Below are 53761 nucleotides of genomic sequence, written 5' to 3'. Positions count from 1 at the left end.
CGAGATCGCCGAGAAGTTCGAGCTGATCGCCTCGCTGGACACCGGCGAGCAGTACGGCATCGGCCTGAAGAAGGGCGCCGACCCGGTGCTCCTCAAGACCATCAACGAGAGCATCGAGGCCGCCAAGAAGGACGGCACCTACGAGCAGATCTTCGTGAAGTGGTTCGGCAAGAAGCCCGGTGAGCTGGGCTGATGACCAGCCCCACGACGACGGCCGAGCCGGGTCCCGCCCGGCTCAGCCCTCGTAAGAAGCGGCAGCTCGTCAGGGGTGTCCAGTACGTCGTGCTGGGCGCCGCGGCGCTCTTCATCGCGTTCTACACCGACTGGAAGAGCCTCGCCCTCTTCGTGCGGCCGGACGTGGCCGAGAAGACCCTGCCCGACCTGTTCACGATCGCGTTGAAGAACACGATCATCTACTCGGTGGGCGGGTTCATCCTGTCCTTCGTCTTCGGCCTCCTGCTGGCCCTGATGAAGCTGTCGGAGGTCCGGCCGTACCGCTGGATCGCCAACATCTACATCGAGATCTTCAGGGGCCTGCCCGCCCTGCTGGTCTTCGTGCTGCTCAACTTCCTGCCTCTGGCGCTGCCCGGGTTCGAGGTTCCCGGCGGCACCTACGGCCTGGCCATCCTGGGCCTCGGCCTGATCGGCACCGCCTACCAGGCGGAGATCTTCCGCGCGGGCCTGCAGGCCGTGCCCAAGGGGCAGACCGAAGCCGCACGGTCGCTGGGCATGTCACCCATGCGCGCCCAGTTCACCGTGGTGATCCCCCAGGCCATCAGGATCGTCATCCCGCCGACGACCAACCAGTTCGTGGCCCTGCTGAAGGACTCGTCCCTCGTGCTGTTCCTGGGCGTGTCGAGCGGTTTCGTGGAGCTGGCCAAGTTCGGCAACGACGTGGCCTCGGAGAACGCCAACCCGACTCCGATCATGGTCGCCGGCCTGACCTACCTCCTGGTCACCATCCCGCTTGGCTACCTCGCACGCAGGCTGGAGAAGCGTTGATGAACCACGCCATCGAAGTCAGGAACCTGCACAAGTACTTCGGTTCCAACAAGGTGCTCCAGGGCATCGACTTCACCGTCGAGCCCGGCCAGGTCGTCTGCGTGATCGGCCCGTCGGGCTCGGGCAAGTCGACGCTGCTGCGCTGCGTGAACCTGCTCGAGATGCCCACCAAGGGCCAGGTCTTCGTCAACGGCCGCGAGCTGACCCACCTCGACGCCGACATCGACGCCGCCCGCCGCCACATCGGCATGGTCTTCCAGCAGTTCAACCTCTTCCCTCACATGACCGCGCTGAAGAACGTCATGATCGCCCAGCAGCGGGTGCTCAAGCGCGGCGCGAAGGAGGCGGAGATCGTCGCCAGGGAGAACCTCAACAAGGTCGGCATCGGCGACAAGTGCGACTCCTTCCCGGCGCAGCTGTCCGGAGGGCAGCAGCAGCGGGTGGCGATCGCCCGTGCCCTGGCGATGAACCCCACCCTGATGCTCTTCGACGAGCCGACCAGCGCGCTCGACCCCGAGCTCGTCGGCGACGTGCTCACGGTCATGCGCAAGCTGGCGGAGGAGGGCATGACCATGCTGGTCGTCACCCACGAGATGGGCTTCGCCCGCGAGGTGGCCGACCGGGTGGTCTTCATGGACGGCGGCGTGATCGTCGAGGACGGCCCTCCCGCGCAAGTGATCGGCGACCCGCAACACGAACGCACGCGGACGTTCCTGCACCGTGTGCTCCACCCGGAAGAACGATGAGATTTCCTCGCAAGACCGGTGTCCTGCTGCTCTCCCTGTCCCTGGCGACCGCCTGCGGTACGGCCGGGCAGCAGGACACCACCACCAGCAACGCTCTGAAACTGTGCACCAACGCCCCGTTCGACCCCTTCGAGTTCGAGCAGGACGGCACGATCGTCGGCTTCGACATCGACCTGGCGGGGCTCGTCGCGAAGGCGGCGGGCAGGCCCCTGGAGGTCGTCAACGTCGACTTCGACGCGATCTCCGACGGCAGCGCGCTGCGTGAGGGCCGCTGCGACCTGGCCGCGGCGGGCATCACGATCACCGAGGAGCGGCAGCGGCAGGTCGACTTCAGCAAGCCGTACTTCGAAGCTTCGCAGGCCCTGCTCACCCGCAAGAAGAGCAAGGTCAAGTCGCTGAAGGACGCCGACCAGGTCGGCGTGCAGGCGGGCACGACCGGCCTCGACTACGTCAGGCAGGAGGGGCTGGAGCCCGTCGAGTACGACGACTCGATGGAGCAGCTGCTGGCCCTGCAGACCGACGAGGTCGACGCCCTGGTGCAGGACCGGCCGGTGGTGGCGGTGTGGCTGACCAAGTTCAAGCTCTCCGGCGAGCTCAAGCTCATCGGCAGCCTCGACACCGGCGAGGAGTACGGCATGGCGGTGCGCAAGGGCGACGCCCTCCTCGGCACCGTCGACCAGGCCCTGGACGCCGCCAAGCACGACGGCACCTACGAGCGGCTGTACAAGCAGTGGTTCGGCGGGGAGCCACCTGAGGTGTAATAGTCGGTATGGACCTCACCTCTTACGCCGAGCTGGCGGTCCGGCTGGTCAACGAAGGCGGCCATCCCGAGCTGGCGGCGGTCTTCGACGCGGCCGAGCGCGGATCCGAGCAGGAGGTCGTCGAGCTGCTCAACGCCCTGCTGCGCATCAGGCCGATCTTCCCCGAGATCTCGGGGCACGACGGGCTGGGCTGGCACCTGCACCTCAGCGACGACGGGGGCAGCGACGGCGCCGCCGAGGCCCACGTGAAGGCCGTGATGGGCCTGGCCGTGATGGTCACCGAGTTCGGCATCGGGCGGCTCGGACGGTGCCAGGACCGCGGCTGCCGCAAGGCCTTCCTCGACACCTCGTCTAACCGTTCGCGCCGCTACTGCTCCGAGCGCTGCTCCAGCCGGGCCAACGTGGCCGCCTACCGCGCCCGCCGCCGCCAGGGCGCCTGAGGAGCCTGCCCGGCTCACCGGCCGCGGATGCGCGGGGGCCAGTACCGCAGCACGACACGCCCGACGATGTCACTGACCGGACCGAAATCCCAGCTGTCGCGCCTGCCCGATGCGCGCTGGTTGTCGCTCTCCAGCCACCAGCCCTCGTCGCCGTGCCACTGGGCCCTCTTGACGATCAGTCGTTCCGGCTCTCCCGGCAGCCTGGCCACGACGAGATCGCCGGGCCTGATCGCCACGCCGCGCCGTACGAGAAGCCAGTCGCCCGGCACCAGGGCGGGCAGCATGGAGTCCCCTTCGACACGCACCCTCATGGGATTAGCCTCCGCCACACGAGTAAGGTCGGTACTGGACCAAGAGGAAAGGACCTTTCTGATGCTCGCACGACTGCTGCGACCCAAGCACGTGGCTTCAGCTCACTGCGACCTGCCCTGCGGCGTCTACGACCCCGCTCAGGCTCGCATCGAGGCTGAATCGGTCAAGGCGATCATGGAGAAGTACAACGCGAACGAGGACGCGGTCTTCCGCACTCGTGCGCTGATCATCAAGGAGCAGCGCGCCGAGCTGGTCAAGCACCACCTGTGGGTGCTGTGGACCGACTACTTCAAGCCTAACCACTTGGAGCAGTACCCCCAGCTGCACCAGCTGTTCTGGGAGGCCACCAAGCTCGCGGGCGCCGCCGGCGCCAAGGGCAAGGTCGACGTGGCCGACGCCGACCAGCTGCTCTCCAAGATCGAGGAGATCTCCAAGATCTTCTGGGAGACCAAGGCCGCGTAAAGGCACAAATGGGCCCCGGTTGGTGTTTATCAACCGGGGCCTTTTTGGCTCTTGGCGAGTCTCGCTCCGCCAACGTACCCCGCATAGCGGTAAGTTGCAGACAGCGTCACTGGACGGCTAGGAGGAACGTGACTGAGGACACCGAGACCCGCGTGGGTGCGATCCGCGATGTGGTCAGCGCGCGGCTGCCGGCGGACAGCGCCTACTTGTCCGTGCTGCGCATGATCACCGCAGGACTCGCGGCCAGGATCGACTTCACCCTGGACGAGATCGAAGACCTGCGGATCGCCGTAGACGAGGCCTGCGCCATGCTGCTGAGCGAGGCGGTGCCCGGCACGGATCTGACCGCCGAGTTCGAACTCGCCGGCCAGGAGATGCAGGTGCGAGTCGAGGTCGCCACCGTGGGCAGCAGCGCCCCCAAGCGCGATGATTTCGCCTGGATGGTGCTCACCGCGCTCGCCGACGAGGTCGAAGCCGTGACCGACTCCCCCGACCGCATGGCGATCGTCCTGCGCAAGCGCCGCGGCGCGACGCGTGATGGGGCAGGGCCGGCGTGACGGAAAGGACTGGAGCCATGGCCACCACCAGCGAGCCCGCCGTCCCCGACCGGGTGCGAGCCCGCATGCTCTTCGCCGAGCTCTCCGAGCTCGGACCCGACGAGCCCCGCCGGCAGCGGATCCGCGACGAACTGGTCGAGCTGCACCTTCCCCTGGTGGAGTACCTTGCCCGCCGCTTCCGCAACCGAGGCGAATGGCTCGACGACCTCACCCAGGTCGCCACCATCGGTCTCATCAAATCGATCGACCGCTTCGACCTGGCGCGCGGCGTGGAGTTCTCCACCTACGCCACGCCCACGATCGTCGGCGAGATCAAGCGCCACTTCCGTGACAAGGGCTGGGCCGTCCGCGTCCCCCGCCGCCTGCAGGAGCTCAAGCTCAGCCTCACCAAGGCGATCAGCGAGCTCTCGCAGCGCGAGGGCCGCGCGCCCACCGTCGCCGAGCTGGCCACCTATCTCAAGATGACCGAGGAAGAGGTCCTGGAAGGCCTGGAGTCGGCCAACGCCTACTCCACCGTCTCCCTCGACGCTCCCGACTCGGGTGACGACGACGCGCCCGCCGTCTCCGACTCGCTCGGCATCGTCGACGAGTCGCTCGAGGGGGTCGAGTATCGCGAGTCGCTCAAGCCGCTGCTGGAGCGCCTCCCGCCGCGGGAGAAGCGCATCCTGCTGCTGCGGTTCTTCGGCAACATGACCCAGTCGCAGATCGCCAACGAGCTCGGCATCTCCCAGATGCACGTCTCACGGCTGCTGGCGCGCACCCTCGCCCAGCTGCGCGAGGGGCTCACCGCCGAAGACTAGTCGCCGTAGAGGGCCTGCGTCGTCGACGGCGCCAACAGGGCGACCAGGCCTGCCAGAGCGATGACGATGAGCGGCACGCCGATCGCCGGGCGCTCCATCAGCACCGTTCCCCCGACGGGGATGAGGAAGATCTGCGCCAGCACGCCCGGCGCTCTCCCCCACCGCTCCGCCTTCAGCAGGCCGCCGTAGGCGACCCACAGCAGTCCGGCGCCGAGGCCGAGGCCGAAGACCGCCTCCGCCAGCGCCGTCGTCACCTCGGTCGCCTCGCCGAGCAGGGTGTTCACGGCGACGAAGCCGCCCAGGGCCAGGGCGATCACGCCCTCCAGCGCGACCACTGCGGCCGCGACCAACAGGCTCACCGGTCGTCTCACGCCCGCCACCATACCGCCGCCACCGATCGGGTGCGTTTTCGGGCGGCTCCGGGTCCTGGCGGGCCGCCCGCCGCACGTCGCCGTCCCTTTCACGGGCCCGTACGGCACGCATGGGTCACCCCCACCCGCCGCGCGGGGCCGGGCTCCGTCCAGGGAGACGCCACGCCGGCGTGCGGGGCGGGCTACCGTGACGCGACGGGAGCCGTCGCCGCGTCTCCCGACGGGCCGCCGTGACGCGACGGGAGCGGCCGCCGCGCCTCTTGACGGGCCGCCGTGACGCGGCGCATGAAAGAGCCGGCCGGGTGCGTGACCCGGCCGGCTCGTCAGGTCAGCCGGCCCCGGTCACCGCCGGAACCGCCGCCGCGGTGCGAGAGGTGAGTGCCCCCGCCTGGTCAGGGATGCCGCCCAGGTTGAAGGCGTATCGCGCCACCGAGTCCGCGATGGCGTCGGAGTCGACGTCGAGCGCCGTCAGGTTGACGTTGGCGAGGGTGTCGCACGCCTGGTGGTAGCAGCTGTCGTAGGCGACGCCCGCCGTACCGCCGAAGAGCGCGGCCTCCGCGGGTGTCTTGATGCCCTCGGCGCCGGTGAAGATGCCGCCGGCCGGGATGCCGACCGCGATGAACGGCCCGTAGTCGGAGCGCCCGTCGAAGTCGGTGCCCACGGTGGCCAGCCCGCGACTGGTGAAGAAGCTGGCGAGCCGCTGCTCGATCTGCGCCGATCCGGGCGGTCCCGCCGGGGAGCCGACGGCGTCGGAGTCGTCGCCGTCGTAGAGCTTGTAGGCGAAGTTGGGCGAGGCCACCATGTCGAAGTTCAGGTAGAGCCTGATGCGCTCGCGCTGCGCCTCGGTCAGGCCTGCCACGTACTGGTCGGAGCCGAGCAGGCCGATCTCCTCCGCGGCCCAGAAGGCGTAGCGGACCTTGTGGCGGACCGGGAAGAGCTTCATCTGGAGCGCGGTCTCCAGGATGGCGGCGCTGCCGGAGCCGTTGTCGTTGATGCCGGGCCCCTCGGTGACGCTGTCGAGGTGGGCGCCGACCATGACGACGTTGTTCGGGTCGCCGAAGCGGGTCTCGGCGATCACGTTGTGGTCGGTGCCGAGCTGGAGGGTGGCGTCGACCTTGAGGCGCACGCTGGTGCCGGGCTGGGCCAGCTCGTTGCCGACGGCGAAGCCGGCGAAGACCATGGGCACGCCGCCGCGCCATTCGCCGATGTTGAGCGGGAAGGCGTCGGTGCGTCCCGGCTGGCCTTCGTTGAAGACGATGATGCCCGAGGCGCCCGCGGCGCTGGCGTTGAGGATCTTCTGAACGAAGGAGCAGGTGCCGCGCTGGATGAGCGCGATGCGGCCGGCGACGAATCCCGCGAAGTCGGATGTCTCGCAGCCGCTGGTGGAGGTGGGTGTCGGGGTGGGCGGCAGGGTGAGGTCGACTCCCTGGACCTCCGCTGTCACGTCACCGGCGGGTGAGGGCTCGAAGGTGAAGAACTCGGAGTTGGGCACGTAGGACTTGGGAGCCGGGGCGGTCCTGTCCAAAAGGGGCGGGCTGTTCTCGGTCCAGCTCTCCACGAAGTTGATGGGGTTGAGCGTGACCTTGTAGCCCGCCCTGCGTAACTTGTCGGCGACGTAGTCTCGTGAGGCGTCGTAACCGGGTGAACCGGCGGCGCGGTTGCCGCCGTTGGCGTTCGCGATGGCCTGGAAGGCGTCCAGGTGTTTCTTGACGTTCGAGCCCTTGACCTGCTTCACCAGCAGCTTGGCGAAGACGTCGTCGAGGGGTCCGGCGTGGGCCGGGGTGACCATGGTGAGGGGTAGGACGAGGGCCGCGATCAGGGTTGCCGCGCGGCGGAGGTGAGTGCGCATTCGACTCTCCGGAGGATGGATGGCAGGTGTTTCCCGCGGGTGGCGCACCTCGGAACGTAACCTGACGGCGCCCGCCCGCCTATGGCATGGTCTGCCACCGTTGAACGGAGCGTGGCGGGGTAGTGAGCACTCATGTCCCGGCTGACCCTGACCGGTGTCAACATCGGCGCACCGGATCCGCACGCGCTGGCCGCCTTCTACGCAGCCCTGCTCGGCTGGGAGATCTCGCGCGAGGAGGAGCACGACGTCTATCTCAGGCCGCCCGACGGCGGGCCGCGCAGCCTGTCGTTCCAGCGCGAGGAGGGTTTCCGCCCGCCGGTCTGGCCCGCAGAACCGGGAGGGCAGCAGATGATGATGCACCTGGAGGTCATGGTCGACGACCTGGAGGCCGCCGTGGCCCGTGCGGTGTCGCTGGGTGCGACGCTGGCGCGCTTCCAGCCGCAGGGCGACGTCAGGGTGTGCCTGGATCCGGCCGGACACCCCTTCTGCCTCTGGCTCGGCGAGTTCAGCGCTTGAAGGCGGCCGCGTAGAGGTCCTCGAAGGTGCCCACGAAGTCGTTCCAGTCGCCGTTGAGGTTGCTCACCAGCACGTGGGTGGCGCGCCTGTCGCCCATGGCATAGGTCGTGGAGCCCTGGATGTAGCCGCCGCCTCCCCAGAGCGTCAGACCCGAGGGGAGGGTCTGGGAGTAGACGCCCAGACCGTAGCGGGTGCCGGGGACCCAGTCGGCGGTCTCGACGGTGGTGAACATCTCCTTCTGGCCCGCCGGGGAGAGCAGGTCGCCGCGGAGCAGGGCGGCGAGGAAGCGGTGCAGGTCGGAGGTGGTCGAGATCATGCCGCCGGCGGCTCCGGCCCAGCCCTGGTCGACCTCGGTCACGTCGTGGACCTCGGCCGGTTCGCCGTGCTCGGTGAACTTCGAGTAGTGGCGGGCGTGCGGGGCGCGGACGCCGTGGTCGCCGGCCTCGGGGAGGTAGGTGCCGGTCAGGCCCAGGGGGTGGGCGAGGTGGCGGTCGATCTCGGCGGCGAGGGTGCTACCCGTCGCCTTCTCCACGATCATTCCGGCGAGGGTGTAGTTGACCTTGGAGTAGATGAAGCGGGTGCCGGGCTCCAGGGGGGCGGGCGGCTCCTGGCCGGGCAGGGCGTCGGGCAGGCCGCTGGTGTGGTTGAGCAGCTGCCTGACGTCGATCTTCGCGCTGTCGGCGCCGAAGTACTCCTCGACGACTCCGGGCAGCCATTTCGCGAGGGTGTCGTCGAGGGAGAGCGTGCCCTCGTCCGCCAGCCGCACGACCACCACGCCGACGAAGGCCTTGGTGAAGCTGCCGATGCGGAAGTGCTCGTCCTGGCGGCGGGCCGCTCCGGAGGCCAGGTCGGCGACGCCTGCCGTACCGAACCACGGTCGTGCGTGGCCGTGCCTGAGCTCGGCGACGATGCCGGGGCCCCGGCCGTCGGTGACGGCGCGCTCGAGGGCGCGCTGGACGGGGCTGGGGCCGAGGCTGGGCGGGCCGGTCATGGTGACGGCGGTCAGGGCGAGGGTGAGCAGGCTGGCGTGAACGCGGAAGGGAGACATGAAGCAACCGTAGTTGACTAATTCTGAAATAGTCAACCGGAGTTGCTAACGCGGGGAGGTGTCCCACCTTTGTCCCCCATCAGCGGATACCCTGGCCATATGCGGGCAATGCTCCTGGTCAACCCCAAGGCGACCACGACGAACCGCCGCACGCGCGATGTGCTCATCAGGGCGCTCGGCGCGGCGGTGGAACTGTCGGTCGAGGAGACCGCCTATCGCGGTCATGCGGCGGCTCTGGCGAGCACGGCCTACGCCAAGGGCTTCGACCTGGTGGCGGTCCTGGGCGGCGACGGCACGATCAACGAGACGATCAACGGGTTGCTGAACCCGGCGAACGGTGACGCCGCGCGACCGTCACTGGCCGTGATCCCCGGCGGCAGCGCGAACGTGTTCGCCAGGGCGCTCGGTCTGCCGAACGATCCGACGGAGGCCACCGGCGCGGTCCTGGAGGCGCTGCAGGCCGGGCGCAGCCGTACGGTCGGGCTGGGCGAGGCGGTGTGGGAGGGCGGCAGCCGCTACTTCACGTTCTGTGCCGGCATGGGCTACGACGCGGAGGTCATCAGGGCCGTGGAGGGCCTGCGCGGCGCCGGCCGGAAGGCCACCCCTGCCCGATATGTGAACACGGCGTTGCGCCACTATCTCCAGACCGACAAGCGGCACGCGGCGCTCACGATCACCGGTCCCGGCATCCCGGCCGCCACCCACGTCTTCATGGCGATCATCACCAACACCTCTCCGTGGACCTACCTCGGGGGACGGCCGGTCAAGCCGACCCCTTGGTCGAGCTTCGAAACCGGGCTCGACCTGCTGGGGATGCAGCGTATGGGCATGTTCACCATGGCCGGGCTCATCCGCCAGCTGCTCGACCAGGGCCGCGAGAACTGGCCCAAGGGCCGGCACCTCGTGCAGCTCCACGACGAGGCCGAGTTCACACTGAGGGCCGAGCGTCCGGTGGCCTTCCAGCTCGACGGCGACTATCTCGGCGAGCGCGAATGGGTGACTTTCCGGTCTATCCCGAACGCGTTACAAGTTCTGGTCTAGCTGGTTACATTCGGTCATTGTGTGACGCATCCGACATCCATATCCACCAAAACTTCCCTTCAACCCCCTTGCGTGCACTCAGCGTGGCTGAAAGGCTCAACCTGACATCGGAACGTAGGACCTTTAACTGAACCCCTCGAGGACCTGCACGATCGTCAGCGGACAACCCCGGATCAACCTGATTCGGGTCACTGTTCGGGCTCGTTAGTGAAAGTCTTCACAAAGTAGTAAGCCGCACGGAGTCAACCAAGACTCCTCTACTAAGGAGTGGACGCATGGACTGGCGCCACCGAGCTGCCTGCCGTGACGTGGACCCCGAGCTGTTCTTCCCGATCGGCAACACGGGTCCCGCTCTGATGCAGATCGAAGAGGCCAAGCAGGTCTGCAACTCCTGCGCGGTCGTCGACGGCTGCCTGAAGTGGGCGCTGGAGTCCGGTCAGGACGCCGGCGTCTGGGGTGGGCTCAGCGAGGACGAGCGTCGCGCGCTCAAGCGCCGCAACGCCCGCGCACGCGCACGCGCCATCTTCTAAAACTCGCTTTCACGCGGCCGGCAAAGGGATCGACAGCGTCACCTCGGTCCCGCCGCCGTCGCGCGGTTCGATCGAGAGCTTGCCGGACAGCTCACCCTCGACGAGGGTGCGCACGATCTGCAAGCCGAGGCTCGTGGAGTTGTCGAGGTCGAAGTCCTCGGGCAGACCACGCCCGTCGTCCCGCACGATCACGGTGAGCCGCTCTCGCCGGTCCGGCCGGTGCTCGAAGTGCTGGGCGTCGACCACCACCTCCAGCCGCTTGGGCCGCCCGTGCTGCAGCGCGTTCTGCAGCAGCTCCGTGAGGGCCATGGCCAGCGGCGTGGCGATCAGCGAGGGCATGATCCCGAAGGTGCCCGTCCGCCTGGGCGTGACCCCCGCCTCGGGCGCCGACACCTCCCCCGCCATGGCGATGACCCGGTCGGCGATGTCGTCGAAGTCGACGAACTCCTCCGGCGCGTGCGACAGGGTCTCGTGCACGATCGCGATCGAGCCCACGCGGCGCACGGCCTCCTCCAGCGCCTCACGCCCTTCCGGCACCCGCAGCCGCCGCGCCTGCAGCCGCAGCAGCGCCGCCACCGTCTGCAGGTTGTTCTTGACCCGGTGATGGATCTCCCGGATCGTCGCGTCCTTGGTCATCAGCTCGCGCTCACGCCGGCGCAGCTCGGTCACGTCACGCAGCAGCACCAGCGCCCCGATGCGCCCGCCGCCCACGATCAGCGGGATCGCGCGCAGCTGCACGATCGTGCCGCCCGACTCGACCTCCGTCTCCTTGGCCGCGCGGCCGCTGGCCACGATCATCAGGTCCTCGTTGATCGGCTCGTCGGAGTAGCAGAGCGTGGCGGTCAGCCGCCCCAGCTCCGCGCCGACCAGGTCGGCGTGCAGGCCCAGCCGCCGGTAGGCCGACAGGGCGTTCGGCGAGGCGTAGGTGACCCGTCCCGCCCTGTCGAGGCGCAGCAGGCCGTCGCCGACGCGCGGTGAGCGCACCAGGATGGGCGGCTCGCCGGAGAAGGGGAAGCGGCCTTCCGCGACCATCTGGGCCAGGTCGGAGGCGCTCTGCAGGTAGGTCAGCTCCAGCCTGGACGGCGTGCGCGCCGACGACAGGTTGGTCGAGCGCTGGATGACGCCGAGGAAGTGGCCTTCCGCGTGTCGCACCGGGATGGTCTCCTCGCGGACCGGCACGCCGGTGGACCAGTCGGGGTCGCCCTCGCGGCAGATGCGGCGCTCGCTCCAGGCGGTGTCGATCAGCTCGCGCTGACCGCGGTGGACCATGCTGCCCACGATGTCGTCGTGATAGACGGTCGGGCCGGTCGTCGGGCGCATCTGCGCGATCGCCACCCAGCCCTCCGGCTCGTCGACGCTCTCGCCGCCGACGGTGCGCCGCTGCGTGCCGGGCAACGGCGCCCACAGGATGAGGTCGGCGAACGACAGGTCGGCGAGCAGCTGCCAGTCGGAGACGAGGGTGTGGAGCCACTCGATGTCCGCTTCGGACAGCTTGGTGTGGCGGACCGCGAGGTCGCTGAGAGTCGGCACGAGTGCATGATGCGTGGTCCGGGGCTCGTTCTCCAAACCGGGGCCACCCGTCACGCCCGAAGCCGCACCGTTATCCACAGGGCGGGCCGCGCTGCTGTCACCGGCCGGTGCCCTCCTGGCAAGATGCGTCCATGCTCGACAGATTCCGTACGGCTGCCGCCGACCGCCAGGCGGCCGGCCTCAGGCGCACGCTCTGGTCGCGCGGCCCCGACTTCGACGGCCTGCTCGATCTGGCCTCCAACGACTACCTGGGGCTGGCGCGCGATCCCAGGCTCGTCGAGGCCGCCGTCGCGGCCACCCGCCGGTGGGGCACCGGCTCGACCGGCTCACGCCTCGTCACCGGCACCACCTCGCTCCACACGGAGCTGGAGAGCGCCCTGGCCGACTTCTGCCGGGCCCCGGGCGCCCTGGTCTTCTCCTCCGGTTACCTGGCCAATCTCGCCGCCGTCGCGACCCTGGGCCGCGGCGCCGTGGTGATCTCCGACGCGGGCAACCACGCCTCGATCGTCGACGCCTGCCGCCTGTCGCGCGCCAGGGTCGTCGTGACGCCCCACAAGGATCTCCAGGCGATGGAGAAGGCGCTGGCCAACCGCCACGAGGAGCACGCGGTCCTGGTCACGGACGCGGTGTTTTCCGTTGATGGAGATATGGCCGATATTTCCGCCATGTCGGCCCTAGCCGTACGGCACGGCGCCCTGCTCATCGTGGACGAGGCGCACTCTCTCGGCGTCGTCGGCGAACAAGGACAGGGCGCGGTGCACTCAACTGGCCTCTTTCGGGAATCTCACATTGTGAGAACCATCACATTGTCCAAATCTCTCGGCTCGCAGGGCGGCGCCGTGCTGGGAGCCCCGGAGGTGATCGAGACGCTGATCGACACCGGCCGTTCGTTCATCTTCGACACCGGCCTGGCCCCGGGTCCGGTGGCGGCCGCACTCGCGGCGGTGGATATCCTTCGAAACCAGCCCGACCTGCCGGGATTTGCCCGCGCCAGGGCGAGCGAGCTGGCCACCACGGCCCGCGAGCTCGGCCTGGAGACCAACCACCCGGCCGGTGCGGTCGTCCCCGTGGTGCTCGGCGCGCCGGAAGCGGCGCTCGGCGCCGCTGCCACCTGTGCGGCGCACGGAGTGCGCGTCGGATGTTTCCGTCCGCCCTCGGTGCCCGACGGCCGCTCTTGCCTGCGGTTGACCGCACGGGCCAATCTGAGTTCCGATGATCTCGCGGTGATCAGACACGCCCTCACCGCTGTGGCAGAAAGCTAGGTGGGACGTGGTCGAAGAGGGCCCTCGCGTACCGAAGTACTACGACGTGAAACGCAGTCTCCTTGAGCTCACCAAGAGCTTGCCCGCGGGCGCCGCCCTGCCGCCGGAGCGCACCCTCGCCGTGCGCTTCGAGACCTCGCGCACGACCGTCCGCCAGGCCCTGTCCGAGCTCGTCGTCGAAGGGCGGCTGCTGCGCATCCAGGGCAAGGGCACCTTCGTCGCCCAGCCCAAGGTCGCCCAGGTGCTGCAGCTGAGCTCCTACATCGGCGACCTGCGCAACGCCGGGCTCGAACCCGACACCAAGATCCTGGAGATCGGCTACATCTCCGCCGACGAGCCGCTGGCCCGCCGCCTGGCGATCAACCCGGGCGGGCGCGTGCTGCGCATCCACCGGTTGCGCCTGGCCAACGGGGAGCCGGTCTCGATCGACACCACTCACCTGTCGGCGCGGCGCTTCCCGCGGCTGCGGCGGGAGCTGGAGGTGCACTCCTCGCTGTACGAAACGCTGCACAACGCCTACAACGTGCGGCTGACCGATGCGGAGGAGATCATCGAGACGGTTCTCGCCACGCCGTACGACGCTCAGATGCTGGGGGTCGACGTGGGGTTGCCGATGTTGCTGCTGACGCGTCACGCCTTCGACGCCGACGGCAATCCGGTGGAGTGGGCCCAGTCGCTGTATCGAGGCGATCGCTACAAGTTCGTCACCCGCCTGCGCCGGCCGTGACCTCCGCGGTCCTCCGGCGCGCGGGCCTATGCTCGGGCGCGTGAGCATCCTCGTGGTGACCGGCACAGACACCGGTGTGGGCAAGACGATCGTGACCGCGGCCATCGCCGCGCTCGCCTTCGACAGGGGCTCGTCCGTCGCGGTGGTCAAACCCGCGCAGACCGGCGTCGGCCCCACCGAGGCGGGAGACCTCGACGAGGTGCGCCGGCTCTCGGGCGTCACCACCACCTTCGAGTTCGCCCGCTTCCCTGACCCGCTCTCCCCCGCCGCGGCGGCGCGGGTGTCGGGCATGCCGCCCGTCAGCCTGGCCTCGGCGGCGCGGCGCATCGAGGAGCTGAAGGAGAGCAGCCAGCTCGTGCTCGTGGAGGGCGCCGGCGGGCTGCTGGTGCGCTTCGACGAGGACGGCGCGACGCTCGCCGACCTGGCCAAGCGGCTCGGCGCCCAGGTGCTCGTGGTCACCAGGGCCGCGCTGGGCACGCTCAACCACACGGCGCTCACGCTGGAGGCGATGGCGCACCGGGGGCTCGACCTGGCGGGGCTGGTCATCGGGGAGTGGCCGCGCGAGCCGGGGCTGGCCGAGCGGTGCAACGTGGCCGACCTGGAGATGCTCGCCGCCCGCCCCCTCGCCGGCGTCCTGCCCGAGGGCGCCTCCCGCTCCGGGACCGACACGGCCGGGTCCGGGGTCGGGGCCGACACGGCCGGATCTGGGGTCGGGGCCGACACGGCCGAGGATGGGGTCGGGGCCGCCGGGTCCGGGGTCGGGGCCGGAGAGTCTGGGGCCCCCGTATCTCGCCCTGCCACCTGCGCCGATTTCACTATCCTGGCCCGCCAAAGTCTGGCCCCGAGTCTTGGCGGTGTCTTCGACCCGGCCGCCTTCAGAAGGACCCTTAAGCTGACCGGGTGACGATCCTCGACATCGCCCGCAGCCAGGTCCTGGAGCAGGGCAAAGGCCTTGACCGCGAGCAGGCGCTGCGGTGCCTCCTCCTCGACGACGCCCTCCTGCCCGACCTGCTCGCGCTGGCGCACGAGGTGCGCATGAAGTGGTGCGGCCCCGAGGTCGAGGTGGAGGGCATCATCTCCCTCAAGACCGGCGGCTGCCCGGAGGACTGCCACTTCTGCTCGCAGTCCGGCCAGTTCTCCTCCCCGGTGCGTTCGGTGTGGCTCGACATCGACGAGCTGGTCAAGGCCGCCGTCGAGACCGCGAAGACCGGCGCCACGGAGTTCTGCATCGTGGCCGCCGTGCGCGGTCCCGACCGGCGGCTGATGGAGCAGGTGCGCCAGGGCGTCAGGGCCATCCGGGAGGCGGTCGAGATCAACGTCGCCTGCTCGCTCGGCATGCTCACCCAGGAGCAGGTCGACGAGCTGGCCGAGATGGGCGTGCACCGCTACAACCACAACCTGGAGACCGCCCAGTCCCACTTCTCCCACGTGGTCACGACGCACACCTGGCAGGAACGCTGGGACACCTGCGAGATGATCAAGTCGGCGGGCATGGAGTTGTGCTGCGGCGGCATCATCGGCATGGGCGAGAGCCTGGAGCAGCGGGCGGAGTTCGCCGCCCAGCTCGGCGCGCTGGAGCCCGACGAGGTGCCGCTGAACTTCCTCAACCCCCGCCCCGGCACCCCGTTCGCGCACTACCCGCTCGTCCAGGGTGCGGAGGCGCTCAAGACCATCGCCACCTTCCGCCTGGCCCTGCCGCGCACGATCCTGCGTTACGCGGGTGGCAGGGAGCTGACGCTGGGCGACCTCGGCACGCGTGACGGCATGCTGGGCGGGATCAACGCGATCATCGTGGGCAACTACCTGACCACGCTCGGCCGGCCGTACGAGAAGGACCTGCAGCTGCTCGACGACCTCAAGATGCCGATCAAGGCGCTCTCGCAGACGCTCTGACTAGTGGTGCAGGCCCCGCTTGCCCGGGGTCCAGAACGGCTTGACCTTGATCGCCTCGCGTGGCCATCCGCGCTCGCGGACGAGGTGGTCGCGGACCAGTTGCCCGGTTCGCGCCTCGCCCGCGACGTAGGCGGCGCCGACGCCGTCGGGCAGGTCGAGCGCGGCCAGGGCGTCGACCAGGAGCCGCGACGAGGCCGCGGGCGCCCGGTGCCGGTGCACGCGCCGGATGCGGTGGGCGCCGGGAACCGGCACCTCGTCCTCGGCCGATTCGCTCTCCAGCACGCCGACCACCTGCTCGCCTGGCGCCAGGGCCCGGATCATCGGCCCGAACGCCGCCGCGGCCGTCTCCTCGCCGACGAACAGGTGGTACGGCGCGCGGCGGGTGGCGAAGTCGCCCTGGGGCCCCCAGAAGCGCACCCGGTCGCCCGGCCGCGCCGTGCGTGCCCATCGCAGCCCGATGCCGTCGCCGTCGTAGAGGTGGGCGAGCAGGCTGAACGATCGTGTCGGGGGCGAGGAGTCCCAGATCGTGTAGGTCCGCAGGGTCTCGGCGGGATGCAGCACGCCGTACAGCGACAGCGGGTCGTTGATCTCGATCCTGACGTGCTGGCCGGGCGTGTGGGGCGTCATCGGCTCGTCGGCGACGATGGTGATCCGTTTCATGGTCGGGGTGAGCAGCTCGGTCTCGGCCACCGCTCCCTCCGCGTTGTGCTTGGCGAAGACGCGGGCCAGGGGGTTGCGCGGCATGTTAGCTCCATTCGCGTCAGTTAATGGCTCTAACAAAACATAGAGGGTCTATCATGTCAATGTGCAGACCACAGGCCGGAGGGAACGAGTCCGGCAAGCCACGCTGACGGAGATACGGGCCGCCGCGCGCAGGATCCTGATCGAGCACGGCCCCGCCGCCGTGACGATCAACGCGGTCGCCCGCGAGATGGGCATGAGCGGGCCTGCCCTGTACCGCTACTACGCCAGCCACGAGGACCTGATCGCGGCGATGGTCGCCGACTTCTACCAGGAACTGACCGAGGTCCTGAAAGGCGCCAGAGACGCGCACGCCGCCGACCCGCCAGGGCAGCGGCTGCTGGCGATCTGCCGGGCCATGCGCGCCTGGGCGACCGGCCACCCGGCGGAGTTCGGCCGCATGTTCGCCAGCCCGATCCCTTTCGACCAGCGCCGGCCCGGCTCCCCGCGCCACCAGGCCGACGGCGACTTCGGCCACGTGTTCCTCGACCAGTTCGCCGAGTTGTGGGAGACGGGCCCCTATCCCGTCCCCGCCCCCGAGACCCTGGCGCCCTCGCTCCTCACGCAGCTACGCGCCTACTGCGCCGCCCACGACGACCGGCTGCCACCCGAGGCCGCCTACGTGATGCTGACCTGCTGGACCAGGGTGTACGGCCTGCTGTGCATGGAGATACTCCACCAGCTCGACTTCGCCTTCTCCGACGTCGAGCCGGTGTTCGAGGACTGCCTGCGCGAGTTGTGCGCGAGCCTGGGCGTCGACTACCGGCGCCGGTGAGATCACCCCTGGCAGCGGGCCTCGGGCAGCTGGCAGACCTTGGCGGTCATGTCGTGCGCCCAGCCGAGCACGTCGGCGAAGTGCTTGTCGGACAGGCTCCTGTTCGGCCATGCCGACTCCCCGTAGATCATGAGGGCCGCCCCCTTGCGCACCGCGACCTCGGCCCAGCCGCTGTGGAAGTACCGCGAGCCCACCATGACGGCCTCGTCGCCGAGGGCCAGAGGCTTGCTCCAGTGGCGGTTGCGATACCAGCCCTCGCCGGTGTCGGCGCACCGGCGCAGGTCGGCACGGATCTCACGCATGACCTTCTTCGCCGTGGTGGCGTCCTTGTAGATCACGAGCTGCTCCCCGCGGGCGTAGTCCTCGTCGGTGAAGTGGATCCACTTCGAGGCCACCCGGCCGGTGTCCCACCGGTCGCGGGCGCACGGATTGACCTGGACGACGATCTTGTCGCTCGACGAGACGGTCCACTGGGAGTTCTTCTCGGGCTGGAAGATCATGAAATCGGTCGGCACCACCAGGCCGACCAGCAGCGTGGATAAGAGCATCATGCTCGGTGAGATGCGGGACAGGCGCCTCGGGTTCGAGTCAAGATGCAGACATGGCAAAGGCAATCGAACAACCGGTCCCCGGCATCACCGTGGGACACGGCCTCCTGGCCCGCTCGCGAGGCGCGGCCCAGCCACTCGACAAGGTGGTGCACGACGGCGACACCATCAACATCGCGGCCGACGGCAACTTCGGCGTCAGGATGCTGGGAGTCGACGCCCCGGAAGTCAGCTTCGAACTACCGCGCCACGCCGACTTCCCCGACGACCCCAAGAGCTTCGTCAAGATCGAGCACCCGGTGTGGACGAGGTTCCTGACCGACCCGTTCGTCAAGGGCTACCCCGAGCTCCAGCTGCGCTCCGCCCTGCACGCCCACCTGCTGACCAGGCTCGGCCCGCTGGCAGCCGCCAACCACGCCAAGCACGCCAAACCCGCCACCACGGCGCTGCGCGAGATGATGGCCGCCGACATCGCCGAGCAGGGCCTGACCGGCGAGACCTTCAAGCTGCGCCTGGCCTTCGCCCACGAGATCCTCGACAGGTACGGCAGGCTGCTGGCCTACGTCAACCGGGAGCAGAAGCTCAAGCCGCGCCCCGATCCCTACAACGAGCGGCTGCTGGCCGCCGGGCACGTCGTGCCGTACTTCATCTGGCCCAACGTCGATCCGTTCGCCAGGCAGGAGAGCCACATCCTGAGTGCGGTCCCGTCGCCCGGCACCGGGCGCCAGATCGGGGAGAGCGGTGCGCTGGGGAGGGCGCGCCGTGCCGTACAGCAGGCCCGTCAGGCGGGTCTGGGGGTGTGGGAGCACGCCGACCCGCTGGCGGTGCTGCCGTTCGAGCTGAGGTTCCTGGCCGACCGCCGGGCGCCCGACCGTTTCGTGCTCGACCTGTCCGACACCGCGCGGGAGCTGCTGCACCCGCAGAGCTACTTCCGCATCCCGCATCCGGAGGACCGCCTGTTCGTCAACGCCGAGCACGCGCCGCTGTTCAGGGAAAAGGGGTGGTCCGTGCCACCGCTCTAAGGTGGAGCTAGCACCACCGACATTCACCGGGCCGCTGACTAGCGTGGTGGCCATGAAAATCCCCCGCCGGGCCTGGCACAACACGGCGCACCTGGTGACGGGAATCCCGGTCGGAGTGGTGCTGGGGACGCTCGCACTGCTGTCGCTGCTGATCCCCCGGGTGCTGCCCGCGCTCAACCGCGTGCAGCACTCGCGCTTCGAGTCCTTCCTGAACGCCGACATCCCGCGGGCCGACCCGGTGAAGCACCGGCGCGATCCGCGCCTGTGGCGGCAGGCCGGATACCACGTGCTGTCGCCGTTCCTCAGCGCCCTCTGCGCCTTCCTGGTCTGCGTCTGCTGGGGCGGCGCGGTGGTGGGACTGCTCGGCTTCCTGCACCAGTACTTCCAGCCCGCCTCGTTCGTCTTCCCCATCGACCTGCGCGACCCGGCCGTCGCCGGTGTCTACACCGGCGTGGGGGCGGCCCTGCTGATCATGACGCCCTACCTGGCGCACGCGCTGACCCGGCTGGACCTGTCGATCGCGCAGGCGATGCTCGGCCGCAGCCACCGGGAGCTGGGCCAGATGATCGAGACTCTGGCCGAGAGCCGGGCCGGCGTGGTCGACGCGGCGGACGCCGAGCGGCGGCGCATCGAGCGCGACCTGCACGACGGCGCCCAGCAGCGCCTGGTCTCCCTGGCGATGAACCTGGGCATGGCCCGCGCCACCCTCACCGACCTGCCCGACGACGCGCGCGACGCGATCGAGCAGGCCCACGAGGAGGCCAAGCAGGCGCTGAAGGAGCTGCGCGACTTCGTGCGCGGCCTGCACCCCGCCGTCCTCAACGACCAGGGACTCGACGCCGCGTTGTCGGGCGTCGCCGCCAGGGCGCCCTTCCCCGTACGGCTCCGCGTCGACCTGGGCAGGCGCCCGACTCCGACGATCGAGGCGGTGGCGTTCTTCGTCGTCTCCGAGGCGCTGACGAACATCGCCAAGCACGCCAAGGCCACCGGCGCGGAGATCACCGTGCGCACCGACGGGCGCATGCTGCACGTCAGCGTCTACGACGACGGCATCGGCGGCGCGGCGCTCGACGGCGGCACCGGCCTTCGCGGGCTCAGCCAGCGGGTCGACGCGGTCGACGGCACCTTCCTGCTCACCAGCCCGGTGGGCGGCCCGACCATGATCACAGTGGAGTTGCCGTGCGCGTAGTCGTGGCCGAGGACTCGGTCCTGCTCCGCGAGGGACTCGTGCGCCTGCTGACGGCGGCCGACATGCAGGTCGTCGCGGCGGTCGAGGACGCCGAGGCGCTGCTGCGCGCGGTCGACCAGCACGAGCCCGACCTCGTCGTGACCGACGTGCGCATGCCGCCCACGCACACCGACGAGGGCCTGCGCGCCGCGCTGGTCCTGCGGCGGCAACGCCCGAGCCTGCCGCTGCTGGTGCTGTCGCAGTACGTCGAGGAACGTTACGCCACCCGCCTGCTGTCGACGGCCACCACCGGCGTCGGATACCTGCTCAAGGACCGCATCGCCGACGTGACCGACTTCATCGTGGCGGTGCGCAGGGTCGCGGCGGGCGGCACCGCGCTCGACCCCGAGGTCGTCGCACAGTTGCTGATCCGCGAAGACCCGCTGAACCGGCTGACCCCGCGCGAGCGCGAGGTGCTCAGGCTCATGGCCGAGGGCCGCTCCAACGCCGGGATCGGCGCCGCGCTGGTGCTCAGCGAGGGCGCGGTCGGCAAGCACATCGGCAACATCTTCAGCAAGCTCGACCTGTCATCCGACGACGGCGACCACCGGCGCGTGCTGGCCGTCCTGAGATTTCTCGACGGAGTGCGCGTATGAAAGCCTTCTGGCTCCTGGTGGGCAGCCTGTGCACGGTGTTCGCGGTGGGCGTCGCGACCGCGGGCATGTTCGCCGGCTTCGCCGACGCGCGGGCGCCCTCGGAGACCGTCTCCTGGGGTGAGGTTTTCGACCGGCCCTCCTTGAAGATCGACGCCTCCGTGGGCGACATCGAGCTCACGATCGAGCGCGGGCCAGCCGGGCAGATCTTCGTGGAGAAGAGCCTCCAGTGGTGGGAGGCCAAGCCCGAGACCGGCGAGGAGTGGGACCGCAAGACGCTCAAGCTCAACTCCAGCTGCCGGCCGGACCACCATTCGGGGGAGATGAGCTGCCTGGTGCACTACCTGGTCCGCGTCCCCGCCGACACCGACGTCGAGGCGATCACCGGCACAGGCTCGCTCCACGTCAACAGGCTCCGCGGCAACCTGACGCTGACCAGCGAGAACGGCACCATCGACATGGCCGAGATCTGGTCTCCCCAGGTACGGGCGCGCAGCGACAGGGGACACATCTTCTCCTTCGGCATGCTGAGCGACTCCGTCGACGCCGAGACCGTGACCGGATCCGTGCGGCTCAGCTTCGACAAGGCGCCAGGCCAGGTTCGCGCCGCCGTCCAGACCGGCGACGAGATCGAGATCCAGGTCCCCGAGGGCACCGCCTACGACGTCTCGGTGGAGGCCGTGCACGATTTCATCGGCGTCATGAGGAGCGCGGAAGCCGAGCACAAGCTGACGTTGAGCAATCCCCACGGGACGGTCAAGGTTTGTTGCAGTTGACTCGCTGGTAGTTTCCGTCCATGGAGAGCGCGAAGCATGCGGGCGACGCAGCCGTCGCCGTTTCTAAGGCCTATGGCGTCGACACGATGTTCACCCTGTCAGGCGGGCACGTCTTCCCGCTGTACGACGGCGCGGTGCACGAGGGGATGCGGATCCTCGACGTGCGCCACGAACAGAGCGCCGTCTTCGCCGCCGAGGCGACAGCGCGGCTGACGCGCAGACCGGGGCTCGCCGTGCTCACCGCGGGCCCCGGCATCACCAACGGCGTCAGCGGCATCGCCACCGCCCACTTCAACGGCTCGCCCGTCGTGGTCATGGGCGGGCGGGCGCCGCAGTCACGCTGGGGCAGCGGCGCCCTCCAGGAGATGGACCACCCTCCCCTGCTCGAACCGATCACCAAGCTGGCCTTCACCTCCTCGGGAGCCGACTCGATCGGCCAGGACGCCGAGACCGCCTTCCGCACCGCCGGATCGCCGCACCGCGGTCCCGTCTTCCTCGACTTCTACATGGACCACCTGTTCGCCCCCGCCGGCGGACACCAGGCCGAGCCGCTGACCCCCTCGCCGCTGGAGCCCGACCCGTCGCACGTCGCCTCGGTCGCGCGCCTGCTGGCCGAGGCCGAGCGGCCCGTGCTCGTGCTCGGCTCCGACGTCTGGATGGACAGGGCAGAGGAGGCCGCCCGCGACTTCGCCGAGTCGTGGCGCCTGCCCGTCATCCCCAACGGCCAGGGCCGCGGCATCCTGCCCGCCGGCCACGAACAGCTCGTCACCCGCGCCCGCGGCACCGCCTTCGGCCAGGCCGACCTGGTGATCGTGGTGGGCACGCCGCTCGACTTCCGCCTCGGCTACGGCTGGTTCGGCGGCAAGGAGGGCGCGCCGCTCGCCCGCGTCGTGCACATCACCGACGCCCCCTCCCAGCTCGCCACGCACATGACCCCGGCCGCCACGGCCTCGGGCGACCTGTCACTGGTCTTCTGGAGCCTGGGTACGGCATGCGGCGAGGCCGGGGTCAAGCCCGACCGGTACGCGCCCTGGCTGGAGAAACTCTCCCTGGCCGCCGCGGCCTCCGTCGAGCACGACGCCGGGCTGCTGGCCGCCGACTCCGACCCGATCCACCCGATGCGCATCTACGGCGAGCTGGGCAAGGTGCTCGCCGACGACGCCGTCGTGATCGGCGACGGCGGCGACTTCGTCTCCTACGCCGGCAAGTACGTCGAGCCGCGACGTCCCGGCCACTGGCTCGACCCGGGACCCTACGGCTGCCTCGGCACCGGCCTCGGCTACTCCATCGCCGCCCGCCTGGCCCGCCCGTCGTCGCAGGTCGTCCTCCTCCTCGGCGACGGGGCCGCGGGCTTCTCCCTCATGGACGTCGACACGCTCGTACGGCACAAGCTGCCCGTCGTCATGATCTGCGGCAACAACGGCATCTGGGGGCTGGAGAAGCACCCGATGCAGATGCTGTACGGCTACGACGTCGCCGCCGAGCTGCAGCCGCAGTGCCGGTACGACCAGGTGGTCACCGCCCTGGGCGGAGGCGGCGAGCTGGTGACCAAGCCGTCGGAGATCGGCCCGGCGCTGCGCCGCGCGTTCGACTCGGGCGTGCCGTACATGGTCAACATCGCGACCGACCCCCAGATCGCCTACCCGCGCAACACGACGGGCGTCTAGGGGGTCTTGCTCGCGGATGGGCTCGAAGACGGGGTCGCCTCGCAACCGCCGAACTTGGCGATCAGCAGCATCTCGATCTTGCCCTTGGCGGGGTGCATCGTCCCCGGCTCCGGGTCCATCCAGGCGATCTTCAGGCATTCCTTGGGGAAGTTGGCGGCTTCCTCGCTCTTGACCACGAGCGTGAAACCGGCCTTCTCCAGGATCTCCTGGGACTTCACCACGTTGTTGTAGTCGACCGCGGGAACCTTGACCTTCTTGACGGCCGGGGCGCTGGTGGTCGGCTTGTTGGTGGACGGCGTGCTCGACGGCTCGTTGGTCTCCGTCGGCGTCTGGGTGGGCTCCTCGCTTGTCTGAGGCGGAGGAGTGTTCGTCCTGGGCGGCTTCGTGGGTCCCCTGGTCGGCCTGGTCGGCGGCGTGGTGCTCGGCCCCTTGGTCGGTTCGTCGGTGACCTCGGCCTTCTGGGGGTCACCGGTGATGGTCGGCGTGGGCTTCGCGCCGGGGAAGATCTCCCCGCCCGTCACCGCGTAGGCTCCCGCCCCGATCCCCAGGAACGCCACGATCGCGACACCGGCCACGACCCCGCTCTTGCCGCGCCGCTTGGCCGCCGCGCGGCGGCCGCGGCGGGTCTGCGGGGACGCCACATCCGCCACAGTCGTCGCCGAGGCCTCCCGAGACGGCTCAGGAGGCGCCATCGAGGCCCCTGTGGTCACAGGGGTCAGATCAGTCAGCTGAGGCGCCCCAGAGGCCACCTGGCGCGCCGCCACGCTCATGGCGGCCGCGCTCGCGAAGCGTGCCGCGGGGTCCTTGGAGAGCGCGCGTTCCACCAGGGCGCGGATGGCGGGCGGGATCTCGGCGGGCAGCGGCGGCGGGGTCTCGCGGATGTGCTTGAGCGCGATGGTGACCGGGCTGTCGCCGTCGAAGGGCCGGATGCCGGCCAGGCACTCGTAGGCGACGACGCCGAGCGCGTAGATGTCGACCGCGGGCGTGACCGGCATGCCCTCGGCCTGCTCGGGCGCGCAGTAGGCGGCGGTGCCGAGCACCATGCCCGCGTCGGTGAGGCGGTTGGCCACCTCCTGGCGGGCGATGCCGAAGTCGGTGAGCACCAGCGTGCCGTCGCGCTGCACCAGCAGGTTGCCGGGCTTGACGTCGCGGTGCACGATCCCCCGATCGTGCACGGCCTGGAGCGCGGAGGCGGCCTGGGCGATCAGCTCCATCGCGGGCTCGGGCGCGATGCGGCCCAGGCGCGACAGCAGCCGGTCGAGCGGCTCGCCGTCGACGAACTTCATGACGAGGTAGACGGTGTCGCCGCTCACGCCGTAGTCGTAGACGTCGACCACCCCGGGGTGGTTGATCGTCGCCATGGCCCGCGCCTCGGCCTGGAAGCGGGCGGCGAATCCGGGGTCGGACATGCGGCCAGGGAGCAGCACCTTGACGGCGACGGTGCGAGCAAGGACGGTGTCCTCGCCACGCCAGACCTCGCCCATGCCACCGGCGCCGATGCGGGTATCCAGGCGATACCGCCCCGCAAGCGTCGTTCCTTGGCCAGTCATCTCTCCCCCGCTGCCCCCTGTCTCACGCGTCTGTCCCACCCCGAGCACACCAAGAAATCGAACTTGTGTCGCAACGGGGTAACACGGAGGTCACGGAAGCCAGAGTTTACTCATGCGCATCCCCCGAAACAGCCTAAGTCGGATAAACCCTATCCTGCCGTCTCGAGGTGGGGCGTGTATGCCCGATCAGCAAGACGGAGCATTGATCGGTCCGTGCTCGACGCATCGCGCCGACCAGGAGGTAGGCGTCACCTGGACCTTGACCCGGCGCCCGCACTGCGAGCAGTACCTGGGCGGCTCCATGCTGCGCGCTCGCTCACAGTCGGCGTGAATCCGATCAAGGGGTGCCCCGCAGTGGTCGCAGTAGGCTGACGTCATGACGCTCGCTCCCGGTCTTCGCTCTTCGATGCTCATCATGGTCGAGCGTGAGGACACCGCCCAGAAACTCGGCAGCGGCGACGTCCCCGTCCTGGCCACGCCCCGGCTCGTGCTGCTGGCCGAGATGTGCACCATGCAGGCCCTGCGGCCGCACCTGGAGCCCGGCCAGACCACCGTCGGCACCCGCGTCGAGGTCGAACACCTGGCGGCCAGCCTCCTCGGCGCCCACGTCGAGATCAGCACCGAGCTGGTGCAGGTCGAGGGGCGCAGGCTCGTCTTCGCGTTCGTGGCGCGCGAACGCGACCTCGTCGTGGGGCGCGGCACGGTCGAGCGGGCGCTGGTGGACCGCGAGAAGTTCCTCAGCCGCGCCGCCGCCCGGTAGCCGGTGGGCGCGGACGACCGGGTGTCGCCGTCGCGTAACGGCGACCGGCCCCGCACACCGGCGTGGCGTCCCCCTGGACAGACCCCGGCCCCGCGCGGCGGGCGGGGGTGACCCCTGCCTGCCGTACGGCCGGCGAAAGGGACAGCGACGTCCGGGGAGCAGGGGGCCAGCGAGCGGGCGCGGGGTCGTAGGAAGCGTCAGAGCCGGTGGAACGGGGCGAGGCGGTCGATGACGCGGGCCAGGGCGTCGATGACCTCCAGGTCGTACTCCACGCCCGCCCCCAGCCGCAGCCGCTCCAGGGCCGCGCCCGCGCGGTCGCGGTCGGTGGATCCGCCCACCAGGTCGTCGTAGCCGTTGGCCGCCTTGATGATCCGGCTCGACACCGGCGGCTCCTCCGCCACCTGGTCGCACTGCCTGCGCACCAGCTCCGCCACCCGGTCGAGCACGCCCGTCTGCTTGATGACCTCGGCTCCCAGTTCGGCGATGCGACGCGCCTGCCCCGGATCGGTGAGGACGGTCGCCCCGCTCGGGATCGGGTCACGCAGCGACAGCTGCCCGATGTCGTGCATCAGCGCGGCGTACTCCAGCTCCAGCAGCTCCGGCTCCGCCATGCCCAGCTCCCGCCCGACGGCGACCGCGAGGCGGCTGACGCGCCGCGAGTGGCCAGGCTCGACGTAGCCGCCTACCTCGGTGACCCGGGACAGGGCGCGCACGGTCTGCAGATAGGTGGCGCGGATACCGGCATATTTCCGGAAGGCGACCTGGGTCACCAGCAGCGGCGCCGCGAACACCAGCAACGCCACCATGTCCATCGAGTGCGTCGCCAGCGCCAGCAGCACTCCCGACGCCGCCACCGCGGCCCCCAGCGGGAACGCCATGTTGATCTCGTCGCGTACGGCGACGCGGAAGGCTGTGCGCACCTGCTCGGCCCGCAGCAGGGCGGCGATGAACACGTCGGCCAGCAGCGCCAGCCCGATCAGCACCACCATGACGGCGAGCGCCGGCCACCAGTTGGGGTCGGGCTGCCCGGTGACGGGATCCACCTGCCGGGTGAAGTCGGACAGCGGCCCGGCCAGCGGCCGGAAGGCGAAGGCCAGCAGCGCGCCCGTGAGCAGGCGGCGGGCGACGGCGTCGAGCCTGGGCGGGCGCCCGACGGCGAGATGCGGCAGCGCCCCGGCGATCATGCCGACCGAGATGACGGCGACCACCTGGAAGGCGCTGTGCTCCAGGGGGACGCCGCTCATGTCGAGCAGCAGCGTGTAGCCGAGCGCGGCCGCGGCGCCGATGGGGGCGACCTCGCGGTTGCCCGGCATGGTCAGCCGCGCGAGCTCGCCGACGGCGATGAGCGCGCCGAAGCCGATGGCGACCTCGGGCCGCTCGGGGCCGACGGCGGCGGTGTACGCGACCCCGGCCACCGCGAGCAGCCCGGCCGCGGCGATGAGCAGGAGTTGACCGGAGTCGAGGCCTCGGATGGGGGTGTTCAACCGCTTAACACCTCGATGGGCATGGTCGGATCGTCGTGATCCTTGGTGGCCGTCTCCGCGGCTTCCGCCGGCACCTCGACGACCTTGCGCGGCGGCTGCCAGGGGTCCTTCTCGAGCGCCCTGATGAAGGCCGCCACCAGCTCGGGGTCGAACTGAGAGCCCGAGCCCTTGCGCAGCTCGTCGACGGCGACGGCGATCGGGCGGGCGCCCCGGTAGGAACGGTCGGAGGTCATGGAGTCGAAGGCGTCGGCCACGGCGATGATGCGCGCGAACTCGGGGATCTCCTCGCCGGCCAGGCCCATGGGGTAGCCCTTGCCGTCGTGGCGCTCGTGGTGGTGCATGATCCCTTCGTAGGCCTCGTCGAGGAAGTCGATGCCGCGCACGATCTCCAGGCCACGCATGGGGTGCAGCTGGATCGCGGCGTACTCCTCCTCGGTGAGCGGGCCGTCCTTCTGCAGCACCTTGGTGGGCACGCCGAGCTTGCCGACGTCGTGGAGCATGCCGGCGTAGCGGATGGCACGCAGGCGCTCGGAGCCCATGCCGACCTCCTGGGCGATCATGAAGGAGGCGAGCGAGACGCGGGTGCAGTGGCCGCGCGTGTAGTAGTCCTTGGTCTCGACCGCCTGGCACAGGGCCGCGATGGTGGCGTCGTAGGAGCGTTGCTGGGCGTGGTACTGCCCGAACGCCCACCGCGCGACGAAGAGCGGCAGCAGCACCAGCACGGCGGAGATCGACTGCACGGTCGCCCACAGCCCGGCCACGAGCAGGCCGAAGGTGCCGTAGCCGAGGTAGGAGAGCAGGAACTGGAACATGCCGCGGAAGGAGACGGCGCCGCCGGTCGCCAGCCGCACCATGACCAGGATGAGCACGATGTTGAGCGGCACGAAGACGGCCGTGGCCACGGCGTAGGGGCCGATCAGCTCGTCGAACTGGTGGGGTTGCGGCACCCCGCTGACGCCGCCGAGCGACTCGTAGGCCCATCCGGCGGCGAAGCCGCAGACGGCGAACTGCGCCCCGTTGAACAGGCGTTTCACCAGCGGAAGGCCGGGGCGCACGCTGACGACGGCGATCAGCCCGACGAGCGCGGCGCCCTCGGGCCCGATGAGCACGACGGCCGCCAGCGACGCGGAGAAGCTCACCGAGACGGCGAACTGCTCGACGTTGAGCAGCGTGGGCATCGACTCGCACACCAGGAAGAGGAGCGCGAGCACGAGCAGGATGTCCCAGGCGTCGCCGGGCAGCTCGAAGCGAGCGATCAGGAAGGCGGCCGTCGCCACGACGGCCGCCAGGTAGACCCTTGCGGGCCACGGCAATTCCCGCATTGCGGCCCCCCTGGGGTCAGGTCCAGGAGACCCCTGGTGGCAGGGCTTCGCCGGCCCCGGTGAGCACGACCACGAACATGACGGCGGCTAGCGTGGTGACGACCACCTTCACCTTGCACAACATGTGAATCACGCTACAGAAACCGTCTCGCGCAGGTGGGCAGACTCTGGAATCGCAAGCAAAGCGTAATCAAGCCACTACCGGAGGCCACTTCCGGGCCGCCCGATTTATCAGGACAACTCCGAACGGACCTGGTTGATCCGATCAAGGACCTTCGCCCGCAGATCGGCCGGAACCGGGTCGCACCCGCAGTGCTTGGCCACCAGCGCCTTCACGGCCTTGTCGAGGTCGTACTCCTTCAGGCACGGGCTGCACTCGTCGAGGTGCACCCGGATCTCGTCGGAGGAACTGTCGTCGAGCTCACCGTCGAGGTAGTTGTAGACAAGGTCGAGGACCTCGCGACAGTCCTTGTCGTGCGGGTCTCCACAGCTCATTTCGATCCCTCCGCCGGGACCATGCCGCGCTCGCGGGCGTAGTCTTCGAGAAGCGTCCGCAGCTGCCTGCGGCCGCGGTGGAGGCGCGACATCACGGTGCCGATGGGAGTGCCCATGATGTCGGCGATCTCCTTGTACGGGAAACCCTCGACGTCAGCCAGGTAGACCGCGATGCGGAACTCCTCGGGGAGCTCGGCCAGCGCGTTCTTGATGTCACCGTCGGGAAGGTGCTCGAGCGCCTCCACCTCGGCCGACTTCAGCCCGCCCGAGGTGTGCGACTCGGCACGCGCCAGCTGCCAGTCCTCGATCTCCTCGGTGCCGGACTGCTTGGGCTCCCGCTGCTTCTTGCGGTAGCTGTTGATGAAGGTGTTCGTGAGGATCCGGTAGAGCCAGGCCTTGAGGTTCGTGCCCTCCTGGAACTGGTGGAACGAAGCGAAGGCCTTGGCGAAGGTCTCCTGGACCAGGTCTTCCGCATCGGCCGGATGCCGAGTCATCCGGAGCGCAGCAGAATAGAGCTGGTCGAGGTAAGGCATGACATCACGCTCGAACCGCTCGCTGCGCTGCTCCAGAGTCTCCGCGCCTGTCGCGGGCACCAGGGCCACCCCCCTAAGATCACCGGTGGCCAGCTGTGGCGGAACACCGTACTCAGGGGAGGATACCCGTTCCCTGGGGTCGACCAATGTGAGCATGGTTGTCGCAACACACCCGCGTCGGAGCTTGTTCCCGCAAGATGGAAGGTGACGAACGACCCGGTGCGGGGAAAACCTATACGTACCGGCTGGTAGCCAAATCCTTAACCTCCAGGAGTCGCGTGTGCTGCCCATTCCGGCCGAGGAGCTGAACGGCTCAGGGACGCTCGGGCCGTACTGGACCTTCTACCGCGCCGTCGTCGCCGAGCAGCTGGCCCGCTGGCTGCCCGCGAGCCCCGCGGTGGTGCTCGACCTGTCCGGCGGACGTGGCCGATGGTCGGGCCAGGTCGCCAGGGCGGGGCACCGGGTGATCGAGGTGCTGGACTTCCGCCGCGCCGAACCTCGCCCGCACGACACGCGCGTGTGCCGGGTGCGCGCCGACGACCTGTCGTTCCTGCCCGACGCTTCGGTCGACGCGGTCGTGGCCGAGGAGCGCGCGATGTCGATCGAGCTGATGGCCGAGTCGGCGATGAGCGACGTGGCGCGCGTGCTGCGCCCCGGCGGGCGCGCCCTGGTCTGCGTCGACTCGCTGGTGCTCGGCATGGCCATCCTGGCCGAGCAGGAACGCTGGGAGCACCTGCGGGTCAACGGCGAGGTCATGCTCGTGCCGTGGCCCGACGGGAGCATCACCCGCTGCTACAGCGCCGGCCAGCTGCGCGAGCTGCTCATGGGCGTGGGGCTCCAGGTCGACTGGGTCCGGCCGCGCACCGTGTTGTCACCGTCGACCGTCGACCACGTCCTGGCCTCCGACTCCCGCTCGCTGGCGTGGCTGGTGCGCACCGAACTGGAGGCCCATCCCGACGACGACGACACCGTGGGCATCCACCTGGTGGCCAGCGCGACGAAGGTGGGCTAGCGCCGCCTCTCGCGCTTCGACTGGCACTGCACGCACCTGGCGGCCTCCGGCCTGGCCTCCAGGCGGCCCTCCGGCACCGGCTTGGCGCAGTCGACGCAGCAGCCGTACGCGCCCTCCTCGACCCGCTTGATCGCGTCGACCACGGACCTGCGCTGCGCCGTCGCCACGGCCAGCATCGCCTGCACGCGGTCGGCGTCGGTCAGGTCGGCGCCGGCGTCGGCGGCCGAGCGGTCACGCACGGCCACCGGGTCTCCCCGGAGCACGGCGATGGATCGGTCGATGTCCGCGAGCATGCTCTCCAGTCGCTCACGAGCGGTCGTGACATCCACGAGTCCGCACCTCCGGGTGGTGTATGGGGGGCAGCCCGGCAGCGGGGCTCCCCGGTAGACCCGCCCGGCACTGGTAAGCGCTGTGTTTCGCTTTGCTCACCGAATGCCCAGTTGGCATGGGTCTTACACCGCTTGTTTAGAAAAGCGCCACTTCTTCTTCAGGAGGCAAAGGCTTGATGAGGTCCGGCCCGTTGTTGCGCACGTTGTTGACGTCGGTCGAGACCGGATAGGCAACGAGCCTGCCCGCGTCGGCCGGCACCAGCAGGCCCCCTGCCGTCTTCGGATCGGTGAGCTTGGGGTCCAGCCAGTCGCCCCACTTCGCCTGCTCGATCATCATCGGCATGCGGTCGTGGATGCGCCCCGCCTCGTCCTCGCCGGTGGTCGTGATGACCGTGCACGTCACCATCCACCGCAGCGGATCGTCCTCGTCACGCGTCTTGTCCTGCCAGAACTCGTACAACCCCGCCATGGCCAGGACACCCCCGTCCTCGGGGTGGATGAAGTAGGGCTGTTTCTTCTTCTTGTCACCCTCGACAGGCATCCACTCGAAATAGCCGTCGGCGGGGATCAGGCACCGGCGCTTGGCGAACGCCTGGCGGAACGACGGCTTCTCCGCCACCGTCTCCAAGCGGGCATTGATCATCTTGGAGCCGATCGACGGGTCCTTCGCCCACACCGGGACCAGCCCCCACTTGACGACCCGCAACTGCCTGACCGCCCGCTCGGCCTCCTTCGGCACGCGGGACATGACCGCGTAGACCTTCTTGGTCGGGGCCACGTTGTAGTCGGGTGAGAGCTCGACCTCGGGGTCACCGTCGAGCTCGACCTGGAACTCCTCGAGGAGCTCGTGCTTCTTTCTCGCTGACGCGTATCGGCCGCACATGTCACCACACTGCCATGGACGGCTTTCGCTCGCATGTGCGAGGAGGGTCTGGGAAACTCAGAGTATCGAGAGGGACACGAAGGGATACGGATCCATGGTCACCACCGCTTCACGCAAGGCCCGCACCCGTTCCGTACCGGCCGCCGAGCCGGAGGAGTCCGTCACGATGCCCGCCCCCCAACCTCAGCCCGAGCTGACCACCCTTCGTGAGGTCTACGACGCGCTCGTGGATCGCACCGGGCTCCGGGCCGAGATCATCAACGGAAGGTTGATAGTGAGCCCCCTAGGCACTCCCGACCACCAGGACCACGTCGGTGCGCTCTACTCCGCTCTGCGCCCTAACGCATTGGCGAAGGGCTGGAAGATCTACCCGGGCCTCGACATCTGCATGGACGGCAGCAGAGATCCGTACTCGCCCGATCTCGTCATCGCGCCGCCGGACGCCCCGCGATGGGGAAACCGGGAACTCCTGGCCAGCGGCCTTGTCATGGTCGGCGAAGTGGTGTCAAGAGCGAGCACCACAGATGACCGCGAACACAAGCGCGACGCCTACGCCAAGGCGGGCATCCCTCTCTACATCCTGGTCGACGCGCTCGCCACCCCGCCCACCGTCACGATCTTCAGCGAGCCCAAGACCGACCGCTACACCGTCTCCGCCCTTGCCACGATGGGTGACCCCCTCCCCATCCCCGAGCCCGTCGACTTCACCGTCGACACCGCGATCTTCCAGTAACCAGCCCCCAGGGCGCCGCCCAGTAAGCTTTACCCATGTCCGCTCCACTCTGGCCCGCCCCCACGGCGACCGCGCCCGTCACCGCCACGGTCCCGCTGCCGGGATCCAAGTCGGTGACCAACCGCGCGCTGCTGCTCGCCGCGCTGGCCGACGGTCCGGGTGTCGTACGGCAGGCGCTTCGCAGCCGTGACGCCGACCTGATGGTCCAGGCGCTCACCGCGCTCGGCGCCGGCTTCGTCGAGGAGAGCGGCGACTACCGCGTCGTCCCCGGCCCCGTCCGCGGCGGGGTGAGCATCGACGTCGGCCTGGCAGGCACGGTGATGCGCTTCGTGCCTCCGATGGCCGCCCTGGCCGATGGCGAGGTGCGCTTCGACGGCGACCCCCACGCGCGTAAGCGCCCGATGGGTCCCCTGCTCGACGCCCTGCGGGCGCTGGGCGCGCATGTCGACAACGACGCTCTCCCGTTCACCTTGCGCGGCCCGGTGCAGGGTGGCGAGGTCACGATCGACGCGTCGGCCTCCTCGCAGCTCGTGTCGGGCCTGATGCTGACGGGCGCCCGCTTCGACAAGGGTGTCACCATCAGGCACGCGGGCGAGCCGGTGCCGTCGATGCCGCACATCGCGATGACGGTGCAGATGCTGCGTGCGGCCGGGGTGACGGTCGACGACGGTGTGAAGGACGTCTGGCACGTCGAGCCCGGCCCGATCGCCGCCCGTGATCTGGTGGTCGAGCCCGATCTGTCCAACGCGGCGCCGTTCCTGGCGGCCGCGATGATCTCCGGCGGCACGGTGACCATCCCGGCCTGGCCGTACGAAACCACGCAGCCGGGCGACTCCTTGCGTCATCTGCTGGCCGAGATGGGCGCGGGGGTCTCGCTCGACGACTCGGGGCTGCGCGTGACGGGCACGGGTTCGGTGTCGGGCATCGACGTCGACCTGCACGAGGTGGGCGAGCTCACGCCGACGGTGGCGGCGCTGGCGGCCCTGGCCGACTCGCCCAGCAGGCTGCGCGGCATCGCGCACCTGCGCGGGCACGAGACCGACCGGCTCAAGGCGCTGGTCACCGAGATCAACCTGCTGGGCGGCGACGCCGAGGAGACCGCCGACGGCCTGCTGATCCGTCCTCGCGCCCTGCACGGCGGCGTCTTCCACACCTACGACGACCACCGCATGGCCACCGCGGGAGCGGTGATCGGGTTGCGCGTGCCGGGCGTCGAGGTGGAGAACATCGCGACGACGGGTAAGACCCTTCCCGAGTTCGCCCGCATGTGGGCCCGGATGTTGGGGGATTGACCTGCGTCGCAGGGAGTACGACGAGGACGACGTACGGGTCAGGCCGGGCAAGGGATCGAGGCCGCGGACCCGGATCCGTCCTGCGCACGAAGACGCCGTCGAGGGGTTCGTGGTCGCCGTCGACCGGGGCCGCTACACCTGCCTGGTGACCTCGGGCAAGGGCAAGCGCGCCCAGTCGCGCACGGTCATGGCCATGAAGGCGCGCGAGCTGGGCCGTAAGGGCATCGTGGTCGGCGACCGGGTGGCCCTGGTCGGCGACGTGTCGGGAGCGGTCGACACGCTCGCCAGGGTGGTGCGCGTCGAGGAGCGCCGGTCCATGTTGCGGCGTTCGGCCGACGACACCGACGACGGCATCGAGCGCCCGATCGTCGCCAACGCCGACCAGCTCGTGATCGTCACCGCGCTGGCCGATCCGCCGCCGCGTCCGCGCATGATCGACCGCATGCTGGTGGCCGCCTTCGACGCCGAGATCGAGCCGCTGCTCTGCCTGACCAAGTCGGATCTGGCCGATCCCGAGGAACTGGTCGCGCAGTACTCCCCTCTTGACGTGCCGTACGTCGTGGTCCACAAGGGCGGTTCGCTCGACGAGCTGCGCTCGCATCTGACCGACCGCATCAGCGTGCTCGTCGGCCATTCAGGGGTGGGCAAGTCGACGCTGGTCAACGTGCTGGTCCCTGACGCCAACCGGGCGGTCTCCCACGTCAACGCCGTCACCGGGCGCGGCAGGCACACCTCCACCTCGGCGGTCGCGCTGCAGTTGCCCGAGGGCGGGTGGATCATCGACACGCCCGGCGTGCGCAGCTTCGGCCTGGCCCACATCTCGGTCGAGACGGTGCTCGCCTCCTTCCCCGACCTCAACGAGGGCACGGTCGGGTGCCCCAAGGGCTGCACCCATCTCGACGCGGCGTGCGCGCTCGACGCGTGGGTGGCCGCCGGCCATGCCGACCAGGCCAGGCTCGCCTCCTTGCGCCGCCTGCTGTCCAGCCGCGACGGCGCTCCCGAGGTCTGACGGCCGGTGGGCTGGCGGGGGTGGGTGACGGTCGCGCCCGGCCGGTTGCTGTTCGGCGGCCACATCGGCCCGGCGGGCCTGCACGTCCACTACGCGGCGCAGCTGCTGGTGGGCAGGGGCCTGGTCCTGCGTGACGCCGACGGCGCCGAGGTGAGGTGCGACGCGGCGCTGATCCCGCCGAACGTCCCGCACGCCATCGTCGCCGACGAGGGCGAGGGCCTGCTGGCGCTCGTCGACCCGGCGTCGGGCCGCGTGCCGCGCTCGTCGTCGGGCGCGGAGAGCTGGCCGCTCGACCTGCGGGCGCCGTCGAACGACCTGGCCTCGCTCCAGGCGATCGTGACCGGCGTCTTCGGCCCCGCGGGCGAGGGCCCGCGCCATCCGGCCCTGGTGGCGGCGATCGCGGCCCTGCCGAGCCTGCTGCACGAGCGGGTACGGCTGGCGGACGTGGCGCGTCTGGCGGGCGTGTCGCAGAGCCGGCTGTCGCACCTGTTCACCGAGGAGCTCGGCCTGCCCTTCCGCCCCTACGTGTTGTGGGCGCGGCTGCACAGGGCGCTGGCCTCGCTCGCCGGGGGACTCTCGCTGACCGAGGCCGCCCACGCGGCTGGCTTCTCGGACGCCGCCCACATGACCAGGACGTTCAGGCGCATGATGGGCTCCCCTCCGTCGGCCCTGGCGGCGGGGGTCCGCTGGCTGGAGTAGCAGGTTCGTTCAAGCCACGGCCCCGGCGCCGGGGCGAGCCTGGTCCCATGACGGATTTCCTGATCATCGGAGCCGGCCAGGCCGGGCTCGCCATGGCCCGCGAGCTGCGGCTGACCGGCGCCGACGTGCTGCTTCTCGACGAACGTTCCAAGGTCGGCCAGTCCTGGCGCGACCGGTGGGACTCGCTGCGGCTGTTCACCTCCGCGCGCCGCAGCGCCCTGCCGGGCCTGCCCTTTCCCGGCCCCGCCGACGCCTATCCCACCAAGGACGAGGTCGCCGGCTATCTCGCCGCCTACGCCGAACGTTTCTCCCTGCCGATCCGCCACGACACGAGGGTGCTCGGGCTGAGCCGTACGGCAGGCGGCGGGTTCCTGGCGACGACCGCGACGGGCGAGGTGGCGGCCCGCTCCGTGATCGTGGCGACGGGCCCCTTCCAGCGGCCGCGCATCCCGCGCATCGAGGTGCCGCCCGGCGTCGTGGCGATCCACAGCTCCGCCTACACCGGCGTGCGGGATCTGCCGGGCGGCTCGGTGCTCGTCGCGGGGGCGGGCAACTCCGGGGTGCAGATCGCCGAGGAGCTGGCCAGGGCCGGGCGGAGGGTCACGCTGGCCGTGGGCAGGAGCATGGCGGTGCTGCCGCAGCGGGTGTTCGGCCGCGATGTGTTCGACCTGCTCGACCGGCTGGGCACCATGCGCGCCCCGGCCTCCGGTCTGGTGGGCAGGATCGTGCGGCGGCGCGAACCGCTGATCGGGCTGGGCCCGAGGGGGCTGCGCCGGCTCGGCGTCGAGGTGACGGGCCGGGTCACGTCGGTCACCGGCGTGGACGCCGTGGTGTGGGCGACGGGCTTCCGCCAGGACTTCTCCTGGATCGACGTCCCCGGCGCCCTCGACGACGGCAGGCCGGTCCACGACGAGGGGGTCTGCAGTGTCCCCGGCCTGGCCTTCATCGGCCTGCCCTACCTGCGCAACCGGGGCTCGGCCCTGCTCGGCTGGGTCGGGGAGGACGCGGCCGCTCTGGCGGGGCGCCTCACCGGTTCGGGCGGAGCGTCCAGTCGACGGTGAGCTCGCTGACGACGACGTCGTCGGCGTTGCGCAGTTCCACGGCCACCTCGAACGTGGGCCGCTTGCCCGCGTCGAGGAGTTCCAGGACCGCCGCCCGGTCGGCGCGCACGTGGGCGGTGGCGACGATCTCGCCGAGGGCCAGTTTCAGGTACTTCACGGTCGAGACGGTCACCAGCGGCGTCGCGCGGGAGAGCTGGTCGGCGAAGACGGAGAGCATGGCCGCCCCCGAGGCCGACTCGGCCAGGGTGAAGAGCGCTCCCGCGTGCGGCCCGCCCACGTGGTTGCGCAGTTCGGGACGGTCGGCGACCCGGCAGACGGCCATGCCGTCGGCGACCGAGTCGAAGGTGATGCCCAGCGTGCGCGCGAAGGGCACGGTCTCCAGCAGGAGCGCGCCAACGTCTGTCGTCATGCCCCCAATGCTACTCACGAGTAACCCGGTCTCCGTCTAGCAAATGTTGATCTCTCCGGTTATGGTCGAGAACGGAAAGAAAGCTTCATCCATGGAGGTATGGTGGGCAAGAAGTTTCACGCACTGGCCTTACCGATCGCCGCGGCCACCCTGGCCGCCCTGAGCACGCCCGCCCAGGCGGCAGTGGGCTACGACCGGTGCCAGGAGGGCTACTACTGCCTCTTCTCCGGCCTCGACGGCACGGGCGACATCGTCCAGCTTCAGGGCAACACCCCCAACCTGGCCGCCCTGGGCATGGGCGACCGCGCCAAGTCCGACTGGAACCGCACCGACACGCTCATCCATCTCCACACCCAGCCCGACTACGGCGGCTGCACGGCCGTCACGAGCCCGCGGGGCAAGGGCAACTTCTACATCACCTTCCGCGACGCCTTCGACTCCGTCCGCTTCGGCGGGCCCAACGGTCCCTCCTGCTCGATCTGGGAGGACGACGAGTACCTGGTCAAGCGCGCGGCGGCCACCGACTCGCACGGCTGACCCCTCGCCGGTGCCCTTCGGCACGCCCGAAGGGCACTAGGTATGTCCGGGTTGGCGCGATAGCGTGACATCTCGTGACGGGTTACAGCGACGATCTACGCCTCGCGCATGTCATGGCGGACGCCGCCGATAACCTCACCATGCGCCGGTTCAAGGCAGTCGACCTCAAGGTCGAGACCAAGCCCGACCTCACCCCGGTCAGCGACGCCGACCGCACGGTGGAGGAGGCGATCAGGGGCACCCTCAGGAGGGCCAGGCCCCGCGACGCGGTCATCGGCGAGGAGTTCGGCAACACCGGATGGGGCGCCAGGTCGTGGGTGATCGACCCGATCGACGGCACCAAGAACTACGTGCGCGGCGTGCCCGTCTGGGCGACGCTCATCGCGCTGATGGACCACGGCAGGGTGGTCGTCGGCCTCGTGTCGGCCCCCGCCCTGGGCAGGCGCTGGTGGGCGGCCAAGGGCGGCGGCTCCTGGACCGGCAGGAGCCTGACCAAGGCCAGCCGCATGAACGTCTCCAAGGTCTCCAAGCTGGAGGACGCCTCCTTCTCCTACTCCAGCTTCGGCGGCTGGGAGGAGCAGGGCAGGCTCGACAACTTCCTCGACCTCAACAGGGCGTGCTGGCGCACCAGGGCCTACGGCGACTTCTGGTCGCACATGATGGTCGCCGAGGGCTCGGTGGACCTGTCGGCCGAGCCCGAGCTGTCGCCGTGGGACATCGCCGCCCTCACCGTGATCGTGGAGGAGGCCGGCGGGCGCTGGACCGATCTCGACGGCGCCACCGGCCTGGAGGGCGGCAGCCTGGTGTGCACCAACGGCCTGCTGCACGACGAGGTCCTGGGCAGGCTCACAACTCCAAGGATGGTTTGAGCCGCTCCAGGCTCCACATGCGCTGGCGCATCACCACGAGCGTCATCAGCGCCAGCGCCGCCACCAGGAAGCCCGCCAGGACGGTCACCGAATGCCAGGTGATGTCCGGGTTGCCGCCCGAGATGGTCACCCGCAGCGCCGCGACGAGGTAGGTCATCGGTACGAACGGGTGGATGGTCGCGAACGGCTCCGGCAGGGTCTCCGGCGGGTAGAGCCCGCCGCACGACACCAGCTGCAGCATGAGCAGGAAGAGGGCCAGCGCGTCGCCCGCGGCGCCGAGCGCGATCCTGATGAGCTGGACGATCGAGACGAACGTCGCCATCCCCAGCGCCATCAGCCCGATCGTGCCGGGCACGTTGACTGGGTGCAGCCCCAGCCCCTCGTCGACGACCAGATACAGGACCATCGCCGCCGCCTGGCCGAGCCCGACGACCGGCAGCCAGGCCGCCGCGGTGACGGTCAGCGAGCCCGCCCCCGACGCCAGGGCCCGCTCGCTGACCGGCTTGAGCATCAGGAACGCCACGATCCCGAACACCCAGAGCGCGATGGGGATGAAGAAGGGCGCAAGGCCCCTGCCGTACGGCCCGGCGGGATGCACGTTGCCGGTGCTGACCCGGACCGGTCCCGCGAAGGTCGGCGCGTCGGCGGCGTCGAGGTCGGGCAGCTTGCCCTTGCCCTCCTCGACGCCGTCGACGAGCTTGCCCGTGCCGTCCTTGAGCGCGCCGAGCCCGCTGCTCAGCTCCCGGGTGCCGCCTAGCAGGGTGCCCACTCCGGCGTCCACCGTCTCGGCGCCCTTGGCCACCAGCCGGGCGCCGTCGTCGAGCTTCTGGATGTCGCGTGCTCCGCGGAAGATCTTCCGCTGGAGCGCTGGCACCTCCCGCTTGAGCGCGGCGATGTCGGCGGCCAGCCGCTCGACCTCCTTGTCGATCTGCCCCGCGGCCGCCGCGACCCGGGCGGCCTCTATGGCCAGGAACTCGGCGAAATCCAGCAACGCGTAATACAGCGGGCTCATCGCCGGGGTGAGCAGGAAGTCCTCCGAGGCGTCCGGGTTGAAGGGCAGCCCGAGCTTCTTCTTCTCCTCGGCGATCCAGCGCGAGAGGTGGTCGCAGATCTCGTAGAGCAGGTCCACGACCGCGCGGGCGGCCATGGCGATGCCCCGCGCCCCCTCCGCGCCGATGCCGGTGATCCTGGCGGCGAGCTGGGCGATGCCGTCGGCCCTGTCGGCCACGATCGGCAGCTCCCGCATGGCCAGCTCGGCCAGCGGCTGCGCGATGGCGTTGAGCTTGTCGACCCCGGCCGCGACCTGCTCGGCTCCTGGCGCCAGGGCCGCGGTGCCGCGCTTGAGCTGCTCGACGCCCTGCACCAGCTGCTGGGCGCCCTCGTCGGCGGCGCCCGCTCCCTTGTCGAGCTCGCGCGCCCCCTTGTCGAGCTCGTCGAGCCCTTCCCTGGCCTCGTCGAGCCCGGCGAAGACCACCTCGAAGTAGGCGGTCACGGCGGCCTCGTTGATCTGCTCCTGCAGCTTGGCCTGGATGGTCTCGGCCATGATGCCGACCAGGTAGTTGTTGCCGTCATCGAGCAGGATCGAGACCGCCGCCCGCTCCGGCGTGCCGTACGCGCCGCTGGCCAGCTTGGAGCTGAAGTCCGAGGGGATCGTGATGATCGCGTAGTAGCGGCCGTCACGCTGGCCGTCGGCGGCCTCCTGGGCCGGGACGAAGTGCCACTGCAGCTCGGGGTCTTCCTTGAGCTTGTCGACGAAGTCCTCGCCCGCCGCGACCCGCTTGCCCTTCACGGTGACCGGCTTGTCCTCGTTGACGACGGCCACCGGCACCTGGTCGATCTTGCCGTACGGGTCCCAGTTCGACCACAGGTAGATCGCCCCGTACAGCAGCGGCACGAGCAGCAGGAAGGCCAGCCCCGCCCGCTGCAGCGGCTTGCGGAAGCGGCGCAGCTCGAACAGGGCCAGGTCAAGCACGCGCACAGCGGACCCATCCGTCGGCCAGGCCGCGCGCGGGCGCCTCCTCGACCGTGGAGGCCACGATCGTCGCGCCCGCGTCGCACGCCCGGCGCAGCGCCAGCCACACCTGCTCCTGCCGATCGGTCGCGGTGTTGTCGTGCACGTCGTCGAGCACCACGACGGGCTTGCCCGCCATCAGCCCCAGCGCCGCGCAGAGCAGGGTCTTGTCGGCGGCGTCGAGTTCCTCGGTGAGCTCCTTCTCCGGAGCGTTCCATCCCAGCGCGGAGCAGGCCCGGCCGAAGGCGTCCTTGCCGACGCGCTCCAGCCGCCTGCGCTCGCGGGCGTGCTCCCCCACCCGCAGTTCCGGCGTCAGGTCGATGGGCGGGCGCACCCGCGCGACCGCCACCTTCTTGCGCACGGACCTCGCCCCGTCGACGGTCAGCTCGCCGCGGGTGACCTTCATGCGACCCGCCAGAGCGAGCAGGAAACACGAGCGTCCCGAGTCGGAGGGGCCGACCACCGCGACCAGGGAGCCGGGCGCCGCTTCCAGCGACAAGCCCTGGAAGATCCAGTGGCCGTGCTTGCGAAGTCCCAGCTCCACCGCTCTGATCACGGTGACCATACTGTCACTCAGAGCTAGAGAAGCCTCGTAACCGCGCTGACCAGGCTCTCCCGGTACCCTCCGCCGAAGAGCACCACATGCACGGCGAGCGGGTGAAGCTGGTGCAAGGGCACCCGATCACGCCATCCGTCGGCGAGCGGTGACACCTCCTGGTATGCGGCCAGGATCCGGTCCAGGTGCGGCGCGCCGAACAGCGCCAGCATGGCCAGGTCCGTCTCGCGGTGCCCGCCGTGCGCGGCCGCGTCGATGAGCACGCCCCTGCCGCCCGACCAGAGCACGTTGCCGTTCCACAGGTCGCCGTGGATGCGGGCGGGCGGCTCGGCGGGGGCGTCGTGGCAGCGGTCGAGCGCGCGCTCGAAGGGCGCCGGGTCCAGGCCCGCCTGCCGTACGAAAGGCAGGACCCGCTGGGAGGCGTAGAAGGAGGGCCAGTCGGGGGCGGGCGTGTTGTCCATGGGCAGCGGTCCGATGAAGCCGGGCCAGTCGGCGCCGAAGGCCTGTGCTCCCCGCGCGTGCGTGGCCGCCAGGTCGCGCCCGAAACGTTCGGCCGCCGCGGCCGTCGGGGGCTCGGGTTCGACCCACTCGACCGCGATGTGCCGCTCGTCCGCGGAGACCACGGGAACGGCGATCGGGCCCAGCCAGCGCAGCCCCGCGGCCTCGGAGGTGAACAAAGGGGAAACAGGCCCTGACTTGACGAAGACCTCCCGGCCATCGGCGAGCGTACGCCTCACCGGTGTTGTTCGATGTACGCGGCCAGCCCTCGCGAGGCCGCCTCCACCATGCGCAGCACCTCGTCGAAACCCTCCTGCCCGCCGTAGTAGGGGTCGGGCACCTCGGCGCCCTCGGGCGCGTCGGGGTCGAAGGAGCGGAACAACCTCGCGCCGCGCGGCAGGCGACGCAGATTGTCCTTGTCCATGGCCAGGACCAGGTCGTACTCGCCGACGCTGAAGTGCTGGGCCCGGTGCGCGGAGCCGTCGTAGCCCGCCGCGGCGAGGGTCGCGAGCGCGCGGGAGTCCATCGGATCGCCCACGTGCCAGTCGCCGGTGCCCGCGCTCTCGACCACGACGTCGCCGAGCCCGTGCTCCTCGAGGGTGCGCCTGAGCACCACTTCGGCCATGGGAGAGCGGCAGATGTTACCCATGCACACCAGGATGACTCGATAGCTCATGTGATCCATCTTGCCTGTTCAAAACGCTTCCGCCGCCGGTCATGGCTCGTTTCATTGCCGTTCACTTTGCCCGGCTTGTATCGGGACGTAACGAAATACGGGATCTCAATACGGAGAAGGACACATACCGTGACCAGTGGACAGCGCCGCCTTCTAGGGGTGGCGACGGCAGCCCTCGTCGTTTCCCTCAGCGCGGCGGCCTGTGGCGGCAACGCGAAGCCCGGCAGCCCCGAGAGCACCTCGGCCGCCGCCCCCGCCGAGAGCGGCAGCGCCGCCGCCCCCGCCGCGCTCAGCGGCGAGGTCAAGGTTGACGGCTCCAGCACCGTCGCCCCGCTCACCCAGGCCGCCTCCGAGCTCTTCGGCGAGGAGCAGCCCCAGGTCAAGGTGCCCGTCGGCACCTCCGGCACAGGCGGTGGTTTCGAGAAGTTCTGCGCCGGCGAGACGGACATCTCCAACGCCTCCCGCGCCATCAAGGACGAGGAGAAGGCGGCCTGCGAGGCCAAGGGCATCAAGTTCACCGAGCTGACGGTGGCCACCGACGCCCTGACCGTGGTCGTGCCCAAGGAGAACACCTGGGCCACCTGCCTGACCACCGACCAGCTCAAGAAGATGTGGGAGCCGGGCGCCGAGGGCAAGGTCAACAGCTGGAAGGACATCGACGCCAAGTTCCCCGACGAGCCGCTCAAGCTGTACGGCCCGGGCACCGACTCCGGCACCTTCGACTACTTCACCGACGCGATCAACGGTGAGGAGGGCGCCAGCCGCAAGGACTACAGCCCCTCCGAGAACGACAACGACATCGTCAACGGTGTCAAGGGCGCCAAGGGCGGCCTGGGCTACTTCGGCTTCACCTACTTCGAGGAGAACGCCGACACCCTGACCGCGGTGCAGGTCGACTCCGGCAAGGGCTGCGTCGCCCCGAGCGTCGAGACCGCCCAGGACGGCACCTACGCCCCGCTCTCGCGGCCGCTGTTCATCTACCCGTCGGCCGCCGCGACCAAGCGTCCCGAGGTCGCCGCCTTCCTCGACTTCTACGTCGGCAACATCGGCGCCATCGCCAAGGACGCCAAGTTCGTCCCGCTCAACCCCGAGCAGGAGGCCAAGCTCAAGTCCGACCTGCAGGCCCTGAAGGGCCTGGCGGGCTGATGACCGCGCAGCACAGGGCGACCGCGACGGGGACCGGCAGGTCCCTGGCGCGGTCGCGCCCGCGTTACGGGGAGCAGGCCATCAAGGTCGTGCTCATGCTCGCGGCGCTGGTGTCGGTGGCCACCACGGTGGGCATCGTCTTCGCGCTGGCGGAGCCGACCATCGAGTTCTTCTCCGAGGTCAGCCTGGCCCAGTTCTTCGGCTCGACCGAGTGGGGCCCGCTGTTCAAGCCGGCGCACTTCGGCGTCTGGCCGATCATCGTGGCCACCCTGGAGATCACGCTCATCGCCATCGTCGTCGCCGTGCCCCTCGGCCTGGCCGCGGCGATCTACCTCTCGGAGTACGCCTCCCGCCGGGTCCGCAAGATCTTCAAGCCGGTCCTGGAGGTCCTGGCCGGCGTGCCCACCGTGGTCTTCGGCTTCTTCGCCCTGACCCTGGTCACGCCGCTGCTGCAGGACGTCTTCCCCTGGCTCGGCCTGGAGCCGAAGAACGCGCTGAGCGCGGGCCTGCTGGTCGGCGTCATGATCATCCCGATCATCGCCTCGATGTCCGAGGACTCCATGGCCGCGGTGCCCAACGGGCTGCGCGAGGGCTCCTACGCCCTGGGCGCCTCCAAGATGCTCACCTCGGTGCGCGTCGTGGTGCCCGCCGCCTTCTCCGGCATCGTCGCCGCCATCATCCTGGCGATCTCGCGGGCCGCGGGCGAGACGATGATCGTCGCCATCGCCGCCGGCTTCAAGTCGGTCTTCACGCTCGACCCGACGCAGGAGATGTCGACGATGGCCGCCTTCATCGCCCAGGCGGGCTCGGGTGACGCCTCCACCGGCTCGATCGCCTACAAGACCATCTTCGCGGTCGGCTCGCTGCTGTTCCTCATGACCTTCGCCATGAACTGGTTCAGCGCGCGAATGGTCCAGAAATATCGCGAGGTCTACGACTGATGGCCATCCTCAGTACCCCCAAGTCGGCCGTCCAGCTGGCCGGAAAGGGACGCCCGCTCAGGGAGCACGTCTTCCGCATCGCCCTGCTGTCCAGCCTGGTGATCGCGCTCGGCTTCCTGGCCCTGCTGCTCGTCTACGTGGTCCAGGACGGCTGGCCGCGCCTCGACTCGGCCCTCTGGGAGAACCAGCCCTCGATCCGGCGGCCCGAGACGGCCGGTATCCAGTCGGGCATCTTCGGCACGCTCTGGATCATCGCGCTGACCGCCCTCATGGCGCTGCCGACCGGCATCCTGGCCGCGGTCTACCTGGAGGAGTACGCCGACAAGACCAAGTGGTACAACCGCCTGATCGAGCTGAACATCTCGAACCTGGCGGCCGTGCCCTCGATCGTCTACGGCATCCTCGGCCTCGGACTCATCGCCCGGTGGATGCAGTTCGGCTTCACCGTCATGACCGGCGCGATCACCATCTCGCTGCTGGTGCTGCCGATCGTCATCATCGCCGCCCGCGAGGCCATCAAGGCCGTGCCGCCGTCCATCCGCGAGGGCTCGCTGGCGTTGGGGGCCACCCAGTGGCAGACCATCTGGCGCCAGGTGCTGCCCGCCGCCGTGCCCGGCATGGCGACCGGCTCCATCCTGGCCCTGTCGCGCGCCATCGGCGAGGCCGCGCCCTTCCTGATGCTGGGCGCCGCGACCCTCGTGCGTTTCAACCCCGAGGGTGTCTGGAGCAGCTTCACCGTGCTGCCCATCCAGATCTACTCCTTCATCAGCCAGTCGCGTGAGGAGTTCCACGTCCTGGCCGCGGCGGCCATCGTGATCCTGCTCGCGATCCTGCTGCTCATGAACTCCGTGGCCATCTGGCTCCGTAACCGCTACCAGAAGCGGTGGTGAGAGGACGCAATGTCTGAGATTGGAATCTCGATGCCGAACGTGACCGTCCGTGGTCCCGAGGCGCCCCGCAACCTGGAGGCGCTCGACCCGGTCTTCCAGGTGGATGACCTCAGCGTCTTCTACGGCGACTACGAGGCCGTGCGCAACGTCGACATGACGATCGGCAACCGCGAGATCACCGCCATGATCGGCCCGTCCGGATGCGGCAAGTCGACCGTGCTGCGGTGCTTCAACCGCATGAACGACCTCATCCCCGGCGCCCGCGCCGCCGGCAAGATCACCTATCACGGTGAGGACCTCTACGGCGACCACGTCGACCCGATCGAGGTGCGCCGCCGGATCGGCATGGTCTTCCAGAAGCCCAACCCCTTCCCCAAGTCGATCTACGACAACATCGCCTACGGCCCCCGGGTCAACGGCATGAAGGGCAAGATGGACGACCTGGTCGAGCAGGCGCTCACCCAGGCGGCCCTGTGGGACGAGGTCAAGGACAAGCTGAAGCAGAACGCGCTCTCCCTGTCGGGAGGCCAGCAGCAGCGTCTGTGCATCGCCCGCGCGATCGCTGTCAGGCCCGAGGTCATCCTCATGGACGAGCCCTGCTCCGCCCTGGACCCGATCGCCACCACCAAGATCGAGGACCTGATGCAGGAGCTGTCGCGCGACTACACGATCGTGATCGTCACGCACAACATGCAGCAGGCCGCCCGCGTCTCCGACCGCACCGCCTTCTTCACCGCCGAGCTCGACGACGCGGGCGTACGGCACGGCCGCCTGGTGGAGTTCGACGAGACCAGCCGCATCTTCACCAACCCGGCCGACAAGCGCACCGAGGACTACATCACGGGGCGCTTCGGCTGATGGCTTCCGAGATGCCCGTCCTGCTGGTGGCCGACCCTGACGAGGACCTCGTCAAGGAGCTGGCCGCCTCCCTGGAACGCGAGGGTGTCTCGGTCACCGGCGTGCGCGACGGCGCACAGGCGTTGCTCCAGGCTGGAGCATTACAGCCGGACGTGGTGCTCGTGGCGGCCACGTTGCCGGTCATCGGGGCAGTGGATTTCGTGCGAGCGGTACGGCTCTCGCGTGCCGTACCGGTCTTGCTCGGCGTCGGCGAGGGGCACGCCGAGAAGGCGGTCCAGGCCCTGGCCGCGGGTGCGTCGGCCTGCGTGGCCCGGCCCTACCGCGTGCCCGAGCTGTTGCCCTTCATCCAGGCCTCGCCCCGCGTGCTCGCGGTCGGCGCGGTCGAGCTGGATGTGGTCGCGCACCAGGTGCGGGTCGACGGGCGTGCCGTCCACCTGCCGCTGCGCGAGTTCGAGCTGCTGCACTACCTGATGCGCAACGTCGACCGGACGGTCACGCGCGACCAGATCATGCGGCACGTGTGGAACACCATGGAGGGCGGCTCGACGAACACGATCGCGGTGCACGTCAAACGGCTGCGCGCGCGGCTCGGCGACCACGAGGACAAGCTCATCCAGACCGTGCGGGGCGTGGGCTACCGGCTCAGCAAGAGCGGAAATGTGGCATGATCCGGCGGACCACGCCCTCGACCGTGGCGATGCCGTCGGCCGCCTCGGCGCTGCCCTCGGTGAGGACCGCCACGGCGTAGCGTTCGTCGATCAGCCCGACGCTGACCACGGCCCACTTCTTGGTGGAGATGCGCTTCAGCCAGCCGTTCTTCAGTGACGTGTCCTGGCCCTTGCAGGCTCCGGCGCCGACGCCCCAGTCCTGGCCGTCGACGACGTCGCCCATCAGGCGCCGGACCTGCCGCCTGTCGGCCTCCGCCAGCGGGCTCCCCGGGCTGACGAGCGCGTTCATCAGGCGCACCTGGTCGTCGGCGCTGGTGCGGGTGATGCCCCAGCAGTACAGGTCGAGGCAGTCGCCGGGCACACCGGCGGTGTGCTTGAGCCCGAACTTCCTGCCCGCCCTGGTGAAGCCCGCCGCTCCCCCGATGCGCAGCCAGAGCCGGTCGGCGGCGTGGTTGTCGCTGTGGCGGATCATGATGTCGGCGTCGCGTCTCGTCGCCTTGTCGAGCTTGCTCCAGGGCGTCTTCAGCAGCAGGGCCATGAGGATCTGCGCCTTGGCGGTGCTCGCGGTGATCATCCGCTCCTGGCGGTGGTAGCGGTAGATCTTGCGTGTCTTCAGGTCCCAGACCGTCGCGGTCACCGGGCCGGGTCGTCCGGCGAGGAACGAGCCGAGCCGTTCGGTGACGGCTTTCGCGCTGACCGGAGGGGCGTGCATTCCGGTGACCGCCAGGACTCCCGCGAGCGCCACGTGAAGCATGCCTGTTTGATGCTCGAAGTGGCGCCCGGGTTCGTCAGGCCAGGCGGGCGATCGAATCGTCGTCGCAGCCGTCCCAGAAGCCGCCGACCACGTCCTCCAGGTGCTCCAGCGACTCGGCCCTGAACAGCACGTCCTGGTACTTGGTGATGTCGTAGGCGGTGGTGCCCATCTCCCTGATGTCGAGGTCACGGATGTCCATGCCGCGGAACTCCTCGATCTCGCCGTACGACGACAGGATGCCCGCGCCGTAGGCCCGCAGCTCGTTCTGCTCGGTCATGACGCCGAACTCGAGCGTGAACCAGAAGATCTTGGAGATGAACTCCAGCGCCGCGTCGGTCTCCACCCTGCGCGCCGCCTCGCCCGCCTTGCGGTACAGCGCCGCGTACCGGTCGCCGGCCAGCGCGTTGGCATGGCCGATGACCTCGTGGACGACGTCGGGCTCGGGGGTGTAGAACGGCACCGAGTGGTGGCGGATGTACTGCGTCGAGTGGAAGTACCCGTCGGCCAGCACGCCGTAGAAGGTGCGCAGCGGCACCAGCCCGGCCGCCGGCAGGTAGCGGAAGCCCGTCAGCGGTTCGAGCAGCTCGCTGACCTCCTGCAGCTGCGGGATGCGCTCCTGCGGGAGCCCGAGCCGCTCGGCGGCGTCGACGTACTCCTGCGTCGCGTACTTACGGTGCTTGATCTTGAGCTCGCGGGTGACGCTCGCCCAGACCTCGTGCTCCTGCTCGGTGTACTCCGCGGCCGGGATCGGCTCGCCCACGGTGTGGTTCACCGCCAGGGCGGCGATCGCGTTGCGCCGGGCCCGGTAGACCTCGTCGGCGAAACCCGGGTGGCTCCTGGAGAGCTCGACCACCACGCCGCCGTCTTCCGTCGTGGCCACTGGAGCGAAATACTGCGCTTCCTCGAACATGTCGTAAATCACAGCAATGTCCCATACGGGCTGGCAAGAGCGACCAGTTCTTTTGCACGATTCGCCCACTTTCGTACGGTGAAGCCTTCCTTTCGCTGGTCGAATCGACCAGGCTTGCCCCATGGACCAGTTGGACGTCCGCCTGCTCACCACCATGCGCGCCCACCCACGGATCGGGCTGACCGAGCTCGCCCGCCTCCTCGGCGTCGCCCGCGGCACCGTGCAGGCCCGCGTCGAGAAGCTCACCGCCGGAGGGGTCATCACCGACTTCGGCCCGACCGTCTCCGTGCCCGCCGCCGGCTACCCGATCCTGGCCTTCGTCTCGCTCCAGATCGCCCAGGGCCGGCTCGCCGAGGCGGTGATCGCCCTGCGTGCCGTCCCCGAGATCCTCGAAGTGCACGGCACCAGCGGGCAGCACGACCTGCTCTGCCGCGTGGTCGCGCGCAGCACCGAGCACCTTCAGGAGGTCATCGCCACCGTGCTGGCCTCCCCCGCCGTGCAGCGCACCGACACCACGATCGCCCTGTCCACGCAGATCCCCTTCCGTATCGAGCCGCTGCTCGGCGCGGCCGTCTCAGGCTGACTCCCTGATCACCAGGTCGCACGGCATCACCACCGACTCCTGCGCCTGCTCCTCGAACAGGTCGAGCAGTAATCTGACCGTCGCCAGTGCCTGGGCGTCCATCGGGCTGCGCACGGTCGTCAGCGGCGGCGCGGTGTACTGCGCCGCCTCGATGTCGTCGAACCCCACCACCGCCACGTCGTCGGGCACCCTGCGGCCGTGCTTGCGCAGCACGTGCAGCGCGCCGATCGCCATCAGGTCGTTGGCGGCGAAGACGGCGTCGAGCCGCGGATCGTCCTGGAGCAGCTGGCCCATGGCCTCGGCGCCCGAGATGCGAGTGAAGTCGCCCAGTGCCATCATCGACCGGCAGCCCGCCTCCCGCACCGCGCCGTTGTAGCCGGCCAGGCGCTCCTGCGAGGCGATCAGGTCCATCGGCCCGGTGATCGTGGCCACCCGGCGCCTGCCCAGCCCGAGCAGATGCCGTACGGCCAGCCCCGCGCCGCCCTCGTTGTCGTTCTCCACGTACGGCACCGCCGCCGAGCTGCGGCCGAACGACACCATCGGCACCCGCTTCCTGGCCAGCATGTACGGCAGCGGATCGGCGCCGTGCAACGAGACCAGCATGACGCCGTCGACGTGCCCGGCCACCACGTAGCGCTCGACCCGCTCGCGGCTCTCGTCGGAGCCGGCCAGCATGAGCACCACCTGCTTGCCCGCCGCCTCCAGCGCGCGGCTGGCCGTACGGACCACGGCCGCGAAGAGCGGATCGTCCGACACCAGCCCCTTGGGCGGATCGGACACCACCAGGGCGACCGCGTCCGTGCGGCGGGTCACCAGGTTGCGCGCCGCGGCGTTCGGCACGTAGCCCAGCTCGCCGACGGCGTCGAGCACCGCCTCACGGATGCGGGGCGCGACCGTGCTCACGCCGTTGATCACTCGCGACACGGTCGACTTGGACACGCCGGCGCGTGCCGCGACCGCGTCAAGGGTCGGACGCTGCATGGGTCTCCTTCAGGGAGCGCTCCCCGAAGGTTACACCCGTTGCCCCGTGATGTTCCATCCCCGTTAATTGGGCCTTGACAGTTGTCAATTCGATGGCGGACCGTACTCGCTCAGGGAGCGCTCTCTCGACGCTAGGAGAACCGCATGAGACGCCCGCTGATCCTTCTGCTGCTGGCGCTGGTCGCCGGCTTACTCTCCGCTCCACCCGCCCACGCCGCCCCACCCCTGTCGCAGGGCAAGCCCGCCACCGCCTCCTCCGTCGAGGCGGCACCCTTCGGCGCCGCCAACGCCGTCGACGGCGACCCCGGCACCCGCTGGTCCAGCGCCTTCTCCGACCCGCAGTGGCTCACCGTCGACCTCGGCGCCACCGCCTCCATCGGCAGCGTCGTCCTCAACTGGGAGACCGCCCACGCCTCGGCCTTCCGCCTGCAGACCTCGCCCGACAACAGCACCTGGACCACGATCCACACCACGACGTCCTCCACCGGCGGCGTCCAGACGATCAACGTGACCGGCTCCGGCCGCTACGTGCGCCTGTACGCCGACACGCGCGCCACCGCGTGGGGCGTCTCCCTCTGGGAGTTCCAGGTGCACGCCGGTGGCACCTCCGGCGGCGAGCAGCTGCTGTCGTACGGCAAGCCGGGCACCGCCTCCTCCTCCCAGCACGACGGCAACTGCTGGGAGTGCACCCCCGCCAGGGCCTTCGACCTCGACCCCGCCTCCCGCTGGGCGACCAGCTCCACCACCGGCTGGGTGGACCCCGGCTGGATCGCCGTCGACCTCGGCGCCACCGCCCAGATCACCAAGATCGTCCTGCAGTGGGACCCCGCCTACGCCAGGTCGTACCAGATCCAGGTCTCCCCCAACGGCACCGACTGGACCCCGATCTACTCCACGACCACCAGCACCGGCTTCAAGCAGGTCCTCAACGTCACCGGAACCGGCCGCCACGTGCGCATGTACGGCACGCAGCGCTCCTCCGCCTACGGCTACTCCCTCTGGGAGTTCCAGGTGTACGGCACCGGCGGCGCCCCCACCACCCCGCCGCCCAGCCCGCCCGACCCGCGCAACCCCATGCAACTGGTCTGGAGCGACGAATTCAACGGCGCCGCCGGCACCACCCCCGACCCCGCCAAGTGGCGCGCCGACCCCGGCACCGGGCCCAACAACGAGCTCGAGTACTACACCGACCACCGCAACGCCGCCATGAACGGCAGCGGGCAACTGGTCCTCGAAGCACGCCGCGAGACCACCCCCGGCTCGTCCTGCCCCGGCGGGACCTGCCAGTACACCTCGGCCAGGATCAACACCGGCACCAAGTTCCACTTCACCTACGGACGCGTCGAAGCGCGCGTCAGGGTGCCCAAGGGGAACGGGCTGTGGCCGGCGTTCTGGATGATGGGCGCCGACTTCCTCACCGGGCGGCCGTGGCCGTACAACGGGGAGATCGACATCCTGGAGGTGCTGGGGAAGGACACCAAGACGTCGTACTCGACCGTGCACGCGCCCGCGTACAACGGCGGTGGCGGCATCGGCGCGCCGTACACGCTGCCCGGCGGGGCGGACTTCGCCGACGACTTCCACGTGTGGGCCGCCACCTGGGACAGCAAGGGGATCACCTACACGCTCGACGGGCGGACGGTGTTCACGCTGGACAAGGCGCAGGTGGAGGCCACCCGCGGGCCTTGGGTGTTCGACCATCCGTTCTACATCATCCTGAACCTGGCGGTCGGGGGTGACTGGCCGGGGCCGCCGGACGCTTCCACGCCGTTCCCGGCACGGATGCTCGTCGACTACGTGCGGGTGTACCAGTGATGGGGCGGCTCCGTGCACGCTCCGCTCTCACTGGGCGGTCGGCTCTCACTGGACGGTCAGCTCTCACTGGGCGGTCAGCTCTCACTGGGCGGTCAGCTCTCACTGGGCGGTCAGCTCTCACTGGGCGGTCAGCTCTCGCTGGGCGGCTTGTTCGTCTCGCTGGGGGATCTGACCTGGTTCGGCGCTTCTGCCGCATCGCCGCGCTGATGATCCTGCTGGTCGCGGCGCTGGCCGTGCCCGCGCAGGTGGCCAGCGCGGCGCCGATCTCCCAGGGCCGGTCGGCCACCGCCTCCTCCGTGGAGAGCGCGGCCACCTCCGCGGCCGCCGCCGTCGACGGCGACCCCGGCACCCGCTGGTCCAGCGCCTTCGCCGACCCCCAGTGGCTCTCCGTCGACCTGGGCTCCTCCGTCACCATCGCCCGCGTCGTCCTCAACTGGGAGGCCGCCTACGCGAGCGCCTACCGCCTGGAGGTCTCCCCCAACGGCACCACCTGGACCTCCGTCTACTCGACGACCACCGGCGCCGGCGGCGTGCAGTCGGTGGACCTCACGGCGACCGCCCGCTACATCCGCCTCTACGCGGAACGTCGCGCCACCTCCTGGGGCGTCTCGCTCTGGGAGTTCCAGGTGTACGGCACAGCGGGCAACATCGTCAGGGTCGCCGAGTTCCTGGCCGACTGCCCGTTCACCCACCGCCTGCCCGACGATCCCATCGTCTTCCCCGGCCTGCCCGGCGCCTCCCACATGCACAGCTTCTTCGGCAACCGCTCCACCAACGCGCACTCCACGGTCGCGACGCTGCTCGCCTCCACGAGCAACTGCGACCCCGCCGAAGACCTGTCGTCGTACTGGGTCCCGACCCTGTACGCCGACGGGGTGCCCGTGGAACCCACCGGCACGACCTTCTACTACCTCGGCGAAGGCGTCGCCGACTCGGTGATCGCCAGGATCCAGCCACTCCCGCTGGGCCTGCGCATCGTCGCCGGCAACGCCAAGGCCACCGCACCCGACGACACGACGATCTCCCGTTGGTCGTGCCTGCACGCCGGGCACGTCGGATCCTCGAAGGACTTCGTGAACTGCCCCGCCGGCACGATGCTGGAGTCGTACCTGGACTTCCCGCAGTGCTGGAACGGGCGCGATCTCGACTCTCCCGACCACAAGAGCCACATGGCCTATCCGGTCGGCGGGCAGTGTCCTTCCACGCACCCCGTTCCGGTACCGAAGCTCCGCCAGGTGCTGCGGTATCCGGTGAACGGTGATCCGGCCCGGTTCCGGCTGGCTTCCGGCGCCGGGTTCACGATGCACGGCGACTTCTTCAACGCCTGGCCGGAGGCGGAGATGGAGCGACGGGTGCGCGATTGCATCCGGCCGATCATCAAGTGCGGCGCCAACGGGCGTCCGTGAGCGATGTGGCTTCTTCGTTGTTCGTACGGATAACGCGCCAGGCAGGCCGGCTCACGGCCTGCCTGGCCACCGTGCTCGTTCTTTGTACGGCGTGCACGGGTGCTCCAGCCCGGCCCTCCGTCTCCGTCTCCGTCCTGTCTGCTACGGACATCGCGTGGGCCGAGCTGATGATTCCCATGAACGAGCAGGCGCTGCGACTCATGGCCCTGATCCCCGATCGCACATCTGGCCTTGAGTTGAGGAAGCTCGCCGACGAGCTCGTTCCCGCTCACCGGACCGAGCTCGACCGGCTGCGGGGACTGCTCGCCGGTCGGCCGACGACCAATCCTCACGAGGGCCACGAGATGCCCGGGATGATGACTCCGGCACAGCTCGGAGAGGTGGAGACACTGAAAGGGCGAGCCTTCGAGCGGGCTGCCGTCGACGGATTGCGGGCTCATCTGGAGCAGTCGGCGAAGGTGTGCGCTGGGGAGGTGACCGCAGGAGCACATCCGGAGGCCGTCGAACTGGCCGCGGCCATGCGGAAGACACGCGACAATGCGCTTCGGGCCGCGCTGTTCAGCCCGTAAACGCAGAAAGGCCCGCACTAGGCGGGCCTTTCTGATCAATATTTGTGCGGCGGCGACCTACTCTCCCACACCCTGGCGAGTGCAGTACCATCGGCGCAGAGAAGCTTAACTTCCGGGTTCGGAATGTAACCGGGTGTTTCCTTCCCGCCATAACCACCGCAACATCTCGAGACCATTTGTTGTCTCAGAATTGCGTAGTGGACGCGAGCATTTCACACAACAGAATTGTGTAGCTTTGTGGTCAAGTCCTCGGCCTATTAGTACCGGTCAGCTCCACACATTACTGTGCTTCCACCTCCGGCCTATCAACCCAGTCGTCTACTGG

At 69.8% G+C, this 53761-nt stretch carries 61 protein-coding genes and 1 rRNA gene (1 of these 62 cut by a window edge); 39 read left to right on the top strand and 23 right to left on the bottom strand.

Annotated elements, in window-relative coordinates; translation table 11 throughout:
* The 5 genes in view from ACIBH1_RS17225 to ACIBH1_RS17205 are tightly spaced (at most 8 nt apart) and all read left to right on the top strand, a layout consistent with a single transcriptional unit that may run on beyond the window.
* Nucleotides 1-193, top strand: the end of a protein-coding gene (locus ACIBH1_RS17225) for an ABC transporter substrate-binding protein (RefSeq protein ID WP_397314740.1). The gene continues 644 nt to the left of window position 1, outside the view; the window shows 193 of its 837 coding nt (coding positions 645-837); its start codon lies beyond the left edge, outside the window; it ends in the stop codon at nt 191-193.
* Nucleotides 193-1002, top strand: a complete 810-nt coding sequence (locus tag ACIBH1_RS17220; RefSeq protein WP_397314739.1) for an amino acid ABC transporter permease — start codon at nt 193-195, stop codon at nt 1000-1002. Before ACIBH1_RS17225 ends, ACIBH1_RS17220 begins: the two co-directional genes overlap by 1 nt.
* A complete protein-coding gene (locus ACIBH1_RS17215) occupies nt 1002-1748 on the top strand; it encodes an amino acid ABC transporter ATP-binding protein (RefSeq protein ID WP_397314738.1) in 747 nt (248 codons plus the stop codon). The genes ACIBH1_RS17220 and ACIBH1_RS17215 overlap by 1 nt, the downstream gene beginning before the upstream one ends.
* Nucleotides 1745-2509 carry a transporter substrate-binding domain-containing protein gene (locus ACIBH1_RS17210; RefSeq protein ID WP_397314737.1) on the top strand — a complete coding sequence of 255 codons (765 nt, stop codon included), beginning with the start codon at nt 1745-1747 and terminating at the stop codon, nt 2507-2509. Before ACIBH1_RS17215 ends, ACIBH1_RS17210 begins: the two co-directional genes overlap by 4 nt.
* Nucleotides 2510-2517: 8 nt before the next feature.
* Nucleotides 2518-2949: a CGNR zinc finger domain-containing protein gene (locus ACIBH1_RS17205; RefSeq protein WP_397314736.1), complete on the top strand. Its 432-nt coding sequence runs from the start codon at nt 2518-2520 to the stop codon at nt 2947-2949.
* Nucleotides 2950-2963: 14 nt separating this feature from the next.
* Here ACIBH1_RS17205 and ACIBH1_RS17200 read toward each other — a convergent pair whose 3' ends face one another.
* Entirely contained in the window at nt 2964-3260 is a 297-nt protein-coding gene (locus ACIBH1_RS17200; RefSeq protein WP_397314735.1) for a S24 family peptidase, read from the bottom strand.
* A gap of 61 nt (nt 3261-3321) precedes the next feature.
* On the opposite strand from ACIBH1_RS17200, the gene sodN reads away from it, so the two are divergent.
* The 3 genes from sodN (at nt 3322) to ACIBH1_RS17185 (ending at nt 5080) form a co-directional block, all read left to right on the top strand.
* Nucleotides 3322-3723, top strand: a complete 402-nt coding sequence (gene sodN / locus ACIBH1_RS17195) for a superoxide dismutase, Ni (RefSeq protein WP_220134012.1) — start codon at nt 3322-3324, stop codon at nt 3721-3723.
* Nucleotides 3724-3851: 128 nt separating this feature from the next.
* Nucleotides 3852-4280, top strand: coding sequence for an ATP-binding protein (locus tag ACIBH1_RS17190; protein ID WP_397314734.1), 429 nt, complete (start codon nt 3852-3854; stop codon nt 4278-4280).
* Between the two features lie 17 nt (nt 4281-4297).
* Nucleotides 4298-5080 (top strand): RNA polymerase sigma factor SigF, encoded by a 783-nt coding sequence (locus ACIBH1_RS17185; protein WP_397314733.1) that lies wholly within the window; start codon nt 4298-4300, stop codon nt 5078-5080.
* On the opposite strand, the gene ACIBH1_RS17180 is transcribed toward ACIBH1_RS17185, so the two are convergent.
* The gene (locus ACIBH1_RS17180) at nt 5077-5451 is read right to left on the bottom strand and encodes a hypothetical protein (RefSeq protein ID WP_397314732.1); all 375 of its coding nucleotides are present in this window, start codon (nt 5449-5451) and stop codon (nt 5077-5079) included. The two genes, ACIBH1_RS17185 and ACIBH1_RS17180, sit on opposite strands and share 4 nt — an antisense overlap.
* A 328-nt stretch (nt 5452-5779) precedes the next feature.
* Complete coding sequence (locus ACIBH1_RS17175; RefSeq protein ID WP_397314731.1) at nt 5780-7300, bottom strand: M28 family peptidase; 1521 nt, start codon at nt 7298-7300, stop codon at nt 5780-5782.
* 132 nt (nt 7301-7432) lie between these two features.
* Here ACIBH1_RS17175 and ACIBH1_RS17170 point away from each other — a divergent pair, with 132 nt between their 5' ends.
* Entirely contained in the window at nt 7433-7816 is a 384-nt protein-coding gene (locus ACIBH1_RS17170) for a VOC family protein (RefSeq protein ID WP_397314730.1), read from the top strand.
* Here the strand turns inward: ACIBH1_RS17170 and ACIBH1_RS17165 are convergent.
* Nucleotides 7806-8864, bottom strand: coding sequence for a serine hydrolase domain-containing protein (locus ACIBH1_RS17165; protein WP_397314729.1), 1059 nt, complete (start codon nt 8862-8864; stop codon nt 7806-7808). The genes ACIBH1_RS17170 and ACIBH1_RS17165 overlap by 11 nt on opposite strands.
* A 99-nt stretch (nt 8865-8963) precedes the next feature.
* Between ACIBH1_RS17165 and ACIBH1_RS17160 the strand changes: the two genes are divergently transcribed.
* Nucleotides 8964-9905, top strand: coding sequence for a diacylglycerol/lipid kinase family protein (locus tag ACIBH1_RS17160; RefSeq protein ID WP_397314728.1), 942 nt, complete (start codon nt 8964-8966; stop codon nt 9903-9905).
* A 275-nt stretch (nt 9906-10180) separates the two neighbouring features.
* Entirely contained in the window at nt 10181-10435 is a 255-nt protein-coding gene (locus ACIBH1_RS17155) for a WhiB family transcriptional regulator (protein WP_181612973.1), read from the top strand.
* 9 nt (nt 10436-10444) lie between these two features.
* Here ACIBH1_RS17155 and ACIBH1_RS17150 read toward each other — a convergent pair whose 3' ends face one another.
* Nucleotides 10445-11965, bottom strand: a complete 1521-nt coding sequence (locus ACIBH1_RS17150) for a histidine kinase N-terminal domain-containing protein (protein WP_397314727.1) — start codon at nt 11963-11965, stop codon at nt 10445-10447.
* 131 nt (nt 11966-12096) lie between these two features.
* Between ACIBH1_RS17150 and ACIBH1_RS17145 the strand changes: the two genes are divergently transcribed.
* The 4 genes from ACIBH1_RS17145 to bioB are packed head-to-tail and all read left to right on the top strand — an operon-like array spanning nt 12097 to nt 15847.
* Nucleotides 12097-13227 carry an 8-amino-7-oxononanoate synthase gene (locus ACIBH1_RS17145; protein ID WP_397314726.1) on the top strand — a complete coding sequence of 377 codons (1131 nt, stop codon included), beginning with the start codon at nt 12097-12099 and terminating at the stop codon, nt 13225-13227.
* A 7-nt stretch (nt 13228-13234) separates the two neighbouring features.
* Nucleotides 13235-13954 carry a GntR family transcriptional regulator gene (locus ACIBH1_RS17140; RefSeq protein WP_181612976.1) on the top strand — a complete coding sequence of 240 codons (720 nt, stop codon included), beginning with the start codon at nt 13235-13237 and terminating at the stop codon, nt 13952-13954.
* A 40-nt stretch (nt 13955-13994) separates the two neighbouring features.
* Nucleotides 13995-14858, top strand: coding sequence for a dethiobiotin synthase (gene bioD / locus ACIBH1_RS17135; protein ID WP_397314725.1), 864 nt, complete (start codon nt 13995-13997; stop codon nt 14856-14858).
* On the top strand, nt 14855-15847 hold the full coding sequence (gene bioB, locus ACIBH1_RS17130) for a biotin synthase BioB (protein ID WP_397314724.1): 993 nt from the start codon (nt 14855-14857) through the stop codon (nt 15845-15847). The genes bioD and bioB overlap by 4 nt, the downstream gene beginning before the upstream one ends.
* Here bioB and ACIBH1_RS17125 read toward each other — a convergent pair whose 3' ends face one another.
* Entirely contained in the window at nt 15848-16591 is a 744-nt protein-coding gene (locus ACIBH1_RS17125) for a siderophore-interacting protein (RefSeq protein WP_397314723.1), read from the bottom strand.
* 61 nt (nt 16592-16652) lie between these two features.
* Here ACIBH1_RS17125 and ACIBH1_RS17120 point away from each other — a divergent pair, with 61 nt between their 5' ends.
* A complete protein-coding gene (locus ACIBH1_RS17120) occupies nt 16653-17363 on the top strand; it encodes a TetR/AcrR family transcriptional regulator (protein ID WP_397314721.1) in 711 nt (236 codons plus the stop codon).
* Between the two features lie 2 nt (nt 17364-17365).
* Here ACIBH1_RS17120 and ACIBH1_RS17115 read toward each other — a convergent pair whose 3' ends face one another.
* Nucleotides 17366-17914, bottom strand: a complete 549-nt coding sequence (locus ACIBH1_RS17115) for a hypothetical protein (protein ID WP_397314720.1) — start codon at nt 17912-17914, stop codon at nt 17366-17368.
* A 50-nt stretch (nt 17915-17964) separates the two neighbouring features.
* Here ACIBH1_RS17115 and ACIBH1_RS17110 point away from each other — a divergent pair, with 50 nt between their 5' ends.
* Genes ACIBH1_RS17110 through ACIBH1_RS17090 form a run of 5 tightly spaced genes read left to right on the top strand, consistent with a single transcriptional unit; the run spans nt 17965 to nt 23197 of the window.
* Nucleotides 17965-18933 carry a thermonuclease family protein gene (locus ACIBH1_RS17110; RefSeq protein ID WP_397314719.1) on the top strand — a complete coding sequence of 323 codons (969 nt, stop codon included), beginning with the start codon at nt 17965-17967 and terminating at the stop codon, nt 18931-18933.
* A 52-nt stretch (nt 18934-18985) separates the two neighbouring features.
* Nucleotides 18986-20122 carry a histidine kinase gene (locus ACIBH1_RS17105; RefSeq protein ID WP_397314717.1) on the top strand — a complete coding sequence of 379 codons (1137 nt, stop codon included), beginning with the start codon at nt 18986-18988 and terminating at the stop codon, nt 20120-20122.
* Entirely contained in the window at nt 20113-20757 is a 645-nt protein-coding gene (locus tag ACIBH1_RS17100; protein WP_397314715.1) for a response regulator, read from the top strand. Before ACIBH1_RS17105 ends, ACIBH1_RS17100 begins: the two co-directional genes overlap by 10 nt.
* Nucleotides 20754-21530 carry a hypothetical protein gene (locus tag ACIBH1_RS17095; RefSeq protein WP_397314714.1) on the top strand — a complete coding sequence of 259 codons (777 nt, stop codon included), beginning with the start codon at nt 20754-20756 and terminating at the stop codon, nt 21528-21530. Before ACIBH1_RS17100 ends, ACIBH1_RS17095 begins: the two co-directional genes overlap by 4 nt.
* Before the next feature lie 20 nt (nt 21531-21550).
* Nucleotides 21551-23197: an acetolactate synthase gene (locus tag ACIBH1_RS17090; RefSeq protein WP_397314713.1), complete on the top strand. Its 1647-nt coding sequence runs from the start codon at nt 21551-21553 to the stop codon at nt 23195-23197.
* Here the strand turns inward: ACIBH1_RS17090 and ACIBH1_RS17085 are convergent.
* Nucleotides 23194-24747 (bottom strand): protein kinase, encoded by a 1554-nt coding sequence (locus ACIBH1_RS17085; RefSeq protein ID WP_397314712.1) that lies wholly within the window; start codon nt 24745-24747, stop codon nt 23194-23196. The two genes, ACIBH1_RS17090 and ACIBH1_RS17085, sit on opposite strands and share 4 nt — an antisense overlap.
* A gap of 376 nt (nt 24748-25123) precedes the next feature.
* Between ACIBH1_RS17085 and ACIBH1_RS17080 the strand changes: the two genes are divergently transcribed.
* On the top strand, nt 25124-25507 hold the full coding sequence (locus ACIBH1_RS17080; protein ID WP_397314711.1) for a thioesterase family protein: 384 nt from the start codon (nt 25124-25126) through the stop codon (nt 25505-25507).
* A 197-nt stretch (nt 25508-25704) separates the two neighbouring features.
* Here ACIBH1_RS17080 and ACIBH1_RS17075 read toward each other — a convergent pair whose 3' ends face one another.
* The 4 genes from ACIBH1_RS17075 to ACIBH1_RS17060 form a co-directional block, all read right to left on the bottom strand.
* The gene (locus ACIBH1_RS17075) at nt 25705-26991 is read right to left on the bottom strand and encodes an HD-GYP domain-containing protein (RefSeq protein ID WP_397314710.1); all 1287 of its coding nucleotides are present in this window, start codon (nt 26989-26991) and stop codon (nt 25705-25707) included.
* The gene (locus tag ACIBH1_RS17070; RefSeq protein ID WP_397314709.1) at nt 26988-28313 is read right to left on the bottom strand and encodes an HD-GYP domain-containing protein; all 1326 of its coding nucleotides are present in this window, start codon (nt 28311-28313) and stop codon (nt 26988-26990) included. Before ACIBH1_RS17070 ends, ACIBH1_RS17075 begins: the two co-directional genes overlap by 4 nt.
* Before the next feature lie 231 nt (nt 28314-28544).
* Nucleotides 28545-28808, bottom strand: coding sequence for a mycothiol system anti-sigma-R factor (gene rsrA, locus ACIBH1_RS17065; RefSeq protein ID WP_181612987.1), 264 nt, complete (start codon nt 28806-28808; stop codon nt 28545-28547).
* Complete coding sequence (locus ACIBH1_RS17060; protein ID WP_181612988.1) at nt 28805-29410, bottom strand: sigma-70 family RNA polymerase sigma factor; 606 nt, start codon at nt 29408-29410, stop codon at nt 28805-28807. The genes rsrA and ACIBH1_RS17060 overlap by 4 nt, the downstream gene beginning before the upstream one ends.
* Nucleotides 29411-29621: 211 nt before the next feature.
* Here ACIBH1_RS17060 and ACIBH1_RS17055 point away from each other — a divergent pair, with 211 nt between their 5' ends.
* Entirely contained in the window at nt 29622-30353 is a 732-nt protein-coding gene (locus ACIBH1_RS17055; RefSeq protein ID WP_397314708.1) for a class I SAM-dependent methyltransferase, read from the top strand.
* Here the strand turns inward: ACIBH1_RS17055 and ACIBH1_RS17050 are convergent.
* Nucleotides 30350-30682 carry a TraR/DksA family transcriptional regulator gene (locus tag ACIBH1_RS17050; protein WP_397314707.1) on the bottom strand — a complete coding sequence of 111 codons (333 nt, stop codon included), beginning with the start codon at nt 30680-30682 and terminating at the stop codon, nt 30350-30352. The two genes, ACIBH1_RS17055 and ACIBH1_RS17050, sit on opposite strands and share 4 nt — an antisense overlap.
* A 136-nt stretch (nt 30683-30818) precedes the next feature.
* Complete coding sequence (locus tag ACIBH1_RS17045) at nt 30819-31565, bottom strand: SOS response-associated peptidase (protein ID WP_397314706.1); 747 nt, start codon at nt 31563-31565, stop codon at nt 30819-30821.
* A 94-nt stretch (nt 31566-31659) separates the two neighbouring features.
* On the opposite strand from ACIBH1_RS17045, the gene ACIBH1_RS17040 reads away from it, so the two are divergent.
* From ACIBH1_RS17040 to ACIBH1_RS17020, 5 genes are read left to right on the top strand one after another with little or no spacing between them, the layout of a single operon-like run.
* Nucleotides 31660-32298: a Uma2 family endonuclease gene (locus ACIBH1_RS17040; protein WP_397314705.1), complete on the top strand. Its 639-nt coding sequence runs from the start codon at nt 31660-31662 to the stop codon at nt 32296-32298.
* 35 nt (nt 32299-32333) lie between these two features.
* Nucleotides 32334-33590, top strand: a complete 1257-nt coding sequence (aroA, locus tag ACIBH1_RS17035; protein ID WP_397314704.1) for a 3-phosphoshikimate 1-carboxyvinyltransferase — start codon at nt 32334-32336, stop codon at nt 33588-33590.
* Between the two features lies 1 nt (nt 33591).
* The gene (rsgA, locus tag ACIBH1_RS17030) at nt 33592-34599 is read left to right on the top strand and encodes a ribosome small subunit-dependent GTPase A (RefSeq protein ID WP_397315323.1); all 1008 of its coding nucleotides are present in this window, start codon (nt 33592-33594) and stop codon (nt 34597-34599) included.
* Nucleotides 34600-34623: 24 nt separating this feature from the next.
* Entirely contained in the window at nt 34624-35298 is a 675-nt protein-coding gene (locus ACIBH1_RS17025) for an AraC family transcriptional regulator (protein WP_397314703.1), read from the top strand.
* Between the two features lie 47 nt (nt 35299-35345).
* Nucleotides 35346-36359: a flavin-containing monooxygenase gene (locus ACIBH1_RS17020; RefSeq protein ID WP_397314702.1), complete on the top strand. Its 1014-nt coding sequence runs from the start codon at nt 35346-35348 to the stop codon at nt 36357-36359.
* Here the strand turns inward: ACIBH1_RS17020 and ACIBH1_RS17015 are convergent.
* Complete coding sequence (locus tag ACIBH1_RS17015; protein ID WP_397314701.1) at nt 36325-36768, bottom strand: DUF4442 domain-containing protein; 444 nt, start codon at nt 36766-36768, stop codon at nt 36325-36327. The genes ACIBH1_RS17020 and ACIBH1_RS17015 overlap by 35 nt on opposite strands.
* A 102-nt stretch (nt 36769-36870) precedes the next feature.
* Between ACIBH1_RS17015 and ACIBH1_RS17010 the strand changes: the two genes are divergently transcribed.
* Nucleotides 36871-37305, top strand: a complete 435-nt coding sequence (locus tag ACIBH1_RS17010; RefSeq protein WP_397314700.1) for a peptidase inhibitor family I36 protein — start codon at nt 36871-36873, stop codon at nt 37303-37305.
* 74 nt (nt 37306-37379) lie between these two features.
* A complete protein-coding gene (gene hisN / locus ACIBH1_RS17005; RefSeq protein WP_397314699.1) occupies nt 37380-38174 on the top strand; it encodes a histidinol-phosphatase in 795 nt (264 codons plus the stop codon).
* On the opposite strand, the gene ACIBH1_RS17000 is transcribed toward hisN, so the two are convergent.
* From ACIBH1_RS17000 to ACIBH1_RS16985, 4 genes are read right to left on the bottom strand one after another with little or no spacing between them, the layout of a single operon-like run.
* Nucleotides 38152-40152 (bottom strand): YhgE/Pip family protein, encoded by a 2001-nt coding sequence (locus ACIBH1_RS17000; RefSeq protein ID WP_397314698.1) that lies wholly within the window; start codon nt 40150-40152, stop codon nt 38152-38154. The genes hisN and ACIBH1_RS17000 overlap by 23 nt on opposite strands.
* A complete protein-coding gene (locus ACIBH1_RS16995) occupies nt 40139-40741 on the bottom strand; it encodes an ATP-binding cassette domain-containing protein (RefSeq protein ID WP_397314697.1) in 603 nt (200 codons plus the stop codon). The genes ACIBH1_RS17000 and ACIBH1_RS16995 overlap by 14 nt, the downstream gene beginning before the upstream one ends.
* A gap of 23 nt (nt 40742-40764) precedes the next feature.
* Nucleotides 40765-41478, bottom strand: coding sequence for a fructosamine kinase family protein (locus ACIBH1_RS16990; RefSeq protein ID WP_397314696.1), 714 nt, complete (start codon nt 41476-41478; stop codon nt 40765-40767).
* Nucleotides 41475-41915 (bottom strand): low molecular weight protein-tyrosine-phosphatase, encoded by a 441-nt coding sequence (locus ACIBH1_RS16985; RefSeq protein WP_397314695.1) that lies wholly within the window; start codon nt 41913-41915, stop codon nt 41475-41477. Before ACIBH1_RS16985 ends, ACIBH1_RS16990 begins: the two co-directional genes overlap by 4 nt.
* Before the next feature lie 129 nt (nt 41916-42044).
* Between ACIBH1_RS16985 and ACIBH1_RS16980 the strand changes: the two genes are divergently transcribed.
* The 5 genes from ACIBH1_RS16980 to ACIBH1_RS16960 are packed head-to-tail and all read left to right on the top strand — an operon-like array spanning nt 42045 to nt 46418.
* The gene (locus tag ACIBH1_RS16980) at nt 42045-43061 is read left to right on the top strand and encodes a PstS family phosphate ABC transporter substrate-binding protein (RefSeq protein WP_397314694.1); all 1017 of its coding nucleotides are present in this window, start codon (nt 42045-42047) and stop codon (nt 43059-43061) included.
* Entirely contained in the window at nt 43061-44002 is a 942-nt protein-coding gene (gene pstC / locus ACIBH1_RS16975; protein WP_397314693.1) for a phosphate ABC transporter permease subunit PstC, read from the top strand. Before ACIBH1_RS16980 ends, pstC begins: the two co-directional genes overlap by 1 nt.
* On the top strand, nt 44002-44892 hold the full coding sequence (gene pstA, locus ACIBH1_RS16970) for a phosphate ABC transporter permease PstA (protein ID WP_397314692.1): 891 nt from the start codon (nt 44002-44004) through the stop codon (nt 44890-44892). The genes pstC and pstA overlap by 1 nt, the downstream gene beginning before the upstream one ends.
* 30 nt (nt 44893-44922) lie before the next feature.
* A complete protein-coding gene (pstB, locus tag ACIBH1_RS16965) occupies nt 44923-45750 on the top strand; it encodes a phosphate ABC transporter ATP-binding protein PstB (RefSeq protein ID WP_397315322.1) in 828 nt (275 codons plus the stop codon).
* Nucleotides 45750-46418, top strand: coding sequence for a response regulator transcription factor (locus ACIBH1_RS16960; protein ID WP_397314691.1), 669 nt, complete (start codon nt 45750-45752; stop codon nt 46416-46418). The genes pstB and ACIBH1_RS16960 overlap by 1 nt, the downstream gene beginning before the upstream one ends.
* On the opposite strand, the gene ACIBH1_RS16955 is transcribed toward ACIBH1_RS16960, so the two are convergent.
* Complete coding sequence (locus tag ACIBH1_RS16955) at nt 46393-47172, bottom strand: serine hydrolase (protein ID WP_397314690.1); 780 nt, start codon at nt 47170-47172, stop codon at nt 46393-46395. The genes ACIBH1_RS16960 and ACIBH1_RS16955 overlap by 26 nt on opposite strands.
* Nucleotides 47173-47206: 34 nt before the next feature.
* On the bottom strand, nt 47207-48082 hold the full coding sequence (locus tag ACIBH1_RS16950; protein ID WP_397314689.1) for a phenylalanine 4-monooxygenase: 876 nt from the start codon (nt 48080-48082) through the stop codon (nt 47207-47209).
* Between the two features lie 121 nt (nt 48083-48203).
* On the opposite strand from ACIBH1_RS16950, the gene ACIBH1_RS16945 reads away from it, so the two are divergent.
* A complete protein-coding gene (locus tag ACIBH1_RS16945; protein WP_397314688.1) occupies nt 48204-48665 on the top strand; it encodes an Lrp/AsnC family transcriptional regulator in 462 nt (153 codons plus the stop codon).
* Here ACIBH1_RS16945 and ACIBH1_RS16940 read toward each other — a convergent pair.
* On the bottom strand, nt 48657-49646 hold the full coding sequence (locus ACIBH1_RS16940; protein WP_397314687.1) for a LacI family DNA-binding transcriptional regulator: 990 nt from the start codon (nt 49644-49646) through the stop codon (nt 48657-48659). The genes ACIBH1_RS16945 and ACIBH1_RS16940 overlap by 9 nt on opposite strands.
* Nucleotides 49647-49790: 144 nt before the next feature.
* Between ACIBH1_RS16940 and ACIBH1_RS16935 the strand changes: the two genes are divergently transcribed.
* The 3 genes from ACIBH1_RS16935 to ACIBH1_RS16925 all read left to right on the top strand — a co-directional run bounded on the left by ACIBH1_RS16935 (nt 49791) and on the right by ACIBH1_RS16925 (nt 53436).
* Nucleotides 49791-51461, top strand: coding sequence for a discoidin domain-containing protein (locus ACIBH1_RS16935; RefSeq protein WP_397314686.1), 1671 nt, complete (start codon nt 49791-49793; stop codon nt 51459-51461).
* A gap of 206 nt (nt 51462-51667) precedes the next feature.
* On the top strand, nt 51668-52867 hold the full coding sequence (locus tag ACIBH1_RS16930; RefSeq protein ID WP_397314685.1) for a DUF1996 domain-containing protein: 1200 nt from the start codon (nt 51668-51670) through the stop codon (nt 52865-52867).
* Nucleotides 52843-53436, top strand: coding sequence for a DUF305 domain-containing protein (locus ACIBH1_RS16925; RefSeq protein ID WP_397315321.1), 594 nt, complete (start codon nt 52843-52845; stop codon nt 53434-53436). Before ACIBH1_RS16930 ends, ACIBH1_RS16925 begins: the two co-directional genes overlap by 25 nt.
* A gap of 44 nt (nt 53437-53480) precedes the next feature.
* Here ACIBH1_RS16925 and rrf read toward each other — a convergent pair.
* Nucleotides 53481-53597 (bottom strand): 5S ribosomal RNA (gene rrf / locus ACIBH1_RS16920).
* Nucleotides 53598-53761 lie beyond the last annotated feature (164 nt).

It is taken from the genome of Nonomuraea sp. NPDC050663 (genome assembly GCF_044456985.1).
Taxonomy (GTDB): domain Bacteria; phylum Actinomycetota; class Actinomycetes; order Streptosporangiales; family Streptosporangiaceae; genus Nonomuraea.
This window is presented reverse-complemented; position numbering and strand designations above follow the sequence as displayed.

What these genes read in the sequence shown, in the direction of transcription:
- ACIBH1_RS16955 (WP_397314690.1), bottom strand. Translation starts at nt 47,172, where the DNA reads ATGCTTCACGTGGCGCTCGCGGGAGTCCTGGCGGTCACCGGAATGCAC.
- ACIBH1_RS16935 (WP_397314686.1), top strand. Translation starts at nt 49,791, where the DNA reads ATGAGACGCCCGCTGATCCTTCTGCTGCTGGCGCTGGTCGCCGGCTTA.
- sodN (WP_220134012.1), top strand. Translation starts at nt 3,322, where the DNA reads ATGCTCGCACGACTGCTGCGACCCAAGCACGTGGCTTCAGCTCACTGC.
- ACIBH1_RS16930 (WP_397314685.1), top strand. Translation starts at nt 51,668, where the DNA reads ATGATCCTGCTGGTCGCGGCGCTGGCCGTGCCCGCGCAGGTGGCCAGC.
- ACIBH1_RS16940 (WP_397314687.1), bottom strand. Translation starts at nt 49,646, where the DNA reads ATGCAGCGTCCGACCCTTGACGCGGTCGCGGCACGCGCCGGCGTGTCC.
- ACIBH1_RS17070 (WP_397314709.1), bottom strand. Translation starts at nt 28,313, where the DNA reads ATGCGGGAATTGCCGTGGCCCGCAAGGGTCTACCTGGCGGCCGTCGTG.
- ACIBH1_RS17165 (WP_397314729.1), bottom strand. Translation starts at nt 8,864, where the DNA reads ATGTCTCCCTTCCGCGTTCACGCCAGCCTGCTCACCCTCGCCCTGACC.
- ACIBH1_RS16985 (WP_397314695.1), bottom strand. Translation starts at nt 41,915, where the DNA reads ATGAGCTATCGAGTCATCCTGGTGTGCATGGGTAACATCTGCCGCTCT.
- ACIBH1_RS17210 (WP_397314737.1), top strand. Translation starts at nt 1,745, where the DNA reads ATGAGATTTCCTCGCAAGACCGGTGTCCTGCTGCTCTCCCTGTCCCTG.
- ACIBH1_RS17220 (WP_397314739.1), top strand. Translation starts at nt 193, where the DNA reads ATGACCAGCCCCACGACGACGGCCGAGCCGGGTCCCGCCCGGCTCAGC.
- ACIBH1_RS17125 (WP_397314723.1), bottom strand. Translation starts at nt 16,591, where the DNA reads ATGCCGCGCAACCCCCTGGCCCGCGTCTTCGCCAAGCACAACGCGGAG.
- aroA (WP_397314704.1), top strand. Translation starts at nt 32,334, where the DNA reads ATGTCCGCTCCACTCTGGCCCGCCCCCACGGCGACCGCGCCCGTCACC.
- ACIBH1_RS17160 (WP_397314728.1), top strand. Translation starts at nt 8,964, where the DNA reads ATGCGGGCAATGCTCCTGGTCAACCCCAAGGCGACCACGACGAACCGC.
- rsrA (WP_181612987.1), bottom strand. Translation starts at nt 28,808, where the DNA reads ATGAGCTGTGGAGACCCGCACGACAAGGACTGTCGCGAGGTCCTCGAC.
- ACIBH1_RS17015 (WP_397314701.1), bottom strand. Translation starts at nt 36,768, where the DNA reads ATGACGACAGACGTTGGCGCGCTCCTGCTGGAGACCGTGCCCTTCGCG.
- ACIBH1_RS17155 (WP_181612973.1), top strand. Translation starts at nt 10,181, where the DNA reads ATGGACTGGCGCCACCGAGCTGCCTGCCGTGACGTGGACCCCGAGCTG.
- ACIBH1_RS17020 (WP_397314702.1), top strand. Translation starts at nt 35,346, where the DNA reads ATGACGGATTTCCTGATCATCGGAGCCGGCCAGGCCGGGCTCGCCATG.
- ACIBH1_RS17170 (WP_397314730.1), top strand. Translation starts at nt 7,433, where the DNA reads ATGTCCCGGCTGACCCTGACCGGTGTCAACATCGGCGCACCGGATCCG.
- ACIBH1_RS17095 (WP_397314714.1), top strand. Translation starts at nt 20,754, where the DNA reads ATGAAAGCCTTCTGGCTCCTGGTGGGCAGCCTGTGCACGGTGTTCGCG.
- ACIBH1_RS17175 (WP_397314731.1), bottom strand. Translation starts at nt 7,300, where the DNA reads ATGCGCACTCACCTCCGCCGCGCGGCAACCCTGATCGCGGCCCTCGTC.
- ACIBH1_RS16950 (WP_397314689.1), bottom strand. Translation starts at nt 48,082, where the DNA reads ATGTTCGAGGAAGCGCAGTATTTCGCTCCAGTGGCCACGACGGAAGAC.
- ACIBH1_RS17185 (WP_397314733.1), top strand. Translation starts at nt 4,298, where the DNA reads ATGGCCACCACCAGCGAGCCCGCCGTCCCCGACCGGGTGCGAGCCCGC.
- ACIBH1_RS17200 (WP_397314735.1), bottom strand. Translation starts at nt 3,260, where the DNA reads ATGAGGGTGCGTGTCGAAGGGGACTCCATGCTGCCCGCCCTGGTGCCG.
- ACIBH1_RS17205 (WP_397314736.1), top strand. Translation starts at nt 2,518, where the DNA reads ATGGACCTCACCTCTTACGCCGAGCTGGCGGTCCGGCTGGTCAACGAA.
- ACIBH1_RS17215 (WP_397314738.1), top strand. Translation starts at nt 1,002, where the DNA reads ATGAACCACGCCATCGAAGTCAGGAACCTGCACAAGTACTTCGGTTCC.
- pstC (WP_397314693.1), top strand. Translation starts at nt 43,061, where the DNA reads ATGACCGCGCAGCACAGGGCGACCGCGACGGGGACCGGCAGGTCCCTG.
- ACIBH1_RS16960 (WP_397314691.1), top strand. Translation starts at nt 45,750, where the DNA reads ATGGCTTCCGAGATGCCCGTCCTGCTGGTGGCCGACCCTGACGAGGAC.
- ACIBH1_RS17080 (WP_397314711.1), top strand. Translation starts at nt 25,124, where the DNA reads ATGACGCTCGCTCCCGGTCTTCGCTCTTCGATGCTCATCATGGTCGAG.
- ACIBH1_RS17085 (WP_397314712.1), bottom strand. Translation starts at nt 24,747, where the DNA reads ATGACTGGCCAAGGAACGACGCTTGCGGGGCGGTATCGCCTGGATACC.
- pstA (WP_397314692.1), top strand. Translation starts at nt 44,002, where the DNA reads ATGGCCATCCTCAGTACCCCCAAGTCGGCCGTCCAGCTGGCCGGAAAG.
- ACIBH1_RS17115 (WP_397314720.1), bottom strand. Translation starts at nt 17,914, where the DNA reads ATGATGCTCTTATCCACGCTGCTGGTCGGCCTGGTGGTGCCGACCGAT.
- ACIBH1_RS17145 (WP_397314726.1), top strand. Translation starts at nt 12,097, where the DNA reads ATGCTCGACAGATTCCGTACGGCTGCCGCCGACCGCCAGGCGGCCGGC.
- ACIBH1_RS17090 (WP_397314713.1), top strand. Translation starts at nt 21,551, where the DNA reads ATGGAGAGCGCGAAGCATGCGGGCGACGCAGCCGTCGCCGTTTCTAAG.
- ACIBH1_RS17040 (WP_397314705.1), top strand. Translation starts at nt 31,660, where the DNA reads ATGGTCACCACCGCTTCACGCAAGGCCCGCACCCGTTCCGTACCGGCC.
- ACIBH1_RS17110 (WP_397314719.1), top strand. Translation starts at nt 17,965, where the DNA reads ATGGCAAAGGCAATCGAACAACCGGTCCCCGGCATCACCGTGGGACAC.
- ACIBH1_RS16945 (WP_397314688.1), top strand. Translation starts at nt 48,204, where the DNA reads ATGGACCAGTTGGACGTCCGCCTGCTCACCACCATGCGCGCCCACCCA.
- pstB (WP_397315322.1), top strand. Translation starts at nt 44,923, where the DNA reads ATGCCGAACGTGACCGTCCGTGGTCCCGAGGCGCCCCGCAACCTGGAG.
- ACIBH1_RS17045 (WP_397314706.1), bottom strand. Translation starts at nt 31,565, where the DNA reads ATGTGCGGCCGATACGCGTCAGCGAGAAAGAAGCACGAGCTCCTCGAG.
- ACIBH1_RS17105 (WP_397314717.1), top strand. Translation starts at nt 18,986, where the DNA reads ATGAAAATCCCCCGCCGGGCCTGGCACAACACGGCGCACCTGGTGACG.